The organism is Nocardioides hankookensis (assembly GCF_042658885.1).
In the GTDB taxonomy this organism is placed as follows: domain Bacteria; phylum Actinomycetota; class Actinomycetes; order Propionibacteriales; family Nocardioidaceae; genus Nocardioides; species Nocardioides hankookensis.
On the sequence record NZ_JBHSRJ010000004.1, the window covers coordinates 1,513,083 to 1,569,051 of the forward strand.

The following is a 55,969-nucleotide window of genomic DNA, read 5'->3' on the forward strand; positions in this document are numbered from 1 at the left end:
GGACCACCAGCCGACCCCAGACCAGGTCGTCGACCGACTCGCCGTGCAGGCGCAGCACGACCGGCTCGGTGATCTCGGCCTCGGCCGGGACGTCGAGCAGGAGGGCACCACCGGCGTTGGCGGCGGCCAGTGCGGAGGGCCGGTCGTTGGGCGCGAGCTCGCCGATCTCACGCGCCTCCTCGGCGCTGATCTCCGTGAGGCTCACGCCGTCGGGCAGCGTCGTGTCCCAGGTCAGGTGCGCGTCGGACGCCTCGCCGTCGAGGATCCCCAGCAGCCGCTTGAGCGGCGTGAAGCGCCAGATCTCCTCGCGCCCGGTGGGCACCGGGTGGTCGGCCAGGTCGTACGACGGGGGCGGGTTCAGGTGGCTGAAGAGCGGCCCCTGCTCCAGGGCGGACTCCACGCTCTCGCGCGCAGCGTCGGTCACAGTCACAGATCGTTGCTTTCTAGGTGCGGGTGCGGTGGGCGGTGCCGGCGATCAGCCGACCGCGCCCTCCATCTGGAGCTCGATGAGCCGGTTGAGCTCGAGGGCGTACTCCATCGGCAGCTCCTTGGCGATCGGCTCGATGAAGCCGCGGACGATCATGGCCATGGCCTCGTCCTGCTCCATGCCGCGCGACATCAGGTAGAAGAGCTGGTCGTCGGAGACCTTGGAGACCGAGGCCTCGTGACCCATCGACACGTCGTCCTCGCGGATGTCGACGTAGGGGTAGGTGTCGGAGCGGCTGACCTGGTCGACCAGCAGCGCGTCGCACAGCACGTTGGACTTCGAGCCGTGCGCGCCCTCGTTGACCTGGATCAGGCCGCGGTACGACGTCCGGCCACCGCCGCGCGCCACCGACTTCGACAGGATCGACGACGAGGTGTTCGGCGCGGCGTGCACCATCTTGGCGCCGGCGTCCTGGTGCTGGCCCTCGCCCGCGAACGCGATGGAGAGCGTCTCGCCCTTGGCGTGCTCGCCCATCAGGTAGACGGCGGGGTACTTCATCGTCACCTTGGAGCCGATGTTGCCGTCGACCCACTCCATCGTCGCGCCGGCCTCGCAGGTCGCGCGCTTGGTGACGAGGTTGTAGACGTTGTTGGACCAGTTCTGGATGGTCGTGTAGCGGCAGCGGCCGCCCTTCTTGACGATGATCTCGACGACCGCGGAGTGCAGCGAGTCGGACGAGTAGATCGGCGCGGTGCAGCCCTCGACGTAGTGCACGTAGGCGCCCTCGTCGACGATGATCAGCGTCCGCTCGAACTGGCCCATGTTCTCGGTGTTGATCCGGAAGTAGGCCTGCAGCGGGATGTCCACGTGCACGCCCGGCGGGACGTAGATGAACGAACCACCCGACCAGACGGCGGTGTTCAGCGCGGCGAACTTGTTGTCGCCGACCGGGATCACCGTGCCGAAGTACTCCTGGAAGAGCTCCGGCTGCTCCTTGAGCGCCGTGTCGGTGTCCAGGAAGAGGACGCCCTGGGCCTCGAGGTCCTCACGGATCGAGTGGTAGACGACCTCGGACTCGTACTGCGCGGCAACGCCGGCGACCAGGCGCTGCTTCTCCGCCTCCGGGATGCCGAGCTTGTCGTAGGTGTTCTTGATGTCCTCGGGCAGGTCCTCCCAGGAGGCGGCCTGCTTCTCCGAGGAGCGCACGAAGTACTTGATGTTGTCGAAGTCGATGCCCGACAGGTCCGAGCCCCAGTTCGGCATCGGCTTGCGGCCGAAGAGCTTGAGGCCCTTCAGGCGCAGGTCGAGCATCCACTGCGGCTCGCTCTTCTTGCTGGAGATGTCGCGGACGACGTCCTCGTTGAGGCCGCGCTTGGCGGCCGCGCCGGCCTCGTCGGAGTCGACCCATCCGAAGTCGTAGCGCCCGATGCCCTCGAGCTCGGGGTTGCGCTCGTCGATGGTGGTCATCAGCTGACCCGCTCCTTCGTGTCGATGGGTGTGCTCTTCGTGCTGCTGGGGATGCAGGTGGTGCAGACCCCGTCGCCGTGGGCGATCGTGGCCAGCCGCTGGACGTGGCTGCCGAGCACCAGGCTGATCGCCTCGGTCTCGGCCTCGCACAGCTGCGGGAACTCGTGAGCGACGTGGGCGACCGGGCAGTGCTGCTGGCACAGCTGCTCCCCGACCGGGCTGTCGCGAACCGTCGCGGCATATCCCTCGTCGGTGAACACCTGGGCAAGGACCTCTGCGGGCCCCAGCTCGGGGTGCTCCGCCCGGATCCCCTCGAACCTCTCCCGGATGAACGCCACCCGGCGGGTCGCGAATTCCCGGACGGCCTCGTCGCCGCCGGTCTCCGCGAGGAACCGGAGCGCCTGGGCCGCGAGGTCGTCGTACTGCTGGTCGAAGCCGTCGCGACCCGACTCGGTCAGCGCGAACGCCTTGGCCGGGCGACCCCGGCCGCGGGCGGCCTGGCTGCGCGGCTCACGGGCCTCGACGAGGCCCTCCTCGACCAGCTGGTCGAGGTGCCGGCGTACGGCGGCCGGGGTGAGGTCGAGCCGCTCGGCGAGCGCCGCAGCGGTCGACGGCCCGTTGTCGAGGATCGACCGTGCGACGCGCTGACGCGTCGGCTGGTCGTGCACCTCGGTGAATTCCACAACGCCAGTGTGCCTTTATTGTTTTGACCTCTTCAAGGAAGGCTCCCCTTACCTGGAGGCGACCGTGAGCCGGGCCACACACCGCCGCTCCCTACACTGACGGGCGTGCCCGACGCCTCCCCTGCCGTGTCTGTCGACGGCCTGGTGATGAGGTACGGCGACAAGGTCGCCGTCGACGGCCTCTCGCTGACCGTCGAGCGCAACACGATCACCGCCGTGCTGGGCCCCAACGGCGCCGGGAAGACGACGACGCTCGAGACCTGCGAGGGCTACCGGCGCCCGCAGGAGGGCACCGTGCGGGTGCTCGGCCTCGACCCGGTGCGCCAGCGCCGCGACCTGCTGCCGCGGATCGGCGTGATGCTGCAGGGCGGCGGCGCGTGGAGCGGCGTCCGCGCGATGGAGATGCTCGACCACGTGGCCCGGCTGCACGCCCACCCCCTCGACACCGCGGTGCTCGCCGAACGCCTCGGCCTCGGGGACTGCGGGCGGACGCCGTACCGCCGGCTCTCCGGCGGCCAGCAGCAGCGCCTCGGGCTGGCGATGGCGATCGTGGGCCGCCCCGAGATCGTCTTCGTCGACGAGCCGACGGCGGGCATGGACCCGCAGGCGCGGCGTACGACGTGGGAGCTGCTCGACGAGCTGCGCCAGTCGGGCGTCACCGTTGTGCTCACCACGCACTACCTGGAGGAGGCCGAGCAGCTCGCCGACCAGGTGCACATCATCGACCGCGGGAGGCTGATCGCCTCGGGCACGCCGGAGGAGCTGACCCGCGGGTCGTCCGCGACCGTCCGGCTGGTGGTCGACAAGGAGCTCCCGCAGGCGGCCGAGGCCGGGCTGCGTGCCTCGATCGACACGTGGAGCGCCGAGCACGGGGTGGGCGTCCGGTCGATCAGCTTCGGCTCCCGCACCCTCGAGGACGTCTTCCTGGAGCTCACCGGGAGGGACATCGACCATGGCTGACGCTCGACACGGGCTCGACTTCGCGCCGCGCCCCGGCGCCGCCCCGCTGCACCGCCAGGTGCTCGCCCAGTCCCGGATGGAGGCGCGGCTGATGCTGCGCAACGGCGAGCAGCTGCTGCTCGCCGTGGTCATCCCGGTGCTCGTGCTCTTCGGCGCGGTCACCGCCGGCGAGCACCTCAACCTCGACCTACCGTCGTCGCGCCCGCTGGTCGACATCTTCACGCCGGGCGTGATCGCGCTGGCGGTGATGTCGACGTCGTTCACCTCGCTGGCGATCGCCACGGGCTTCGAGCGCCGGTACGGCGTCATCAAGCGGCTCGGCAGCTCGCCGCTCCCCCGCTCCGGGCTGCTCGCCGGCAAGATCGGCGCGCTGCTCCTGGTCCAGCTGCTCCAGGTGGTCATCATCGGCGGCGTCGGGCAGCTGCTCGGCTGGACCCCGGAGCCCGGCGTGCTCGGGGTCGCCCTCGCGATCCTCCTCGGCACCGCGGCGTTCGCCTCGCTCGGCCTCTTCGTGGCCGGCGCCCTGCGCGCCGAGGCCACCCTCGCGGCCGCCAACCTCATCTACCTGCTGCTGATGACCGGCGGCGGCGTCGTGCTGCCGCTGACGGCGTACGGCGACGCGCGGCCGTTCCTGCAGTGGCTGCCGTCCGCCGCGCTCGGCGAGGCGATGCGCACCGGGTTCATCGACGGCGGCGTGGCCTGGAAGGACCTGGCCGTGCTGCTCGTCTGGGCGGTCCTCGGGACCGTCCTCACCGCCAAGACCTTCAAGTGGGAGTGATGGAGCGTCTCAACTACCGGCTGAGGCACCTCGACGACTGGCTGCGCGGCTGGGCCTGGGCGTCGATCGTCGCCAACATCGGCATCGTCGTCACCGGCGGCGTGGTCCGGCTGACCGGCTCCGGGCTCGGCTGCCCGACCTGGCCGCGCTGCACCGACGAGTCGCTGACGCCGCACGGCGCCTACAACGTGCACTCGGCGATCGAGTTCGGCAACCGGATGCTGACCTACGTGCTGGTCGCGGTCGCGGTCGGCACCTTCGTCGCGGCCTGGCAGTCCGGGCGTCGCGACCTGCGCCGCCTCGCCCTGGTCATCGCGCTCGGCATCCCGGCCCAGGCGGTGATCGGCGGCATCACGGTGCTCACCGACCTCAACCCGTGGATCGTCTCGTTCCACCTGCTCTGCTCGATGGCGATCATCGGCGTCGCCGTGCTCTTCCGCTGGCGGCTCGACCGTCCCGCCCCCGCCGTACGCCCCCGCGGCGCGGTGCTCACGCTCGCCTGGTCGACGTTCGCCGCCGCCTGGGCGGTCCTGTACGTCGGCACCGTGGTCACCGGCTCCGGGCCGCACGCCGGCGACGTGGACGCCAAGCGCAACGGCCTCGACCCGCTCCAGATGAGCCAGGTGCACGCCGACCTGGTCTTCCTGCTGGTCGGCCTCACCATCGGGCTGCTGCTCGCGGTGGTCGCCACCCAGCGCTCCGCGGCGACCCGCCGCGCGGTCGTCGTGCTCCTCGTCGTGGAGCTGGCGCAGGGCCTGATCGGGTTCGTGCAGTACTTCACCGACCTGCCGGTCGTGCTCGTCGGCTTCCACATGCTCGGCGCGGCGATCATCTCCGCGACCGTCACCCAGGCGCTGCTCGAGGTGCGCGAGAGCGAGTGACGTTGGCGGACGGGCGGCCGCCGTGTACCCCCGCGACGCGACGGCCACCGTCCATCCCCTCAGACGCGACGGGTCGCCGATCGGTTGCGTGCTCACCGCCGGCCTCGCGACGAGCGGTCCCGAACCTGCGACGAACGGTCCGGCTACCGCGCGAGCAGTGGGTCGATCGCGACCGCGACGAAGAGCAGCGACAGGTAGAGGTTCGAGGTGTGGAAGAGCTGCATCGGCTGGATCACCGCGAGGTTCTCGGTGCCCTTCGTGCGGCCCCACATCCGGTGCGCCTGCACCAGGAAGACCCCACCGAGCACCGCGGCCGCGACCGGGTAGAAGAGGCTCGTGTCGGCGACCGGCCACAGCAGCAGCGAGGTCGCCACCATCACCCAGCTGTAGATCACGATCTGGCGCCCGACCTCCGCGGCGGGCTTGACCACCGGCAGCATCGGCACGTCGACGTTGGCGTAGTCCTCGCGGTAGCGCAGCGCCAGCGCCCAGGTGTGCGGCGGCGTCCAGAAGAAGACGACCATGAAGAGCACGACCGGGATCCACGACAGCGAGCCGGTGACCGCGGTCCAGCCGATCAGCGTCGGGAAGCAGCCGGCGATCCCGCCCCACACGATGTTCTGCGTCGTGCGCCGCTTCAGGATCATCGTGTAGCCGAAGACGTAGAACGCGATCGCGGTGACCGACAGCAGCGCCGAGAGCGGGTTGACCCACACGTAGAGCACCACGGTCGACAGGATCCCGAGCACGAAGCCGAAGACCAGCGCGGCCCGCGGCGACACGATGTGTCGCGGCAGCGCCCGGCGACGGGTGCGGCGCATCTGCTCGTCGATGTCGCGGTCGTAGACGCAGTTGAAGACCGACGCCGAGCCGGCCGAGAACGTGCCGCCGACGACGGTGGCCACCACGAGCCCGAGGTCCGGGACGCCCCGGGCCGCGTAGAACATCACCGGAACGGTGGTCAGCAGCAGGAGCTCGATGACGCGCGGCTTGGTGAGCCCGACGTACGCCGCGACGACGTCCTTGACGGTCGCCCGCTCGGCCGCTGGCTGCTGGGCAGCAGAGGCCGACTGGCCGACGTACGTCACAGGGATCCTCGAGCGGGAATGTGGGCACCGGGACGGTGCTTGGACGAGTGGGAGTCTAACGCTCGACGTGAGTAGGCTCGGCATTGGCCGAACCCCCGAAAGGAACCTTGTGAGCAACCCCCCTGCCCTCGACTGGACCGACCTCGACCAGAAGGCGGTGGACACCGCCCGGGTCCTCGCCATGGACTCGGTGCAGAAGGTCGGCAACGGCCACCCCGGCACCGCCATGAGCCTCGCCCCCGCGGCGTACCTCCTCTTCCAGAAGGTGATGCGGCACGACCCCGCCGACCCACGGTGGATCGCCCGAGACCGCTTCGTGCTCTCGTGCGGCCACTCGAGCATCACGCTCTACACGCAGCTCTACCTCGGCGGCTTCGGCCTCGAGCTCGAGGACCTCCAGGCGCTGCGCACCTGGGGCTCCAAGACGCCCGGTCACCCGGAGCTGCACCACACCGCCGGTGTCGAGGTCACGACCGGCCCGCTGGGCCAGGGCGTCGCCAATGCCGTCGGCATGGCCATGTCGGCCCGTCGCGTCCACGGCCTGCTCGACCCCGACGCCGCCCCCGGCAAGAGCGTCTTCGACCACCACGTCTACGCCCTCTGCTCCGACGGCGACCTGCAGGAGGGCGTCAGCGGCGAGGCCAGCTCGATCGCCGGCACCCAGGAGCTCGGCAACCTGACGGTCATCTACGACCGCAACCGCATCTCGATCGAGGGCAACACCGACATCGCCTTCACCGAGGACGTCGCCGCGCGCTACGAGGCCTACGGCTGGCACGTGCAGGTCGTCGACTGGACCAACGGCGGCAAGAAGTACGTCGAGGACGTGCCCGCGCTCTACGACGCGATCACCGCAGCCGGCAAGGTGAAGGACAAGCCGTCGCTGATCGTGCTCGACACGATCATCGCGTGGCCCGCCCCCAACGCCCAGGGCACCGAGAAGGCCCACGGCAGCGCCCTCGGCGACGCCGAGGTCGCGGCCACCAAGGAGGTCCTGGGCTGGGACCCGGAGAAGACCTTCCAGGTGCCCGACGAGGTCATCGCGCACACCCGTCAGCTGAGCGAGCGCGGCGCCGCCGCAGGTGCCGCCTGGGACGAGCAGTACGCCATCTGGGCGGAGGCGAACCCCGAGAAGGCCACGCTGCTGCACCGGCTCAAGGCCCGCACCCTCCCCGAGGGCATCGAGGCGGCCCTGCCGACCTTCGAGGCGAGCGAGAAGGGCGTCGCCACCCGCGTGGCGTCGAGCGACGTCATCAACGCGGTGGCCCCGCTGATGCCCGAGCTCTGGGGCGGCTCGGCCGACCTGGCCGGGTCCAACAACACCACCATCAAGTCGGCGCCGTCGTTCCTGCCCGAGAACCGGTCCGTCGAGGAGTGGAAGGCCGACCCCTACCAGGGCCGCGTGCTGCACTTCGGCATCCGCGAGCACGGCATGGGCGCGATCATGAACGGCATCGCCGCGGACGACCTGACCCGGGTCTTCGGTGGCACGTTCCTGACGTTCTCCGACTACATGCGCGGTGCGGTCCGGGTCGCGGCGCTCAGCCAGCTGCCGGTCACCTACGTGTGGACCCACGACTCGATCGGCCTCGGCGAGGACGGCCCGACGCACCAGCCGATCGAGCACCTGGCCGCGCTCCGCGCCATGCCGGGCCTGGACGTCGTACGCCCGGCGGACGCCAACGAGACCGCCGCCGCGTGGTTCACGATCCTGGGCCACACCAACCGGCCCGCCGCGCTGGCGCTGACCCGCCAGAACGTGCCGGTCTTCCCGCGCGGGGTCGATGGCTTCACCGGGACCGAGGGCGTCGCCAAGGGCGGCTACGTCCTCGTCGACGCCGAGGGCGGCGCACCGGACGTCGTCCTGATCGCGACCGGCTCCGAGGTGCAGCTCGCCGTCGAGGCGCGCACCCAGCTGGCCGAGGCCGGCGTCCGGGCGCGGGTCGTCTCGATGCCGTGCATGGAGTGGTTCGAGGCCCAGGACCAGTCCTACCGCGACACGGTGATCCCCCCGATCGTCAAGGCGCGGGTCTCCGTCGAGGCCGGCGTCAAGCAGGGCTGGCGCGAGTACGTCGGCGACCACGGCCGGATCGTCTCGATCGACCACTACGGCGCGTCCGCCGACTACGCCCGGATCTACCAGGAGTTCGGCATCACGGCCGAGGCCGTCGTCGCCGCAGCCCACGACTCGATCGCGGCGGCCACCAGCTAGCCGCGACCGCCCCCACCGTCTGTGAACCAGAGAGGAAAAGCACATGAGTGATCGTCTGAAGGCTCTGTCCGACGCGGGGGTGTCGATCTGGCTCGACGACCTCTCGCGCGAGCGCATCGAGACCGGCAACCTGGCCAGCCTGGTCGAGGAGAAGTCGGTGGTCGGTGTCACCACCAACCCGACGATCTTCGCCGCGGCCATCGCCAACGGTGAGCGCTACGACGAGCAGGTCGCCCAGCTCGTCGACAAGGGCGAGGCGGTGGACCGGGTGATCTTCGAGCTCACCACCGAGGACGTGCGCAACGCGTGCGACGTCCTGGCCCCGCTCGCCGGCGAGGACAGCGCGGACGGCCGCGTGTCGATCGAGGTCGAGCCGACCCTGGCCAACGACACCGAGGGCACCATCGCGTCCGCGCGGGCGCTCTGGTCGGCCGTCGACCGGTCCAACGTGCTGATCAAGATCCCGGCCACCAAGGAGGGCCTCCCGGCCATCACCGCGGCCATCGCCGAGGGCATCAGCGTCAACGTGACGCTGATCTTCGGCAAGGTCCGCTACCAGGAGGTCATGGACGCCTACCTGTCCGGTCTGGAGGCCGCGCGGGACGCCGGGCTCGACCTGGGCCGCATCCAGTCGGTCGCGTCGTTCTTCGTGTCCCGGGTGGACACCGAGGTCGACGCGCGTCTCGACGAGATCGGCTCCGACGAGGCCAGCGCGCTCAAGGGCAAGGCCGCCGTCGCCAACGCCCGGATCGCGTACGCGGCGTACGAGGACGTCATCGCCAGCGACCGGTGGAAGGTGCTCGCCGACGCCGGCGCCAACCCGCAGCGGCCGCTGTGGGCGTCGACCGGCGTCAAGAACCCCGACTACTCCGACACCCTCTACGTCACCGACCTCGTGGTCGCCGACACCGTCAACACGATGCCGGAGAAGACCATGGACGCCTTCGCCGACCACGGCGAGCTCGACGGCGACCAGGTGACCGGCAAGGTCGCCGAGGCCCAGGAGGTCTTCGACCGACTGGCTGCCGTCGGCATCGACTTCGAGGACGTCCTCGTGGTCCTCGAGACCGAGGGCGTCGACAAGTTCAAGAAGTCGTGGACCGAGCTGACCGAGACCGTCCAGGGCCAGATGGAGAAGGCGGCCAAGTGACCGACGCGCCGGTGGACCCGACCTCGACACCGGCCTGGTCGCGGCTGACGGCGCTGGCTGCGGGCTTCGAGCCCGACCTGCGCCGGTGGTTCGACGAGGACCCCGGCCGGGTCGAGCGGCTCACGTACGTCGCCGGTGACCTGCACGTCGACCTCTCCAAGGCGCTGCTCGACGACGCGGTCCTCGCCGACCTCCTCGCACTCGCCGAGGAGGTCGGCGTGGCCGCCCGCCGCGACGCGATGCTCCGGGGCGAGCACATCAACGTCACCGAGGACCGCGCCGTGCTGCACACCGCACTGCGGCTCCCGGCGGACGATTCGCTCACCGTCGACGGGCAGGACGTCGTCGCCGACGTGCACGAGGTGCTCGGCCGGGTCTACGACTTCGCCGAGCGCGTGCGCAGCGGCGCGTGGACCGGCGTGACCGGCGAGCGGATCCGCACCGTCGTCAACATCGGCATCGGGGGGTCCGACCTCGGACCGGTCATGGCCTACGAGGCACTGGCGGCGTACCGCCAGGAAGGCCTCGAGTGCCGCTTCATCAGCAACATCGACCCGACCGACGCCGCCACGACGCTGGCCGGACTGGACCCGGCGACGACGCTCTTCATCGTCTCCAGCAAGACGTTCGGCACGCTCGAGACGCTGACGAACGCCCGGCTCTGCAAGGCCTGGCTGCTCCACGGGCTCGCCGGTCACGACGAGGCCGAGTCGGTCGCGAAGCACTTCGTCGCGGTCTCGACGGCGCTCGACAAGGTGGCTGACTTCGGCATCGACCCGGCCAACGCGTTCGGCTTCTGGGACTGGGTCGGCGGACGCTACTCCGTCGACTCGGCGATCGGTACGTCGCTGGTGGTCGCGATCGGGCCGGAGCGGTTCGCCGAGCTGTTGGGCGGGTTCCACACGATGGACGAGCACTTCCGCACGGCCGAGCCCGCGCAGAACGTGCCGCTGCTGATGGGCCTGCTCAACGTCTGGTACACCAACTTCCTCGGCGCCGAGAGCCACGCGGTGCTGCCGTACACCCAGCTGCTGCACCGCTTCCCGGCGTACCTGCAGCAGCTGACCATGGAGTCCAACGGCAAGGGTGTCCGCTGGGACGGCAGTCCCGTGTCGACCGAGACCGGTGAGATCTTCTGGGGCGAGCCCGGCACCAACGGGCAGCACGCGTTCTACCAGCTGATCCACCAGGGCACCCGGCTGATCCCGGCCGACTTCATCGCGGTCGCGAACCCGCCGTACCCGCTGGAGGACGGCGGCACCGACGTCCACGAGCTGTTCCTGGCGAACTTCCTGGCGCAGACCCGGGCGCTGGCCTTCGGCAAGACCGCCGACGAGGTCCGCGCGGAGGGCACGGCCGAGGCCGTGGTCCCCGCACGGGTCTTCACCGGCAACCGGCCGACCACCTCGATCATGGCACCGGCGCTCACGCCGTCCGTGCTCGGTCAGCTGGTCGCCCTCTACGAGCACCTCACGTTCACCCAGGGCGTCGTGTGGGGCATCGACAGCTTCGACCAGTGGGGCGTCGAGCTCGGCAAGAAGCTCGCCCAGGAGGTCGGGCCGGCGATCACCGGCGACGCCGACGCGCTCGCCGCCCAGGACGCCTCGACCCAGGCCCTCATCGCCTACTACCAGGAGCACCGTCGCCGATGACGTACGAGAACCCGCTACGCGATCCCCGCGACCGCCGGCTGCCGCGCATCGCGGGCCCCAGCGGCATGGTGCTCTTCGGGGTCACCGGCGACCTGTCGCGCAAGAAGGTCATGCCCGCGATCTACGACCTGGCCAACCGCGGTCTGCTGCCCCCGGGCTTCAGCCTCACCGGTTTCGCCCGGCGCGACTGGGCCGACCAGGACTTCGCCCAGATCGTGCACGACTCGGTGAAGGCGCACGCTCGCACCGAGTTCCGCGAGGAGGTCTGGAAGCAGCTGGCCGAGGGCTTCCGCTTCGTGCCGGGCGACTTCGACGACGACCACGCCTTCGACCAGCTGCGCCGGACGATCGAGGAGCTCGACGACGTCCGTGGCACCGGCGGCAACCACGCCTTCTACCTGGCGATCCCGCCCGGGTTCTTCGGCACCGTCGTCGGCCAGCTCCAGGAGCACGGGCTGTCGACTCCGAAGGAGGGGTCGTGGCGTCGGGTCGTCGTGGAGAAGCCGTTCGGCCACGACCTCGAGTCGGCCCGCGAGCTCAACGCCACCCTGGCGAACGTCTTCCCGTCGGGCTCGATCTTCCGGATCGACCACTACCTGGGCAAGGAGACGGTCCAGAACATCCTGGCGATGCGCTTCGCCAACGAGATGTTCGAGCCGATCTGGAACTCCAACTACGTCGACCACGTCCAGATCACGATGGCCGAGGACATCGGGATCGGCGGCCGGGCCGGCTACTACGACGGCATCGGCGCCGCCCGCGACGTCATCCAGAACCACCTGCTCCAGCTGATGAGCCTGGTCGCGATGGAGGAGCCGACGAGCTTCTCGGCCGACAACCTCCGCATCGAGAAGGAGAAGGTGCTCTCGAGCATCACGCTCCCCCGCCGGCTGGACCTGACGACGGCGCGCGGCCAGTACGCCGCCGGGTGGGCCGGCGGCGAGAAGGTCGCCGGCTTCCTCGAGGAGGAGGGCATCAAGCAGACCTCCACCACCGAGACCTTCGCGGCGGTCACCCTCAACGTCGAGAACCGGCGCTGGGCGGGCGTGCCGTTCTACCTCCGCACCGGCAAGCGCCTCGGCCGCCGGGTCACCGAGGTCGCGGTCGTCTTCAAGAAGGCGCCGCACCTGCCGTTCGCCGAGTCGGCCACCGAGGAGCTCGGCAAGAACGCCCTGGTGATCCGCGTGCAGCCCGACGAGGGCATCACGCTGCGGTTCGGCTCCAAGGTGCCCGGCACCCAGATGGAGATCCGCGACGTCAACATGGACTTCGTCTACGGCGGCGCGTTCACCGAGTCCTCGCCCGAGGCGTACGAGCGGCTGATCCTCGACGTCCTGCTGGGCGACCCGCCGCTCTTCCCCCGCCACGAGGAGGTCGAGCTGTCCTGGAAGATCCTGGACCCGATCCTCGAGCACTGGGCCAAGCAGGACGCGTCCGGCAAGGGCAAGCCGGACCAGTACGAGTCGGGCGGCTGGGGGCCGGAGTCGGCGAACGCGATGCTGGCCCGCGACGGCCGCGTCTGGAGGAGGCCCTGAAGTGATAGAGCTCATCGACACCAACTCGGCGGAGATCGCGTCCGAGTTCCTCCGTGCCCGCACCCGCGCCGGCAGCCCGGCCATGGGGATGGTGATGACCCTGGTCATCGTCGTCGACGAGGACGACGCCGAGGGCGCCATGAAGGCCGCTCGCGCCGCCTCGCACGAGCACCCCGCGCGGGTCCTCGGCGTGATCCTCGGCAACGGGCGCGGCACCGGCCAGGTCAACGCCCAGGTCGGCACCGGCTCCGGCTGGACCGGCGAGACCGCACTGATCCGGCTGAGCGGCGAGGTCGTGAAGCACCCCGAGTCCGTGGTGCTCCCGCTGCTGCTGCCCGACTCCCCCGTCGCCGTCTGGTGGCCCAACCACCCGCCGGACGACCCGGCCTCGGACCCGCTCGGCCAGCTGGCGCAGCGCCGGGTGACCGACGCCGCCGCCGCGTCGCGCGGCAAGACCAAGGCGATCCACCAGCAGTGCTCGGCGTACACGAAGGGCAACACCGACCTCGCCTGGACCCGGATCACGCTGTGGCGGGCGCTGCTCGCGGCGGCGCTGGACCAGCAGCCGCTGAAGGTGACCCGCGCCTCGGTCACCGCCGAGCGGATCAGCCCCAGCGCCGACCTGCTGGCCGCGTGGCTGGCCGACCGGCTCAAGATCGAGGTGGACCGCAAGAACTCCGCCGGGCCCGGCATCACCGAGGTGGTGATGGAGACCAAGGAGGGTCCGATCCGGATCAGCCGCACGGACGGGAAGCTGGCGACCTTCTCCTCGCCCGACCGCCCGGACCGCCCGGTCGCCCTCAAGCGGCGTGAGCTGCCCGAGCTGCTGGCCGAGGAGCTGCGCCGGCTCGACGAGGACGACGTGTACGCCGAGACAGCCAAGCGGCTGCTGAAGATGGGGAGCAAGGGCTCGTGACCACCGAACCACGCATCGAGGTCCACGAGGACCCCGCCACCCTCGCGACCGCGGTCGCCGGCGAGCTGCTCAGCCGGCTCGCCGACGCCCAAGCGGCCGGCGGGGTCCCGCAGATCGCGCTGACCGGCGGCACCATCGCCGAGGACATCCACCGCGAGATCGCCCGCCTCTCCCCCGGCTCCGAGGTCGACTGGTCGCAGGTCGTCGTCTGGTGGGGCGACGAGCGCTTCGTCGCGCCCGACTCGCCCGACCGCAACAGCGGCCAGGCGCAGGCCGCGTTCCTCGACGCCGTCGGGGCCGACCCGGCGCGGGTGCACCCGATGCCGTCGACGGCCGACGCCTCGGACGTCGACGCCGGTGCCACGGCGTACACCGCGACCCTGCGGGAGCACGGCAGCGGCGAGTTCGACATCGTGATGCTGGGCATCGGCCCCGACGGCCACATCGCCTCGCTCTTCCCGGGCTTCCCCCAGCTCGACTCCGACGGCATCGCGGTCGGGGTGACCGGCTCGCCGAAGCCCCCGCCGGAGCGGGTCAGCCTCACCTTCGCGGCGCTCAACCGGGCCCGGTCGGTGTGGTTCCTGGTCAGCGGCGGCGGCAAGGCGTCCGCGGTCGCGTCGGCCCTCGGTGGTGCCGACCTCCACGACATCCCGGCCGCGGGTGTCAGCGGCCGCGAGGAAACGATCTGGTTCCTCGACCGGGAAGCGGCCTCGTCACTGTAGATCGCGCTCTACAGTGAGCGCGTGGCTCCACCCGTCGACCTCGGCTCACTCGAGCCGGGCACGCACCTCTGCGCGTTCCACCGCGACGACGACCAGCTGGCCCGGATAGCCAGCACGTTCGTCGGACACGGGCTCAGCGCCGGCGACCAGCTGCTGTACGTCGCGACCGACACCCAGGCCGAGGCCCTGCTCGCCGGCCTCGACTCCCACGTGGACACGAGCCACGTCCTCGCGTCCGGACAGCTCCTGGTCCGCACCTTCGCCGACGCCTACGGGACCAGCCGCCCCGACGACCTCTCCACCATCGCCGACGGATTCCGGACGGCCGCTGCGCAGTCGCGCAAGGACGGCTTCGCCGGCCTGCGGGTAGCCGCACAGATGGACGAGCTCGCCCCGTTCCTGGGCTCGGTCGAGGAGGTCGCCCGCTGGGAGCGGATGTCGACGGCCCTGCAGCACGAGCTCGGTGTCACCTCGGTGTGCCTCTACGGCGCCGCGCGGCTCGACGAAACCCAGGTGTAGATGCTGACCGATGCACACGCGGGTCCTGCTCCCGAGCATGCCGAGCCGCCGCGCGCCAGCTTCCTCGCGGTCGACGAGCCCGCCGGCCTCCGGATCAGCGGTGAGGTCGACATCTCCAACAGGCACCTGCTGCGCCGGGCGCTCCTGGCGCGTGCGGAGCTGACACCTCGGCTCCACCTCGACCTCCGCGGGCTGTCCTTCGCCGACGTCGGCTCGCTCTCCCAGCTGCGCGCGGTCGCGGCTGCGCTGCCCGAGGACGGGTGCCCTCTTCTACGACGGCGAGCGCGACTACGCCGACTCCGTCAGCAGCTTCCTCCGCGACGGCATCGAGCAGGGTCAAGGCACCCTCCTCATCGCACCCCCGCGACAGGTCGACCTGGTGCGCACCGCGCTGGGTGCCGACGCCGACCGGGTCATCTACGTCGACGAGGCCGAGGTCTACGCCCCGCAGTGGAACGCCTACCGGGTGCAGCTCGACTTCATCTCCCGGCAGCAGGGCAACCGCGCGCGTCGTCTCGGAGCAGAACCTGAGGGACCGGGTCCCGGCCGAGCTCGTCGACTACCGCCGCATCGAGGCCGCGATCAACGTGCTGTTCGCGGACACCCCGGTCGACGTGCTGTGTCCCTACGACGCCACGCTCCCGGCGGACCTTCTCGAGATCGGGCACGACACCCACGACGCGACGCTGGGCACCGGTCCGGTCGCCCACAGCCTGTGGGCCGAGGACCCGATGGGGCTGCTCACCGAGCTGGCGAAGGTCGAGGCGCCGCCCCGCGGTGCCACCACGCTCGACTGCTCGTCACCCTCCGAGGTCGCGCACGCCCGCCGCCTGGTGCACGCGCGCGGCGCGGCGGCCGGGCTCGGACCCGAGCTCGTCGACGACGTCGCGCTGGCGGTCACCGAGGTGCTGACCAACGCCCTGCGCCACGGCCGGCCGCCGGCCCGGCTGCACGTGTACGACGACGGCCCGACGTGGGTCTGCCACGTGCACGGCAGCGGCCGCGGGCTGGCCGACCCGCTCGCGGGCATGCTGCCGCCCTCGGAGCCCGCGGACCACGGCTACGGGCTGTGGCTGGCCCGGCAGCTCTGCACGGCGGTCGACGTCGGCACGGATGCGACCGGGACCCACGTGCGGCTGCACGTGAAGCGGCCCGCTTGATCGTTGGTCGAGTAGCGAGCGCCAGCGAGCGTATCGACCTTGGTGCAGATTCGTTGTCTCCCAGCTCCGCTGGGAGACAACGGCACCTAAAAGATAATGTCGCCGGACTTGCGGCGGGTGCGCAGCAGGGTGAGGGCCTCGTCGAGGATGTCCTCGGCCTCCTTGTCGGAGCGCCGCTCCTTCACGTAGGCCAGGTGCGTCTTGTAGGGCTCGATCTTCGGCGCCGGGGGCGGGTTGTCCGAGTCCAGGCTCGCCGGCAGACCGCACTTGGGGCAGTCCCACGAGTCGGGGACCTGCGCCTCGGTCGAGAACGTCACGACCGAACGGTGCTCACGGGCGCAGAAGTACGTCACGGTCTGGCGCGGTGCGGCCTCGCCGCGCTCCGCCTCGCCCATGGGGCCAGCCCCGACCCGACTTCCGCGAATCGCGTTTCCTCCACCAGCCACCGGTGTAATCCCTTTCGAGTCTCCGAGACGTCAGAACAAGTGAGTCAGCAAGCGAGCCTGTGCGGGCTCAGTAGGCGAGCAGGAGCCCCAGTGCCACGACACAGGCGAACCAGATGACGCCGATGCCGATCGTCAGGCGGTCGAGGTTCCGCTCCGCGACGGACGAGCCGCCGAGAGAGCTGGAGACGCCGCCACCGAACATGTCGGACATACCGCCTCCGCGACCCTTGTGCAGCAGGACGAGGAGGATCATCAGGGCGCTGGAGATCATGAGCACGATGGTGAAGAGAAGTTCCACAGTCGCAGAGCCTACGTCAGGTCGGGCGCGATCAGAGGACCGGCATGTCGTAGAAGCGGCAGATGCCGCCGAACTCGTCGGTCTGGAGGCTCGCCCCGCCGACCAGGCAGCCGTCGACGTCGGTCTGGACCATGATCCCGCCGACGTTCGAGGCCTTGACCGAGCCGCCGTACAGCACCCGGACGCCGTCGGCGGCACCGTCGCCGTGGACCTCGCGGATCCGGGCCCGGATCGCCGCGCAGACCTCCTGGGCGTCCTCGGGAGTGGCGACCTCGCCGGTCCCGATCGCCCACACCGGCTCGTAGGCGACGACCAGCCCGGCGACCTGCTCGGCCGAGAAGCCCTCGAGCGAGCCGTCCACCTGCGCGAGGCAGTGCGGGACGTGCTCGCCGGCCTGACGGACGTCGAGGCCCTCGCCCACGCACACGATCGGCACCATCCCCGCGGCCAGCGCCTTGTGGGCCTTGGCGTTGACGACCGCGTCCGACTCGGCGTGGTACTGCCGCCGCTCGCTGTGGCCCACCACGACGTACGAGCAGCCGAGCTTGGCCAGCATCGCCGCCGAGATCTCACCGGTGTAGGCGCCCGAGTCGTGGGTGGAGACGTCCTGGGCGCCGTACCTGATCTGCAGGCGGTCACCGTCGACGAGCGTCTGCACCGACCGCAGGTCGGTGAACGGCGGCACCACGACGACCTCGGCACGGCTGTAGTCGTGCTTCTTGTCGGCCAGCGTGACCGCCAGCTTCTGCACCAGGACGATGGCCTCCTGGTGGTTGAGGTTCATCTTCCAGTTCCCCGCCATCAGCGGGGTGCGCTTCGCTGCCATCAGTCCTCCAGGACCTGGATGCCGGGCAGCGTCTTGCCCTCGAGGTACTCGAGGCTGGCGCCACCACCGGTGGAGATGTGTCCGAACGCGGCCTCGTCGAAGCCGAGCGTGCGTACGGCGGCCGCGGAGTCGCCGCCGCCGACCACCGAGAGGCCGTCGACCTTCGTCAGCGCCTCCGCGACGGCACGCGTGCCTGCCGCGAACGCGTCGACCTCGAAGACGCCCATCGGCCCGTTCCAGAAGACCGTGCGGGCGTCGGCCAGCGCGGCCGCGAAGGCGGTGCCGGACTCGGGGCCGATGTCGAGGCCGAGGGCGTCCGCCGGGATCTCACCGGCGGGGACGACCCGGGGCTCGGGCTCGCGGTCCCCCGACGGGAACGCCGTGTCGACCACGATGTCGGTCGGGAGCAGGATCTCCACCCCGGTCTGCTGCGCCCGCTCCAGGTAGGCGCGGCAGACGTCGAGCTGGTCGTCCTCGAGCAGGCTCTTGCCGACCTCGTGACCCTGGGCCTTGAGGAAGGTGAAGACCATGCCGCCGCCGATCAGCAGCTTGTCCGCCTTGCCCAACAGGTTGTCGATGACGCCGAGCTTGTCGGAGACCTTCGAGCCGCCGAGCACCACGACGTACGGGCGCTCGGGCTCCTCGGTGAGCCGGCGCAGCACGCCGATCTCGGTGCTGACGAGCTGGCCCATGGCGTGTGGCAGCCGCTGAGCGACGTCGTAGACCGAGGCCTGCTTGCGGTGCACGACGCCGAAGCCGTCGGAGACGAAGGCGTCGGCGAGCGCGGCGAGCTGGTCGGCGAACTCGGCCCGCTCGGCGTCGTCCTTGCTGGTCTCGCCCGGGTTGAAGCGGACGTTCTCCAGCACGGCCACCTGGCCGTCGGCGAGGCCGGCGACCGTGGCCTGCGCGCTCTCCCCCACCGTGTCCGTCGCGAAGGCGACGTCCTGGCCGAGCAGCTCGCCGAGGCGGGCCGCGACGGGACGCAGAGAGTACCGGTCCTCCGGAGCCCCCTTCGGCCGCCCGAGGTGGGCGGTGACGACCACCCGGGCGCCGGCCTCGGCCAGCTCCCGGATGGTCGGCACGCTCGCGCGGATGCGACCGTCGTCGGTGATCGTCGTCCCGTCGAGCGGGACGTTGAGGTCCGAGCGGACCAGGACACGCTTGCCGCTGACGTCGCCCAGCGAGGAGTACGAACCCACGGTCAGAGGGTCTCGCCGACGTACGCGATCAGGTCCGCGAGGCGGTTGGAGTAGCCCCACTCGTTGTCGTACCAGCCGAGCACCTTGACCTGGTTGCCGATCACCTTGGTGAGCGGCGCGTCGAAGATGCAGGACGCCGGGTCGGTGACGATGTCGGTCGAGACCAGCGGGTCGGTCGAGTAGCGCAGGAACTTGCCGTCGGCCGCGGCCTTGACGATCTCGTTGACCTCGTCGACCGACGTCTCGCGCGACGCCTCGAAGGTGAGGTCGGTGGCCGAGCCGGTCGGGACCGGGACGCGCATGGCGTAGCCGTCGAGCTTGCCCTTGAGCTCCGGGAGCACCAGGCCGATCGCCTTCGCGGCGCCGGTCGAGGTGGGGACCATGTTGAGGGCGGCGGCGCGGGCGCGGCGCGGGTCCTTGTGGATGTTGTCCTGGAGGTTCTGGTCCGCGGTGTAGGCGTGGATGGTCGTCATCAGGCCCTTGTTGATGCCCAGGCCGTCGTGCAGCGCCTTGGCCATCGGGGCCAGGCAGTTGGTCGTGCACGAGGCGTTGGAGATGACGGTGTGCGCGGCCGCGTCGTACGTGTCGTGGTTGACGCCCATCACGATGGTGACGTCCTCGTTGGAGGCCGGCGCGGAGATGATGACCTTCTTGGCGCCGCCGTTGTCGACGTGCGCGCGGGCCTTGGTGGCGTCGGTGAAGAAGCCGGTCGACTCGACGACGACGTCGACGCCGTGGTCGCCCCACTTGATGGCGGCGGGGTCACGCTCGGCGAACGCCGTGATGACCTGGTCGCCGACCGTGATCTGGCCGTCGGCGGCGCTGACGTCCGCGTCCAGGCGACCCAGGATCGAGTCGAACTTCAGGAGCGGCGCGAGGGACGAGGTGGCCGTCAGGTCGTTGACGGCGACGATCTCGATGTCCAGGCCGGAGGCCCGGACGGCGCGGAAGAAGTTGCGGCCGATCCGGCCGAACCCGTTGATACCTACCCGAACAGTCATGCAGATGCCTCCTGTGAATGGGGGCCTTTGGTGACCCCGTGGGCGAGCTGTGGCCTTTGGTGACCGACATCGACCCTATCGGGTGCGGAACCCGGATCGGACGGGGCGGCCGACGTACGGACCGGTAACCGCGAGGCGGTCGGACGCGAGCCGGGTCAGCCCTCGTCCGCCAGCATCTCCGGCGTCAGGGACGCCTCGGTGTCGGGGATCCCGAGCTCCTCGGCGCGCTTGTCGGCCATGGCCAGCAGCCGTCGGATCCGGCCGGCGATCGCGTCCTTGGTCAGCACCGGGTCGTGCAGTTGGCCGAGCTCCTCGAGGGAGGCCTGCTTGTGCTCGAGCCGGAGCTGCCCGGCTAGCTTGAGGTGGTCGGGGACGTCCTCGCCGAGGATCTCCATCGCGCGGTCGACACGAGCGCCGGCGGCGACCGCGGCCCGGGCGGAGCGGCGCAGGTTGGCGTCGTCGAAGTTCGCGAGCCGGTTGGCGGTCGCACGCACCTCGCGGCGCATCCGGCGCTCCTCCCAGGCCATCAGCGACTCGTGGGCGCCGAGGCGGGTGAGCAGCTGCCCGATCGCGTCGCCGTCGCGGATCACGACGCGGTCGACGCCGCGCACCTCGCGGGCCTTGGCGTGGATGCCGAGGCGCCGGGCGACGCCGACCAGCGCGAGGGCGGCCTCGGGGCCGGGGCAGGTGACCTCGAGGGCGGAGGACCGTCCGGGCTCGGTCAGCGAGCCGTGGGCCAGGAACGCGCCACGCCAGGCCGCCACCGCGTCGCACCCGCCACCCGACACCACGGCCGGCGGGAGACCGCGAACGGGGCGGCCTCGCTGGTCGAGCAGTCCGGTCTGGCGGGCGAGCGCCTCACCGTCGCGGACGACGCGCACGATGTAGCGGCTGCCCTTGCGGATGCCGTTGCCCTGCACCATCACGACGTCGGACTGGTGACCGTAGACCTCGGCGATGTTGGTGCGCAGCCGCCGGGCCGCGGCGCCGGTGTCGAACTCCGCCTCGACGACGATCCGACCGCTGACGATGTGCAGGCCGCCCGCGAACCGGAGCATCGAGGCGACCTCGGCCTTGCGGCAGCAGGTCTTGGTGACCGGGGTGCTCGACAGCTCTGCTTTCACCTGTGCCGTCATCGCCATGGCCCGATCCTGCCACGCGAGTCAACGACCCTCGACACGAGGCGGCAGGTCAACGACCGGTCATGATCGCGGTGTACGCCGCAGCCAGTCGCTGCGGGTCGTGGTGGGAGCTCCCGTCGTGGACGGCGACGTCGGCCAGGTGCAGCGCCGCGCCGTACGACGCGACCGCGGCGTGCAGGTCACCGGCGTCGTCGCCGACGCTCTCGAGGTCGGCGAGCACGGTGTGGATCCGGAGGTCGGGAGCGTGCTCGACGAGGGCCGCCAGGTGGTCGATCGGACCGAAACCGTCGGTCTCGCCGGCCTCGTCGACGAGGTTGAGCACGACGACCACCCGGGCATCGGTGCGCACCAGCGCGTCACGGAGCTGCGGCACCATCAGGTGCGGCATCACCGAGGTGAACCACGAGCCCGGACCGAGCACGACCCAGTCGGCGGCGCCCACCGCGGCGAGCGTCTCGGGGCACGGCTCCGGGTCGGACGGCTCGAGGGCGATCGAGACGATCTCCCCCGCGGTCGTCGCGACCTCGACCTGGCCCCGGATCGTCGTGGTGGCCGCCGGGTCGGCGGTGTCGAGGCCGCGCACGTGCGCCGCGATGTCGAGCGGGGTGAGGGCCATCGGCAGCACCCGGCCGGTGGTGCCGAGCAGGCGGCCGACCCAGTCCAGGGCGGCCACCGGGTCGCCCAGCTGCTCCCAGAGCCCGACGATGAGCAGGTTGCCGATCACGTGGCCGTTCATCTCGCCGTGCCCGGCGAACCGGTGCTGGAGCACCCGCGCCCAGGTGTCACCCCACTGGTGGTCGCCGCACAGCGCGGCCAGCGCCATCCGCAGGTCACCGGGCGGCAGCACGCCGAACTCGTCGCGGAGCCGGCCCGAGGACCCGCCGTTGTCGGCGATGGTCACCACGGCGGTCAGGTCGTCGATCACCAGGTCGGCGACCAGCAGCCGCAGCGCGTGCAGGGAGGCCGAGAGCCCGTGGCCGCCACCGAAGGCGACGACGGACTGCGCCCGATCACTCGCAGACATCACTCGCGCCGTCACTCCCGACCGAGGTCGCGGTGCGTCGCGCGCGCCTCGAAGCCGGTGGCGCCGAGGCGCCGGACGATCTCCTCGGTCATGGCCACGCTGCGGTGCTTGCCCCCGGTGCACCCGATCGCGACGGTCATGAACCGCTTGCCCTCGCGCAGGTAGCCGGCCGCCACGCCCTCGAGCACCGGCACGTAGCCGTCGAGGAACTCGGCGGCACCCGGCTGGGACATGACGTAGTCGGACACCTCGACGTCCTTGCCCGTGCCGTTGCGCAGCTCCGGGATCCAGAACGGGTTGGGCAGGAAGCGCATGTCGGCGACGAAGTCGGCGTCGACCGGGATGCCGTACTTGAACCCGAAGCTGGTGACGGTCACCTTGAGCCGCCTGGTGTCCGGCGTGCCGAACGCGTCGGCGATCCGGTCGGTGAGCTGGTGCACGTTGAGTGCCGTGGTGTCGATGACCAGGTCGGCGTCGCTGCGCAGCTCGGCCAGCACCTCGCGCTCGCGGTGCAGGCCGTCGAGCAGGCGCCCCGTCCCCTGGAGCGGGTGCGGACGGCGCGCGGCCTCCTGGCGGCGTACGAGCACGTCGTCGGTGGCCTCGAGGAAGACGAGCGTCGCGTGCCGGCCGGTGCCGCGCTGGGCGAGGTTGGCCTGGAGCGTCTCGAAGAACGAGCCGGAGCGGACGTCGACCACGACCGCCACCGGCTGCTGGATGCCGCGGCTCTCGTCGACGAGGCGCACCACGTCGCGCAGCAGGCTCGGCGGCATGTTGTCGACCACGTAGTAGCCCAGGTCCTCGAGCTCCTTGGCCGCGGTGCTGCGGCCGGCGCCGGTCATGCCGGTGACGACGACGAGCTCGCCGTGCTGCTCGTGGCCGTGCGGGTCGGCAGCGGTCATCGCCTAGCCCTCCTCGATCTCGCCGGTCGCGGTGTTGACGCTGACGCCAGTCTTGCGGCTCGCCCGGTCGACTGCATCCTTGATCGACGAAGCGGTGCGCGGCCCGATCCCCGGCACCTGCGCGATCGCGTCGACCTCCGCCTCCCGGAGCTTCTTCAGCGACCCGAAGTGCTTGAGCAGGGTCTTGCGGCGCACCTCCCCGAGCCCGGGGACGTCATCGAGCACGCTCTCCACCATCGACTTCGAACGACGCGAGCGGTGGTGGGTGATCGCGAAGCGGTGCGCCTCGTCGCGGATCCGCTGGAGCAGGTAGAGGCCCTCGCTGGAGCGGGCCAGGATCACCGGGTCCTCCTGCTCGGGCAGCCACACCTCCTCGAGCCGCTTGGCGAGGCCGCACACGGGGATGTCGACGATGCCCAGCTCGGAGAGCGCCCGTTGGGCGGCCGCGACCTGCGGCGCTCCGCCGTCGACCACGACGAGGCCCGGGGCATAGGCGAACTTGCGCGGCCTGCCGGTCTCCGGGTCGACGAGCATCGGGCCGTTGTCGGTCAGCTTCTCCGTGCTCGTCGCCTGCTCGTCGAGGAGCCGGCGGAAGCGGCGCGTGATGACCTCGTGCATGGCCTTCACGTCGTCGGAGCCATCCTGACCCCTGATGACGAAGCGGCGGTACTCGCCCTTGCGCGCCAGGCCGTCCTCGAAGACGACCATCGACGCGACGATCTCGGACCCCTGGAGGTGGGAGATGTCGTAGCACTCGATCCGCAGCGGCACCTCGTCGAGGCCGAGCGACTCCTGGATCTCCTCCAGGGCCCGGTTGCGGGTCGTCAGGTCGCTCGCCCGCTTGGTCTTGTGGAGGACCAGCGCCTGGGACGCGTTCTGCGCGACCGTCTCCTGGAGGGCGCGCTTGTCGCCGCGCTGGGGCACGCGGATCGCGACCTTGGAGCCGCGCAGGTCGCTCAGCAGGGTCTCGTACGTCGCGGCGTCCGGCGGCAGCGCCGGCACCAGGATCTCGCGCGGGATCTCGTCGGCGGTGGCTCCGGCGTACAGCTGGAGCAGGAAGTCGTCGACCAGCTTGTCGGTGCCGCCCTCGTCGACGCGGTCGGCGACCCAGCCGCGCTGCCCGCGGATCCGACCTCCGCGCACGTAGAAGATCTGCACCGCGACCTCGAGGGGGTCCTCGGCGAACGCGATCACGTCGGCGTCGGTGCCGTCGCCGAGCACGACCGCCTGCTTCTCGAGTGCCTTGTGCAGGGCGCCGAGGTCGTCACGCAGCCGGGCCGCCTTCTCGAAGTCGAGCGCGTCCGAGGCGGCGTACATCTCCTTCTCGACGCGCCTCACGAACGCCGTGGTCTGGCCGCCCATGAAGTCGCAGAAGTCGTCGACGATCTCGCGGTGCTCCGCCGCGCTGACGTTGCCGACGCACGGGGCGGCGCACTTGTCGATGTAGCCGAGGAGGCACGGCCGGCCGATCTGGCTGGAGCGCTTGAAGACCCCGTTGCTGCACGAGCGCATCGGGAACACCCGCAGCAGCAGGTCGACGGTCTCGCGGATCGCCCAGGCGTGACCGTAGGGCCCGAAGTAGCGGGTGCCCTTGCGCTTCGCACCACGGCCGACCATGACCCGCGGGAACTCCTCGCCGACCGTCACCGCCAGCCACGGGTAGGACTTGTCGTCGCGGTACTTCACGTTGAAGCGCGGGTCGAACTCCTTGATCCAGGAGTACTCCAGCTGCAGCGCCTCGACCTCGGTCTTCACCGTCGTCCACTCGACGCTCGCGGCGGTGGTCACCATCGTGGCGGTGCGCGGGTGCAGGTTGCCGACGTCCTGGAAGTACGACGACAGCCGCGGGCGCAGGCTCTTCGCCTTGCCGACGTAGATGACCCTGCCCTTCGGGTCCCGGAACCGGTAGACGCCCGGGAGCGTCGGGATCGACCCGGGTTCGGGGCGGTAGGACGCAGGCGATCGCACGTCGCAACCCTACGGTCCGGCACCGACAACTTCTTTGTCGCGTGGCTTACTCTACTTACATGCGATGTCGCGACCGGTACGGGTACGAGCTCACCTCCTCCCCCGAGGCAGCCCGCAGCTACCAGCGCGGCGTCGAGGACCTGCTGCGCCTGCGGAGCGGGGCCGAGCGCGCCGTCGCGGCCGCCATCACGCTCGACCCGACCTTCGCCCTGGGTCACGCGACCCTGGCGCTGCTCGGCCACGAGATGTGCGCGGCCGTCGACGTGCGCGCCCGCATCGACGACGCCGTCGCCCTCGCACCGCGCGCGACCGAGCGCGAACGCAGCCACGTGCACGCCGTCGCGGCACACCTGGAGGGCGACTCGCGACCGCTCGTCGCCCACCTCAAGGCCCACCCCCGCGACGCGGTGCTGCTCTCCACCGCGGTCCCGACGATCGCGTTCGCAGGCGTCACCGAGGTGCCGGCAGAGGCATGGGAGATCGTGGAACGCGCGGCCCCGGCGTACGGCGACGACTGGTGGTTCACCGGGCTGCTCGCGTTCGTCCGCCAGGAGCAGGGACGCTTCGACGAGGCGATGGACCTCTCCTGCCGCTCGCTGCGGGTCGAGCCCACCGCCGGCCACTCCGCGCACGCCCGGGCGCACGCGCACTACGAGACCGGAGACCACGACGCCGGCCTGGCCTGGATGGACGACTGGGTGCTCGGCGACGGCGCGGACACCGACAGCCTCAGCCACTTCTCGTGGCACGCGGCCCTGCACGAGCTCTCGCTCGGCGACCTGGACGCCGTACGCCGTCGCTACGAGACCCAGCTCCGGCCGGGAGGTGCGCTCGGCTGCCGCGCACTGGTCGACACCGGCTCGCTGCTCTTCCGGTGGGCATTGACGCCGGGTGCCCACGACGTCCCCGACCTGAACGCCGTCCGGACCGCCACCCCGGACGCGACGCTCAGCCGGCCGGCCACGCCGTTCCTCGCGATGCACACCGCGGTCCTCCACCTGGCGCTCGACGACGCGGCCGCGCTCGGTGACCTCGAGGCGTGGGCGTCGGCCCACCAGCACCCGACGCAGCGCGAGGTCGTGGCGCCGCTGGCACGCGCCCTGCACGTGATGGCGAACGGCCGGTGCGACGCCGCCGCCGACCAGCTCGCGGCCCTGAGCACCCGCACCTGGCGGCTGGGCGGCTCCGACGCGCAGCGCGAGATCGTCGAGGAGGCACGGATCTCGGCGCTGCTGCGCTGCGGCCGGCTCGACGAGGCCCGGGTCCTGCTGGATGCCCGGCTCGACCGCCGCGAGTCGCCCCGCGACCGGCAGTGGCGCCGGGCCACCGTCCCGACGGCGGCGCGCGTCAGCTGAGCGTCAGGCCGTCGAGATCGTGTCGCCGGCGACCTTGATCGTGACCTCCGACAGCCCGGAGGTCGCGGGCCCGTTGACGACCGAGCCGTCGGAGTCGGAGAACTTGCTGCCGTGGCAGAGGCAGTCGATGGTGCCGTCGGTGACCTGGGAGACCAGGCAGGACTGGTGGGTGCAGACGGCGGAGAACGCCTTGAAGTCGCCCTCGGTCGGCTGGGTGACGACGATCTTCTGGTCGGCGAAGACCTTGCCGCCGCCGACCGGTACCTCCGAGGTCGCGCCGAGCTCCTCACCGGCGGCTGGGGCCTCGGTCGCGGTGTCACCGGAGTCGCTGCCGGCACAGGCGGCGAGCAGCGGTGCCCCGACGCCCAGGGCGGCGGCTCCGGTCAACGTCTTGCGGCGGGTGATCCCGTCGGTGCTCACAGTGATCCTCTCGGCAGGCCGTCGTTGAAGTTTCACCCTAGCCAGCGAGACCGGCTGGGGCTGTGACCTGGCGATGAGAGTTCTGTGAGAACTAGCTGGCCTTCCGCTTCGCCGGCGCCTTCTTGGCCACGGTCTTCTTCGCCGGTGCCTTCTTTGCCGGTGCCTTCTTGGCCGGCGCCTTCGCGGCCGGCGCCTTCGTGGCGGCCACCCGCCGGGTGGGCTGCTTGGCCTCGCGACCCTCGAGCAGCGGGGCGAGGAACTGTCCCGTGTAGCTCTCGGGGGTCGCGGCCACCGCCTCGGGCGTGCCCTCGGCGACCACGGTGCCACCGCGCGAGCCACCCTCGGGCCCCATGTCGACCAGCCAGTCGGCGGTCTTGATGACGTCGAGGTTGTGCTCGATCACCAGCACCGTGTTGCCCTGGTCGACCAGGCGGCCGAGCACCAGCAGCAGCTTGCGGATGTCCTCGAAGTGCAGGCCGGTCGTGGGCTCGTCGAGCACGTAGACCGTGCGACCGGTCGAGCGCTTCTGGAGCTCCGAGGAGAGCTTGACCCGCTGCGCCTCACCACCGGACAGCGTGGTCGCCGGCTGACCCAGGCGCACGTAGCCGAGGCCCACCTCGACCAGTGTCTTCATGTGCCGGGCGATGGCGGGCACCGCGGCGAAGAAGTCGGCGGCCTCCTCGATCGGCATGTCGAGGACCTCGGCGATGGTCTTGCCCTTGTAGTGCACCTCGAGCGTCTCGCGGTTGTAGCGCGCGCCGTGGCACACCTCGCACGGGACGTAGACGTCCGGCAGGAAGTTCATCTCGATCTTGATCGTGCCGTCGCCGGCGCACGCCTCGCAGCGACCACCCTTGACGTTGAACGAGAACCGGCCCTGGAGGTAGCCGCGCATCTTCGCCTCGGGCGTCGAGGCGAAGAGCTTGCGGATGTGGTCGAAGACGCCCGTGTACGTCGCCGGGTTGGAGCGCGGCGTGCGCCCGATCGGCGACTGGTCGACGTGGATCACCTTGTCGACGTGCTCGAGCCCGGTGATCTTCTGGTGCCGGCCGGGCACGGCACGGGCGTTGTAGATCTGCTTGGCCAGCGACGTGTAGAGGATGTCGTTGACCAGCGTCGACTTGCCGGACCCGGACACGCCGGTGACCGCCACGAACAGCCCGAGCGGGAACGCGACGTCGACGTTCTGCAGGTTGTGCTCGCGGGCGCCGTGCACGGTGAGCTCGCGGCCCTTCGTGCGCGGCCGGCGTACGGCGGGCACCGGGATCTCGCGGCGTCCGGAGAGGTACTGACCGGTCATCGAGTCCGGGTGGGTGAGCAGGTCGGCGACGCTGCCGCTGTGCACGACCTGGCCGCCGTGCTCGCCGGCGCCCGGGCCGATGTCGACGACCCAGTCGGCCACCCGGATCGTGTCCTCGTCGTGCTCGACGACGATCAGGGTGTTGCCCAGGTCCTTGAGCCGGACCAGCGTCTCGATGAGGCGGTGGTTGTCGCGCTGGTGCAGGCCGATGGACGGCTCGTCCAGGACGTAGAGGACGCCGACGAGGCCGGCGCCGATCTGGGTGGCGAGCCGGATCCGCTGCGCCTCGCCGCCCGACAGGGAGCCGGAGGGCCGGTTGAGGGAGAGGTAGTCGAGGCCGACGTCGAGCAGGAAGTTGAGGCGCTCCTGGATCTCCTTGAGCACCCGCTCGCCGATCTGCCGCTCGCGGGCGGTCAGGTCGAGGGTGCGCAGGTAGTCGGCGGTCTCGTTGATCGGCATCGCGCAGACCTCGGCGATGTTCTTGCCGCCGTCCTGGAGCGAGCCGCCGAGGGTCACCGACATCGACACCGGCTTGAGCCGGCTGCCGCCGCAGGCCGGGCACGGGACCTCGCGCATGAAGCCCTCGAACCGCTCGCGGCTCGTGTCGGACTCGGCCTCCCGGTGCCGGCGCTCGATGTAGGGCCGGACGCCCTCGAACTCGGCGTAGTAGGCGCGCTGGCGGCCGTAGCGGTTGCGGGTGACGACGTGCACCTTGGTCGAGTGACCGTCGAGGACCGACTTCTGCTGCTTGGCGGTGAGGTCCTGCCACGGGGTGTTGAGATCGAAGCCGAGCTCCTCGCCCAGCGCGCCCATCAGCCGCAGGAAGTAGTCGGCGACGTGCGCCTGGCTCCACGGCTGGATCGCGCCCTCTCCCAGCGTCGCGGTCGCGTCGGGGACGACCAGCTCGGGGTCGACCTCCATCCGGGTGCCGAGACCCGAGCACTGCGGGCACGCACCGAAGGGCGAGTTGAAGGAGAAGGACCGCGGCTCGAGCTCGTCGGTGTCGATCGGGTGCTCGTTGGGGCAGGCCATCTTCTCGCTGAAGCGCAGCTCGCGACCGGGGTCCTTGGCATCGAGGTCGACGAAGTCGAAGAGCACCAGGCCGCCGGCGAGCTGGAGCGCCGTCTCGACGGAGTCGGTGAGCCGTCGCTTCGACGAGTCCTTGACCGCCAGCCGGTCGACGACGACCTCGATGGTGTGCTTCTTCTGCTTGTCCAGCTTGGGCGGCTCGTCGAGCGCGTAGGTCTCGCCGTTGACCCGGGCTCGCGAGAAGCCCTGCGTCTGGAGCTGCTTGAACAGCTCGACGTACTCGCCCTTGCGGCCACGGATGACCGGGGCGAGCACCTGGAACCGGCGGCCGTCCTCCAGGGAGAGGATCTTGTCGACGATCTGCTGCGGCGTCTGCCGCTCGATCGGGGCGCCGCAGGTCGGGCAGTGCGGGCGGCCGGCGCGCGCGTAGAGCAGCCGGAGGTAGTCGTAGACCTCGGTGATCGTGCCGACGGTCGAGCGCGGGTTCTTCGACGTCGACTTCTGGTCGATCGAGACGGCCGGCGACAGGCCCTCGATGAAGTCGACGTCGGGCTTGTCCATCTGGCCCAGGAACTGGCGCGCGTACGCCGAGAGCGACTCGACGTAGCGCCGCTGCCCCTCGGCGAAGATCGTGTCGAACGCCAGCGACGACTTGCCCGAGCCGGAGAGGCCCGTGAACACGATCAGGGAGTCGCGGGGAAGATCGATCGACACGTCCTTCAGGTTGTGCTCGCGAGCTCCTCGGATGATGAGCTGATCGATCACTGACTTCCCCTCGTCTTCGAACACGTGTTCGCTATCCTAACCGGCACAGGCAAGGCACAACCACCCGTGACGCGCCCGTGTTCCCACGATCTCACGCGGCACCGACAGTCCTCCGCGGCCCGGTCGTCGGGCAGGATGGGGCCATGCCCGACCCCCAGCGCCAGGCCATCGTCGAGGAGCTCCTCCCGGAGGCCACCCGCCAGCTGATCAGGACCGCCGACGCCCTCGATGACGAGGAGTACGCCGCACCGAGCGGGCTCCCCGGCTGGTCCCGCGGGCACGTGCTCGCGCACCTCGCCCTGAACGCCGAGGGCCTGGCCGGGGCGCTCCGCGGGATCCTCGAGGGCACCCGGACGACCATGTACGCCTCCCCGGAGGCCCGCGACGGCGACATCGAGGAGCTCGCGGCCGCGGGCCCGACCGAGATCCGCACCCGGCTGCTCGACGCCACGACCGACCTGGCCGACACGCTCGACGCGCTGCCGGACGACCAGTGGGACACGACCTTCGACCGCACCCCTGGCGGCCGGACGAACGCCGCGGGCGACGTACCGCGGATGCGGCTCCAGGAGGTCGAGATCCACCACGCGGACCTCGCGTCCGACTACTCGTACGCCGGCTGGACACCCGCGTTCGCGACGCTCCTGCTCGACGGGATGCAGCCGCGCGACGAGACCGCCGACGCCTTCCAGGTCCGCGCGAGCGACCTGGGCCGCACCTGGGCCTTCGGCGACGGCGGCCCGACCGTCACCGGCACGGGAGCCGCGCTCGGCTGGTGGCTGACCGGCCGGGGCACCGGCGAGGGACTGACCAGCGACAGCGGCGCCCTGCCGCAGATCGGAGCATGGTGACCATGACGTACACCGGCGAGGTGAGCCCCGGCGGCGACGCGGACGTCCGCGAGCTGTCCGGCCTGACCATCACGAAGGTCGCGGTCGACGAGAAGATGTCGAACAACTGCTACCTCCTGCGCTGCCACGACACCGGCGAGCAGGTGCTGATCGACGCAGCCGCCTCCCCCGAGGTGCTGCTGCCGCTGATCGGCGACGCCGGGCTGACCTCCGTCGTGACGACCCACCAGCACTGGGACCACCACCGCGCGCTCGCCGACGTGGTCGCCGCGACCGGCGCCGACGTCCTGGTCGGCGCACCGGACGCCGCCGCGGTCACCGAGCAGACCGACGTACCCGTCACCCGCGAGCTCGCCCACGGCGACACGGTCCCCGTCGGCACCTGCACGCTCGAGGTGATCGCGATCGCCGGCCACACGCCCGGCTCGGTGGCGCTGGTCTACCGCGACCCGTCCGGGAGCCCGCACCTCTTCACCGGGGACAGCCTCTTCCCGGGCGGCGTCGGCAACACGTTCGGCGACAAGGCGGCCTTCGCCCAGCTCATCGACGAGGTCGAGGCCAAGGTCTTCGGCACGCTCCCCGACGACACCTGGTTCTACCCCGGCCACGGCAACGACTCCACGCTCGGCGCCGAGCGAGCGTCCTTGCCGGAGTGGCGCTCGCGAGGCTGGTGACGACCCACTCACTGGCCGTACGAGAACCTCAGGTCGGCGAAGATCAGATAGCTCATCCGTCGGCGACTAGGTTCAACCACCGCCGCGCCCCCGGCGCCCAGGGATCGGTGAGCGAACCGCAGACGAGACGGGCCTGGCGGCCCTCCTCAACCACCGGGTCAGGCGACCTGCGGCCAGCCACCCTCGGTGCGCGGCGCCTGGTCGACGGGCGGGGCGGCGGTGCGGGTGACGGGGAGGCCCGGGTTGTAGATGGGCGGCAGGTGGCTGAACTGGCTCAGGTCGACGTCGGCGATGACCGGCGTCTCGGGCGTCTCCCACTCGGCGAGGTCGAACTGGAGCTCGTCGGCGTGCGGCACGGCGTCCAGGTCGAGGAACTCGGCGATCGGCATCGCGCCGGGGCCGGTCTCGTTGTTGAGGTCGGCGAAGACCATCATCGCAGCCCAGTCGGGGGCGGTGCCGGCGTCGAGGTGCCGGCGCAGGCGGCGCTCGGCGACGTCGGCGTCGATCGCGAGCACCAGCTTGTCGGCGCCGAAGCGGTCGACCCAGACCCACATCGTGCGGGCGGTGATGCCGCGCTCGGCGGCAGTGCCGAGGACCCGGGCGATCGTCGCCTCGGGGAGCGGGTGGGCGGCGAGGGCGCGCTCCACGTCCAGCTTGGTCACCCGGTCGGGGCAGGCGCGGAGCTGCGCGTCGCGGCGCTCCAGGTCGCGCGGCCGCACCGTCTCGGTGTGAGGACGGGTAGGGAGAGCCGTGATCGCCCACACCGCGGCGATCACACCGATCAAGCACAGTCCGAGATACATGGCGATTCCTCAAGTGGTCAGTGAGTGTCCGTTGCTGCCAGAACTTCCCTGAGGAGGTCAGCCTTACGCCTCGACGTACCAAAAGATCTGGGTGACTAGACCAGAAATTCTTGCAGGAAACCTGAGGTTCCCGAGCCCCGCTCGGTCAGTGGTAGGTGACCTTGACCGTGTCGGTCACCGGGACCGACTGGCAGCCCAGCCGGATCCCCTCCTCGAGGTCGTCCTCGTCGAGGACGTCGTTGTGCAGCATCTTGACCTCGCCCTCGAGCAGCCGGATGGCACAGGCCGAGCACTCCCCCTCGCGGCACGAGTACGGCGCCTTGACGCCCTTCGCCTCCAGGTGGTCGAGCAGCTTGGTGCCGGGCGCCCAGTCGTCGAAGGAGTAGTTCTCGCCGTCGAGCTCGACCTCGAGCCGCACGGGTCCCTCGGGGCCGGGGTCGGTGGGCTCGGCCTCGGTCACGTCGTCGGGGTCGCTCTCCGCGTCCTCGATCTCGTGCTCCGCGACCTCCTTGTCGTGCAGGTCGCCGAACGGGTTGCCGCCGAGGGAGATGAACTTCTCCTGGTGCCGCCGCTCGCGCGGGAACTCCAGCTCCTTGAGCGCCGCGATCGTCAGCTTCATGAACGGCGCCGGCCCGCAGACGAACGCGTCGTACGAGAGGTACGCCGAGGCGAAGGCGCGCATCTGCTCCTCGCTGGGCAGGCCCTGGACGGACTCCAGCCAGTGCACGACCTGGAGCCGGTCCGGGTGCGCGGCCGCGAGCTCGGTCAGCTCGCGGGCGAAGATCACCGACGACTCGTCACGGTTGGCGTAGAACAGCACGATCCGCCCGGTGCCCTGCTCCAGCGCCGTCCGGGTGATCGAGATGACCGGCGTGATGCCGCTGCCGCCGGCGAAGAGCAGCAGGTCGGCGCTCAGCGACGCCGGGGTGAAGATGCCGCTCGGGGGCAGCACGTGCATCGTGTCGCCCTCGCGGAGGTTGTCGCAGACCCAGTTGGACGCGTAGCCCTCCGCGGTCCGCTTCACGGTGATCGTGAGCGGCCCTCCGCCGACCGGGCTGCTGGACAGGGAGTAGCAGCGCGCCGCGACGCCGGTCCGGTCGCTCGGCACGGCCAGGGTCAGGAACTGTCCCGGTTTGTAGGCGAACTGCTCCTCGGCACCCGCGGGGACCTCGAAGGAGATGGAGTGCGCGTCGGCGGTCTCCTCGACCACGTCCACGACCTTCAGCTCGAAGGCGTCGTCCGACATGGGTCTAGTAACCGTCCTCGGCTCCGATGGGGATCTGCCCGTCCCGTGCCGCAGCCTCGATGCTGGACACGAGTCGCGGGCAGCTGTCCTTCACGTCACGTGCGCCGGTACGCCGGGCCAGCGCGGTGCAGTGCCCGCGCGCCTCGGTCGTCCACTGGATCGACGTGTGGTGGTCGCTGTTCTTCTTCACGCCGACCCGCGCCAGGCAGTCCAGGCACTCGACCTCGACCAGACGCGCAGCCGTGTAGAGGCGCTGGTCCTCGATGGTGTCGGCGCTGGTGGGGACGAAGGAGGCCATGGCTCAGGTGCCCGACATCATCTGCGGGATCTCGGCCGAGTCGTCGGCGGAGTCGTCGACCGACTCGTCCTCGGCCGCCTTCTTGCGCAGGTTCTCGGCGACCTCGTCCTGCCAGTACTCGTTGGCCTTGGTGGTGTCGACCTCGAACTCGAAACGGTCCACCATCTCCGGCTGGATGTCGTCCTGGTCGACGTAGAACTGCTCGTACCACCGGCGCAGCTGGTAGACGGGCCCGTCCTCCTCGCAGAGCAGCGGGTTCTGCACCGGCACCTTGTTCTTCCAGATGTGCACGTCCTGGAGGAAGCCGCTGCCGAACATCTCGGCGTACTTGTTGGCGATGAAGTCGGTGGTCTTCTCGTCGAGCCCCTCGGGCTTCTTGACGACGATGCCGTACTGGAGCCGGAACGAGTTCGGGCCGGTCGGCACGTGGCAGTTGACCAGCACGACCTCGGTGTTGAAGCCCTTGTAGTCGGTGTCGAGCCAGTTGATCATGTACGACGGTCCGTAGTAGGTGGCCTCGGACTTGAGGAAGAGCTCGGCGTCGCCGTACCCCTCGGTCTTGTCGGGCCGGCCCTTGGACTCCATGAACTGCGTCGCGAGGGTGCCCTCGAAGACGTTGCGGAAGCTCGTCGGGAACGCGAAGTGCACGTAGTAGAAGTGCGCCATGTCCACGACGTTGTCGATCAGCTCGCGGCAGTGCGAGCCCTCGATCTCCTCCGCGACCCAGACCCAGTCGGTGTACTCGCCCTCGGCGAGGCCGGCGAGCTGCGGGGGCAGGATGTCGTAGTCGGCCTTGGAGCCCTCGGTGTCGTGCCAGATCAGCAGCTGGTCGTTGACGATCGCGGTCTCGTACTTCTGGGTGCGGGCCCGCAGCGGCACGCGGCGCGCGTAGGGGATCGCCTTGCACTTGCCGTCCCCGCCCCAGCGCCAGTCGTGGAAGGGGCAGGCGATCTCGTCGCCCTTCACCTCGCCCTGGGTGAGGTCGCCGCCCATGTGCCGGCAGTAGCCGTCGAGGACGTTGAGCTCGCCCTTCGTGTCCTGCCAGACGACCAGCTGGCCGCCGAACGCGCCGACCCGGTGTGGCTTGCCGTCGCGGAACGAGTCGGCCAGACCGATGCAGTGCCACCCACGCGCGAAGCGCTCGGGCGGGGTGCCGTGGTCGAGAGCGCGGACACTGGCTGCAGCGTCGGTCATGGCAAGCCTCCAGACATGTGGACCAAAACGAGAACAGGTTATAGTTTTTGGGTCGCGGATTCCAGCGCACCCCACCTTCCCACCGGGAGATCTGATGCACATCGCCCTGACGCCCGAGCAGGAAAATCTCCGTGAGGAGCTGCGTGAGTACTTCGCCGCGCTCGTCACGCCGGAGGTGAAGGCGGGTCTCGCGTCGGCGACCGGTGAGTTCGGGGACGACGCGGTCTACAAGCAGGTCATCCGCCAGCTCGGCACCGACGGCTGGCTCGGCATCGGCTGGCCGACGGAGTACGGCGGGCAGGCCCGCTCGATGGTCGACCAGCTGATCTTCACCGACGCGGCGGCGGTCGCCGGCGTACCGATCCCCTACCTGACGCTCAACACGGTCGGGCCGACGATCATGCGCTACGGCACCGACGAGCAGAAGGAGTACTTCCTCCCCCGCATCCTCCAGGGCGACCTGCACTTCTCGATCGGCTACTCCGAGCCCGGCTCCGGCACCGACCTGGCCTCGCTCAAGACCCGGGCGGTCCGCGAGGGCGACGAGTGGGTGATCAACGGGCAGAAGATGTGGACGTCGCTGATCCAGTACGCCGACTGGCTCTGGCTCGCCTGCCGCACCGACCCCGACCTGCCCCGCCACAAGGGCCTGTCGATGATCCTGGTGCCCGCCGACTCCGCCGGCTTCTCCTACACCCCGGTGCACACGGTCGCGGGCGTCAGCACCAGCGCGACGTACTACGAGGACGTGCGCGTCCCGGCGAGCAACCTGGTCGGCGAGCTCAACGGCGGTTGGGCGCTGATGACCAACCAGCTCAACCACGAGCGCGTCGCGCTCACCTCGGCCGCGCCGCTGACCTACTCGATCGACATGGTCCGGCGCTGGGCGCAGGAGACCAAGAACCCCGACGGCCAGCGGGTGATCGACTCCGAGTGGGTCCAGATCGCCCTCGGCCGCGCGCACGCCCGCACCGAGGCGCTGCGCCTGATCAACTGGAAGCTCGCCGCCGACGCGGACGCCGGCGTCCAGCTCTCCCCGGCCGAGGCGTCGGCCACCAAGATCTACGGCTCCGAGCTCGCCACCGAGGTCTACCGGGTCCTGATGGAGATCGTCGGCCCGAACGCCGGCATCACCGGCGCGTCCGAGGGCGCGGTCCTGGCCGGCCGGCTTGAGCGCTTCTACCGCTCCGCGCTCGTGATGACCTTCGGCGGCGGCACCAACGAGATCCAGCGCGACATCATCGGGTACGTCGGCCTCGGCCTCCCCGCAGCGAAGAGGAACTGACTGACATGGACTTCCGTTTCACGCAGGAGCAGGACGAGGCGGCCGAGCTGGCCGCCAGCATCCTCAAGGACCGCGCCACCAACGAGCGGCTCAAGGCCGTCGAGGCGCAGGGCGACCGGTTCGACCGCGAGCTCTGGGCCGCCCTGGGCGAGGCGGGCCTGCTCGGGCTCGCGCTCCCCGAGGCGTACGACGGCGCCGGGCTCGGCCTCGTCGAGCTGGCCCGCGTGCTGGTCGAGGTCGGCCGCGCCGTCGCGCCGGTCCCGCTGGCCGCGCACGGTCCGGCCTCGCGCCTGGTCGCCGAGCTCGGCTCCGACGCGCAGCGGCAGCAGTGGCTGCCGGGCGCCGCCTCCGGTGCCAACGTGCTGACCGCCGCGGTGGCCGAGGAGCGCGCCTACTCCCCCGCCCGGCCGACGACGGTCGCCACGCCGGACGGCACGTCGTACGTGCTCACCGGCAGCAAGGCGATCGTCCCGGCCGGTCCGTACGCCGACGCGTTCCTGGTGCCGGCCGAGACGCCCAGCGGCGTCGGCGTCTTCCTCGTCGAGCCCGGCGACCAGGGCGTCACCGTGGTCGCCCAGACGTTCTCCGACGGCGACGGTGTCGCCCGCCTCGACCTCGACGGTGCCGTGCTCGCGGCGGACCGCCTGGTGGGCGCCGCGGACGGCGCGGCCGACCAGCGCCTCCGGCAGCTGCTGCTCCTCGCCGGCTCGGCCGAGCAGCTCGGCATCACCGAGGGGGCGCTGGCGCTGACCTCGGCGTACGCGAAGACGCGCGAGCAGTTCGGCCGCCCGATCGGCACCTTCCAGGCCGTCTCGCAGCGGCTGGCCGACGGCTACATCGACGTCCTCGGCCAGCGGCTCACGCTCTGGCAGGCCGCGTGGCGGCTCGACGAGGGGCTGCCCGCCGACAGCGAGGTCGCGATCGCGAAGCTGTGGGCGGCCGACGCGGGCCACCGCCTCGCGCACACCGCGGTCCACGTGCACGGCGGCGTGGGCATCGACCTGGACGGCGAGACGCACCGCTACTTCACCTCGGCCAAGCGCTTCGAGTTCCTGCACGGCGGCGCCACCGAGCAGGCCCTCAACGTCGGCCGGATCCTGGCGGCCGAGCCGGCGTGACCGTGATGGTGGTTTCGAGGATCGCTTCGCTCGCACCTCAACCACCGGTGCACGGTGGTTGAGGTGCGAAGGCCGCCAGGCCTGAGCCTCGAAACCACCATGCCCACGGTGCGCGACCAGCTGCTGGCGCGCGCGGAGGACGACTCGACCGGCCTGCTCTTCGAGGACGAGTCCTGGACCTGGGCCGAGGTGGTCCGCGAGTCGAGCGTGCGCGCCGCCGTGCTGTCGAGCCTGCTGCCGGCCGGCGAGCCGCCGCACGTCGGCGTGCTGCTGGAGAACGTCCCCGAGTTCGCGTTCGTGCTCGGCGGGGCCGCCCTGAGCGGTCAGGTGGTCGTGGGCCTGAACCCCACTCGCCGCGGGGCTGCGCTCGCGGCCGACGTACGGCGCGCCGACGTGCAGGTCGTCGTCACCGACGCCGCGCACGCGGACCTGCTCGCCGACGTCGACGTGCCGGTGCTGCCGGTCGAGTCGCCGGACTGGACGGCGCTGCTCGAGGAACACGCGTCGGCGGAGCTCCCGGCGGCGGACGTCGGGCCGGACGACCTGATGATGCTGATCTTCACGTCGGGCACCTCCGGTGATCCGAAGGCCGTCAACGTGACGCAGGCGAAGGTCGCCTACCCGGGGCAGTTCCTCTCCGAGCGGTTCGGGCTCGGTCCGGCGGACGTCGCCTACCTGTCGATGCCGATGTTCCACTCCAACGCGATCATGGCCGGCTGGGGCCCGGCGCTCGCCGCCGGCGCGACGGTCGCGCTGGCCCGGCGATTCTCCGCCTCCGGCTTCCTGCCCGACGTACGCCGGCACGGTGCGACGTACGCCAACTACGTCGGCAAGCCGCTGACCTACATCATGGCGACGCCCGAGCAGCCCGACGACGCCGACAACCCGCTGCGGCTGGTCTTCGGCAACGAGGCCAACGACCGCGACATCGCCGGCTTCGGCGCTCGCTTCGGCTGCGTCGTCGTCGACTCCTACTCCTCGACCGAGAACGCCGTGATCGTCCAGCGGGTGCCCGAGATGCCACCGGGCTCGCTCGGCCGTCCCGTCGACGGCGTCAAGGTGCTGGACCCGGAGACGATGGCCGAGGCGCCGGACGCGGAGTTCGGCCCGGCGGGCGAGCTGCTCAACGCCGAGGCCGCGACCGGGGAGCTCGTCAACACCGCGGGCGCCGGGGCGTTCGCGGGCTACTACAAGGACCCGGACGCCGAGGCCGAGCGGATGCGCGGTGGCATGTACTGGTCCGGCGACCTCGCCTACCGCGACGCCGACGGCTTCGTCTACTTCGCCGGGCGCACCGCCGACTGGCTACGCGTCGACGGCGAGAACCTCGGCGCCGCCACGATCGAGCGGATCCTGCTGCGCCACCCCGCCGTCGACGAGGCCGCGGTGTACGCCGTGCCGGACGAGTCGGTCGGCGACCAGGTGATGGCCGCGCTCGTGGTCCGCGGCTCGCTCGAACCGGTCGGGTTCGAGGCGTTCCTCGACGAGCAGGCCGACCTCTCCCCCAAGGCCCGGCCCCGCTTCGTCCGGGTCGTGTCGACGCTGCCGCGGACGGCCACCAACAAGGTGCTCAAGCGCGAGCTCGCCGCGGAGGGCCCGGTCGCCGGGGACGGCGTCCTGTGGACCCGCGAGGCGCGCGGCACGTCGTACTCAGCGTGAGGGCGGCGGCGACGGCTCGTTGTCCTCGTCGGTGAACGGCGTCCCGCCACCGAAGGAGTCGGAGACCGCGGCGCCGTCGAGCACGCGGTACGGCGTGGGCGAGCTGGCCGCGCGACGGCGGAGGGCGTCGAGCGGCACGGCGCCGTCCGAGGCGACCACGACCAGGTTGCCGAGGCGCTTGGCCCGCAGGGTGGCCGGCTCGGCGGTGAGCAGGACCGACGGGAAGACCGTCCGGAGGGCGGCGACCGCCCGTCGGGTCCACCCGAAGGGTGCGCGGTCGGTCAGGTTGAGGGCGACGACGCCGGACGGACCGACCACCCGGAGCAGCTCCGCCGCACAGGACGTCGTGACCAGCTCGCCCGGCACGCGAGCGTCCGCGAACGCGTCCACGACCACCAGGTCCGCGAACCCGTCGCGGAGTGCCGCGAGCCCGGAGCGCCCGTCCACGTCGCGCACCCTGATGCCGCTGGTCCGCGGCAGCGGCAGGTCGCGCCGCACCAGCTCGGTCACCGACGCCGCGGGCTCGAGCACCACCTGGGCGGAGCGTGGCCGGGTGGCCGCGACGTAGCGGGGCAGCGTCATCGCCGCCCCGCCGACGTGCACCACCCGCAGCGGCACCCCGGCGGGGGCGACCGCGTCGACGACGTCGGCCAGCCGGCGCACGTAGTCGAAGACGATCCGGGTGGGGTCGTCGAGGTCCACGTGGGACTGGTCCATCCCGGACATCCGGAGCACGAACGAGCCGGGTCGGTCTCCCGTCACGATCTCCGCTTCGTCCACGTCCGCAGCGTGCCACGCCTCGCCCGCAGCGGGTGACCCCCGGGGCGGCGGTGAACCGCTAGGTTCGCGCCATGGGACGGCTCCGCCTGGGCGACTTCGGCCGTGCGCTGCTCGCCCTCGTCGGCGCGACGGTCGGCCTGCTCGTGGCCTCGTGGCTGATCCCGAGCTTCGACGTCGGTGGCTGGGAGGGCGCGCTGCTCACCGCGGTCCTGATCGCGGTCTTCGGTGTCGCCCTGCGGTTCGTCCTGGTCCGCGGCGCGGTGCTCCTCGGCTGGGTCGGCGCCCTCCTGCTCGGACTCTTCGGCCAGGCCATCGTCGTCTGGCTCGTCGTCTACGCCCCGCGCGGCGGCAGCGCGGCCGACCTCGGCTGGGCGTTGCTCGCCTCCTGGATCATCGCCGGGGTCTCGACCCTGTTCGTCTGGGTCGGTACGGCGGGCACCGACGACGCGGTCACCGCGTCCCTGATCCGCCGTGCCCACCGCCAGAAGGTGACGGTCGACGACCCCGGCCTGCCGGGCATCGTCTTCGTCCAGGCCGACGGCGTGCCGTTCCCGGTGCTCGACTGGTGCGTCCGGGCCGGCACGCTGCCGACGCTCTCGCGCTGGGTCCGGTCCGGCTCGCACCGCTCGGTCGAGTGGCGCCCGAAGCTCCCGGCCACGACGCCGGCGAGCCAGATGGGGATCCTGCACGGCACCATCGAGGGCATCCCCGCGTTCCGGTGGCTCGACCGCCCGAGCGGCAAGGTCTACGTCGCCAACCGGCCCGCCGACGCCGCGCTGATCGAGGCCTCCCACTCCGACGGACGCGGCCTGCTCGCCGACGACGGGGTCTCGGTGAGCAACCTCTTCACCGGCGACGCGACCACGGCGTACGCGACCATGAGCGCGATCGGCCGCGCCAACGAGAGCCGGGAGTCCCGGCGGGCCATCTCGGAGTTCCTGAGCCGGCCGAACGGCTTCGCGCGCAGCATGTCGCGGGCCGTCAGCGAGATCGCGCGCGAGCGGTTCCAGGCCACCCGCGCCGTACGCCGCGACATCCGGCCGCGCGTCCACCGCGGCTGGGCCTTCGCCGGCGAGCGGGCCGGGCTCAGCGGCGTCATCCGCGACCTCAACACCGCGATGGTCGCCGACGCGATGCTCAAGGGCCGGCGCAGCGTCTACGTCGACTACGTGGACTACGACGCCGTCGCGCACCACGCCGGGATCCTGCAGCCCGAGTCCCTGGACGCCCTCGCCGGCATCGACGCCGTGCTCGCCCAGATCGAGGCGGTCGCCGCCGTCGCGCCCCGGAAGTACCACATCGTCGTGCTCTCCGACCACGGACAGTCGCAGGGCGAGGTGTTCGCGGACAGGTACGGCGAGGACCTCGCCGCGCTGGTGTCGCGCCTCTCCGACAGCGCGGCGATCGCGTCAACCGGGAACGCCGAGGGGCGCGGCTCGCTGCAGTCGATGGTCGCGGGCGGCGCGGGCGACGACACGGTGCTCGGGCGGGCCCTGCGGCGGGCGTCGGACCGGGCCGAGGAGCAGATCCAGTCGCAGACGTTCGAGACCCGGAGCCCCACGAAGGCCGAGGAGTTCCTCGTCTTCGGCTCCGGCAACCTCGGGCTGGTCTACGTGACCGGCGAGCAGCACCGGCTCACGATCGACGACCTCGCCGAGCGCTACCCCGCGCTGGTGCCCGGCCTGGTCTCGCACCCCGGTGTCGGGTTCGTGGTCGTGCACACGGACGAGCACGGACCGGTCGCGCTGGGACCCGGTGGCGAGCACCGAGTGCGCGACGGGGCCGTCACCGGGGTGGACCCGCTGGCGAGGTTCGGCCCGCACGCGCCCGAGTTCGTGCTCCGCGCCGCCACCATGCCGGAGGCGCCCGACATCTACGTCAACAGCCTGATCGACGACCTCGGCGAGGTCGCGGCGTTCGAGGGACTGGTGGCGTGCCACGGTGGACTCGGTGGCTGGCAGGACCGGGGCATGGTCGTGCACCCGGTCGACTTCGAGATGCCCGAGGAGATGGTCGTGGGAGCGGACGCGCTGCACCGCGTGCTGGTCGGTTGGCTGGAGCAGGTCGGGCACCGCGCCGCGCTGGCGCAGGAGGACGTCCATGGCTGAGTCGAGGGTGTCCGCCCGCTTCTTCGTCAAGGGCAGGAACCTGAGCCGTCGTCCGATCGACGCGATCCTGCTCGTGGTCGGGGTCCTGGTGGCGCTCGCGTGCGTGCGCGCCGCCGAGCACCGCGGCGTCCTCGACGATGCCGTCCGCCACGTCGCCGACGACCTCCCACGCTGGGTGACGGCGCTCTTCGACGCGACGTACACCCTCGGCGCGGCGTACGTCGTGGTCGTCGTGGTCGCCGTGGTCGTCACGATCCCCCGCCGGGGCGTCCTCCCGATCACCTTGGTCGTCGCCGTCGGCGTCGCGGTCGCCGGCACGTTCGTCGCGTCGTGGCTGGCCGGAGCCGGCTGGCCGGACCTCGACCCGGCGCCGGTGCGGTCCGGCTCGGCCCACGGCTTCCCGACCGTGCGGGTCGCGGTCGTCACCTCGTTGCTGCTCGTCCTGCGGCCGTGGGTGGTGCTCACCTACCGGCGCCTCCACATCCTGGTCGTCGTGCTCCAGTGCTTCGCGGCCTGGGCGATCGGCATCGCCGGCCCGACCGACGTGATGGGCGCGCTGGCGCTCGGCATCGTCGGCGCAGGTACGGCGCTCGTGCTCCTCGGGTCGCCCGCGGGCCACCCCGATCTCCAGCGGGTCGCGGGCAGCCTCCGCAGGCTCGGGCTCGACGTGAGCGGCCTCCGGTTCGCCGACCGGCAGCCGTGGGGAGCCCGGATCCTCTACGCGGACTCGACCGCCGGCGAGCCGCTGCTGGTCAAGGTCTACGGCCGCGACGCCACCGACGCGCACCGGGCCTCACGGTGGTGGCGGATCCTCCTCTACCGCGACCAGACCGAGCCCGGCGCGACCCGGCTGCAGCTCGTCGAGCACGAGGCGCTGCTGACGATCCTGGCCGAACGGGCCGGCGTCCTCGTCGACGACGTGGTCGCCGCCGCCGAGACCGACGGCGACGCGGTGCTCGTCCTGGGCGGGCCGGCGCCGGCGCTGGCCGACGCCGAGACGATCGGCGACGACACGCTGCACGAGGTGTGGGCGGCCGTCTCCCGGATGCACGCAGCCGGCATCACGCACGGCGAGCTCACCCTGGCGCGGATCGCGGCCACCGTCCGGGGGCCGGTGTTCTCGGAGTGGGCGTCGGGCACCGTCGCCGCCACGGACGCCCAACGGGCGCGGGACGTCGCCGTCCTGCTGGCCAGCCAGTCGCTCGCGGTCGGACCGGAGCGCGCGGTCGACGCGGCCGCGGCCGGCCTCGGTGCCGACGGCGTGGCCGCCGCCCTGCCCTACCTCCAGCGCGCCGCCATGCCCCGGTCGATGCCCGGCGCCGACCTGAAGACGACGCTGGCCCGGATCGGCGAGCTGGTCTCGGACCGCACCGGCGTGCCGGCCCCCGAGCCCGCCGAGATCGTCCGGATCAAGTGGCGCAACATCCTGACGACGGGCCTGATCCTGCTGGCGGCGTACGGACTGCTCAGCATGCTGATCGAGCTGGACTGGGTGACCGTCATCGACACCTGGCGCAACGCCACGTGGAGCTGGGTCCTGATCGGGCTCGTGGTCGCCCAGCTCACCTCGGTCGCCGACGCCGGCACCGCCATGTCGACGGTGCGCACCCGACTGCCCCTCGGCCCGCTCGTGCAGCTCCAGTACGGCGTCAAGACGATCGGGCTGGCGATCTCCGCCACCCTCGGCCGGGTCGCGCTCTACACCACCTTCCTGCGCCGCTTCGGCGAGGGGCCGGCCACGGCCGTCACCGCAACGGCGCTGGACTCGTTGGCCGGCACCGTCGCCAACGTGGTCGTCGTCCTGGTCGCGCTGGTGGTCGCCTCGAACACGCCGGACCTCGATCTCTCCGGCCCGGACAACCTCGACCGGATCCTCCTCTACATCGCCGTCGCCGTCGTGCTCTCCGTCATCGCCGTGGCCCTGGTGCCCAAGCTGCGGCAGGCCGCCGTCACCGCGGCGCGCAGCGCCTGGGACTCGCTCCGCGTGGTCACCGAGAGCCCCGGACGGGCACTCGGCCTCTTCGGCACCAACCTCGTGTCGCTGATGATCACGGCGGTCGCGCTGGCGTGCATGGTCCAGGGCCTGCAGCCGTCCATCTCCTACGGCACCGCGCTCTTCGTGACCGCGGCTGCCGCAGCGTTCGCCGCGATCATCCCGGTGCCCGGCAACGTCGGGGTCGCCGAGGCGGCGATCTCCGCGTGCCTGGTCGGGCTCGGCATGGACAGCGGTCCGGCGTTCGCGGTCGCGGTCACGCAACGGATCGCGACGTCCTACCTCCCGCCGGTGTACGGCGTGTGGGCACTGCGCTGGCTGCGCAAGCAGGACTACATCGACTGAGCGGCGGCCTCGGACTCCCGAGCCGCCCAGCCGAAGACCCCCTGCGACATCGTCGAGGCCTCGTGCGCGGCGCGCGTGGAGAAGACCCGGGCCCGGACCGCGGCGATCGCCGGGTCGTCCGGCGCGGCCTGCGAGGCCAGCTCCGCCAGGTGACCGGCGAGCCGGTCGTCGCCCGCCTCCAGGACGGCGAGCGCCCGGTCCGCGAGCCGCGTCGGTCCGCCGGCGAGGTCGGCCAGCTCCGTCGCGAGCGCGGCCGCGGGCGCCGGCTTGAGGTGCGCCGGGTCGCCGTCCCACCAGCCGCCGTACAAGCGCCAGACGTTGCGCACGACGAACTCCGGCTCGTCGTACACCGGCCGCAGGTAGGGCCGCTCCAGCAGGTGCTGCGGTCCGCGGACGGTGTGCACGATCTCGTCGAGCCGGGCGCCGGCGTTCATCATCGCCACGGTCTCGTCGTGCAGGTGGTCGAGCAGGTCGGCGCTGTCGGTGAGCGCCTGGCGGATCCGGTCGGCGCCGATGACGGGCACGCCGTGACCGGGCAGCAGGACCTCCGCGCCGAGGTCGGCCATCGTGCGCAGGCCGGCCGCCCACTCGCGCGGGTAGCGCTGCACCTTCTGCGGGTTGCCCGCGTTGGGCGAGGCCCAGATGAAGAGGTCGCCGCTGCAGAGCACCTTGCGCTCGGGGACCCAGGTGTAGGTGTGGTCGTCGGTCTCGCCCTTGCAGTGCGTGAGCTCGAGGCCGAGGCCGCCGACGGTGAGGGACGTGCGGTCGGCGTACGTCTCGTCGGGGTAGCGGTACTCGCGCGGCCAGCGCAGGTCGGGCAGCCCGAACTGACGCTGGTTGATGACCTCGTTGTAGCCGGCGGTGAGGACGTAGCGGTCGAAGCGAGCCGGCATCCGCTCATGGGCGACGACGCGCGGCGCGGCCCAGCCGTTCTCGCGGGCCTCCTCCTCGAACGGCGCGACGCCGAAGACGTGGTCGATGTGACCGTGGGAGAAGACGGCGGTGTTCAGGCGGGTGGTGTTCCAGCGCCGCAGCGTGTCGTGGATGTGCTGGGCGAACGGCGCGCTGCCGGTGTCGACGAGCGTCAGACCGTCGTCGGTCGCGAACGCCGAGACGTTGGCGAAGGCCGGCACGAAGGCGACGCCGTCGGTGATCTCCTCGGCCTCGCCGGACAGCGAGAACGGGTGCGTGTCCTCGATCCGGCGCCTGCCGGTCCAGAGGTCGTCGGCGACGTCGATGATGCTCGCCTGGGCGTTCATGGCAGCTCCTGGATGAGGGTGTCGACGACCACCGTGGTGGCCGATCCGGTGGCGGACGGGGACGCCGCGGTGATCACGACCGAGGTCCAGGTGCGGCCGTCGCCGACGGGGACGCCGTCGACCTCGAGGACCAGGCGCCCCGGGCCCGGCTCGGGCACGTCGCCCGCGTCGAGCAGCTCGACCAGCACCCGCTGCTGCCCCGCTACGGAACCCCCGACGGGGCGGCAGACGGCGATGATCGTCGACAGCATGCCCGCGTCCTTGTGGACGTGGCGCTCGATGAAGTCCGGACGCTCCTGCATGTCGACGAAGGACCGCACGGAGGGATAGCGCACCACCGCGACGCGGTCCCAGTGCTCGCTCGCGGCGACGTCGCCGTACAGGACGACCTCGGCCCCGAGGTCGTGCAGGATCGCCAGCGGGGCGTAGAGGTCGTCGGCCTCGCGGCCCGTGCGGCCCACGCCGGCGTCCGGGTGGCCGGCCGGGTAGTCGGCCAGCTCGCGGTAGCGCATCAGGTTGAGCATCAGGAACGGCGCGTCCTGCTCTGCCGGGAGCGACTGCAGCCGGGCGACGTAGGCGTGGTCCAGCACGCCGTACCGCGACTCCTCGGTGTGTGCAGGCACGCTCGGAGTGTAACTATTGGCAGTCAGCGTGTCATTAGTTTGGGGCCGCGAGCAGTGCCGTCACACCGCCCACCAGCGCCCGGCGGGTCCGGCTGATCGACAGGCCGTGGCGGACGCGCATCGCCTCGATGGACTCGAAGGAGCACAGCGCGTCGATGCTCACCAGGAGCTCCTCGCTGCGGGCCTTGCCCAGGCCGCGCGTCTCGGCGGCGAACTGGGCGGCGACCTGCTCGCTGAGCAGGTCCCGGCGCGCCTGCACCTGGTCGGCGATCTGCGGCGAGAACGGCGCGCGGAGCATCGCCGCGCGGATCGACGGCGCGAGCTTGCTGTGCAGCACCAGCCGCTGGTTGACCAGGGCCAGGACCCGCTCCTCCTGCGTGCCCTCGCCGAGCTCGCCGAGCCCGTAGAGCTCGCCGACCAGCGCGATCCGTCGCTCGATCGCGAGGTGCAGCAGGGCCTCGGTGTCCTCGAAGTAGCGGTAGACCGAGCGCAGCGACACGCCCGACCGGGCGGCGACCTCCTCGACGGAGGGCGAGAAGTTCCCCTCGACGAACATCTCGTGGACCGTGTCCAGCACGGCGTCGCTGTTGCGACCCCGCCGCGCCGTACGACCGTCCACGTCCTTGGGCATGTGCGTGAGGGTACGTCGTCCGCGGCCTTGCGGCGACGCCGCAGAGCAACATCTTTTGGCAATCTGGTGCCAAATGGTCGTTGACACCGGCCCGTCGTACGGCATGATCCCGAGTCATGACCGACCTGCCGGGGGTGTTCGGGAGCGTCGCTCCCTACATCGATGACTACGGCTACCTCGCCGTCGCCGGGATGGTCTTCCTCGCGAACCTCTGCATCCCGGTGCCGGGGGACGCCACGCTGATCGTGGCGTCGATCTACACGGTCTCGGGCGATCTCGGTCTCGTGCCCGTGCTCGTCGTCGCCTGGACGGCAGCGGTGCTCGGCGAGTGCGCCGCCTTCGCCATCGGTCGGTACGGCGGCCGTCCGCTCGCGATCCGCCTCGGGCGTCGCTTCGGGGTGACCCACGACCTGCTCGACCGGGTCGAGGCGTTCTACGCCCGGCGCGGCACCGCCACCGTGGTCGTCGGCCGCTTCGTCCCGCTGCTGCGTCGCGCCAACGGGCTCGTGGCCGGTCTCACCGAGATGAGCTGGCACCGGTTCCTGGTCGCCAACATGGTCGGCGCCGCGCTCTGGGTCGGCGTCTGCACGATCGTCGGCCGCCAGGCCGGCAACAACATCGACACCGTCAACACCGTCCTCGAGCGCGTGGCGCCACTCCTCGGGCTGCTTCTGGTCGTCGTGATCGTGCTCTCCGTCGCGCGACGTCGTCGCCGCCGGCGGGCCGCCGAGGAGGAGCTCCGATGATCGAGGTCACCCTGCTGGGCACCGGGAGCCCGCTCCCGGACCCGCACCGGGCCGGGCCGGCGACCCTGGTGCGCGCCGGGTCCGCGACGTTCTTGGTCGACGCGGGCCGCGGCGTCGTGATGCGCGCGGCCGGGGCGGGCTCGGGGCCGAACCAGCTCACCGCCGTACTGCTCACGCACCTCCACAGCGACCACGTCACCGACCTCGGCGACCTGGTCACCACCCGCTGGATCACGACGTTCGAGCCTTCGCCGCTGATCGTGGTCGGGCCGCCCGGCACGAAGGCGGTGACGGCGGCCGTCCTGGAGTCGCTCGCGCCGGACGTCGGCTACCGCACCACCCACCACGCGGACCTCGACGGTCCCCCGCCGGTGCACGTGCAGGAGGTCTCGACCGGCGTGGTGTGGGACGCCGACGACGTGATCGTCCGGGTCGGCGCCACCGACCACCGTCCCGTCGAGCCGACGCTCGCCTTCCGGATCGAGCACGACGGAGCCGCGGTCGTCGTCGCGGGCGACACCGTCCCCTGCGCGAGCCTCGACGCCCTCTGTGCCGGCGCCGACGCCCTCGTGATCACCGCGATCCGGCGCGACCTGCTCGAGCCGGTCCCGCTCCCCCGGCTGCAGGACATCCTCGACTACCACTCGTCCGTCGAGGACGCCGCCAGGACCGCGACCCGCGCCGGCGTGGGCACGTTGGTCCTCACCCACTACGTCCCTGCCCCGGTCCCGGGCGCCGAGGACGAGTGGCGGGCGGTCGCGGCCGCCCACTTCGCCGGCCGGATCGAGCTCGGCGACGACCTGCACGCCGTCCGGATCGGCTAGGCCAGGACCGGCGACGGCCGGAAACCCCGGAAGGTGAGCCACAGCCCGAGGCCCAGCTCCCACGCGGCGATGGGCAGGGCGCACAGCCCGGCGACGACCGTGAGGTCGTCAAGACCGCCGAACGTGACGACCATCGTCTTGGCGACCAGCAGCGGTGCGCCGATGAGGCCGAGGACCGGCAGGATCCGCGGCACGAGCCCGGCCCGGTGCAGGACGGTCGCGAGGAAGAGCGCGTTGATCGCCGGCATGACGCCGGGACCGAAGAGGAAGGTCCAGCCACGTACGTCGACCAGCCCGTGGGCGACGGCGGCGAGCCCGGCTGGTGCGTCCGCCGTACCGGCGAAGTCCTGGCGCAGCGTGACGACCGCCAGGATGCTGACGACGCCGACCAGGATGAGGCCGGCCTCGACGGTGCGGGAGGCAACGAACCCGAGGGCGGCGGTCCGGCTGACCCGCCGGGTCACCGGGTAGAGCGCGATCGCCGTGGCGACGCAGGCCAGCGCGGTGATCAGCTCGAAGGCCCCGCCCAGGACCACCTGGGACTCGTTGCCAGCGCCCTGGACGAAGCCCGTGGGGTCGTCGGTGGCGGGGTGGAGGAGCAGGACCGCCGGCATCGAGAAGACGAACGTGGCGAGGTAGGCGAGACCGCCGAGCAGGGCGGTGCGGCGCGCGTTCATGAGGTGCTCCTGGAGGTGAGGATCCGGACCCGCGCCCTGTGCAGCTGGGGCATGAGTCCGTAGATGACGACTGGGACGGCGATGGTGGCGAGCACGAACGTTCGCAGCACCGGGGACATGGGGCGCAGCCAGTCCGCGAGCGTCAGGTTGATTACGGTCAGGGTCGGGAACACGCACAGCCAGATCATCAGGGCGAGCTGGTGCTTGGTCGGGGGGCCGATGGGCCGGGTGTTGTTGTCCATGCTGGGAGCGTGCGGCCCCCGTCCCCGTCTCGGCAACGATCGTTGCCGAACCCGGGACGCACGCGCTTCCATGGCTCCATGGACGACCCGAGCTCCCGCATCGCCACCGCCCTCGACCAGGTCGGGCCGCGCCTGAAGCGGCTGCGCTCCCTGCGCTCGACCAGCCTGGCCGAGCTGTCCGAGCGCACCGGGATCTCGAAGAGCACGCTGTCCCGGTTGGAGACCGGTCAGCGACGCCCGAGCCTGGAGCTGCTGCTACCGCTCGCCGAGGCGTACGGCGTACCGCTGGACGAGCTGGTCGGTGCACCCGAGGTCGGCGATCCCCGCGTGCACCTGAGGCCGCACCAGGTCCACGGCCGCACCGTGATCCCGCTGACCCGCCAGCCCGGCGGGGTCCAGGTGTGGAAGATCGTCATCCCGACCTCGAAGAGCACGGTCGAGATGAAGACCCACGAGGGCTACGAGTGGATGTACGTCATCGCCGGCCAGCTGCGCATCGTCATCGGCGAGCACGACCTCGTCCTCGGCCCGGGCGAGGTCGCCGAGTTCGACACCCGCGTGCCGCACTGGTTCGGCAGCACCGGGGAGGCACCGGTCGAGGTGCTCTCCGTCCTGGGCCGCCAGGGCGAGCGGATGCACGTCCGTGCCCGGCCGAAGGCTCAGGCCTCCGGCGCCACCGCGCGGGCGTAGGCCTCCCACGACGACAGGATCGGGCCGGAGACGTCCCAGTCGGCCGGGGCCTCGAAGTAGCCCGGGTGGTGCTGCTCGGTGTAGGCCCGGATCTTCGGCGGCACGTCGTCGAGCCCGCGGATCGTCTTGCGGCTGTGCAGCCGGCCGGTCATCACGCCGCCCTCGAGGCCCGAGCCGCCCATCCGCATCCACGGCCAGAACGGCGAGACGCGGGAGAAGCCGGCCCGGAAGTGCGCCGAGGCGAGGTCGCGGTCCTCGAGCTCCCGCTTCGAGGTGTAGATGACGAAGTGCTCCGAGGGGTTGATCGTCGCGCCGGTCGAGGACCGCGGCCAGCCCGAGGGCGTGACCGGGTTGGGGTACTCGTGCGCGTAGTCCCACTCGAGCAGCACCTCGTCGCCGTACACGGCCCACGGGAGGATGAACGGCAGCGAGCCGTCGGCGTTGGCGTCGACGTTCTCGTTCATCGCGACGCCGTGCTCCTCGGCGTCGCCGACGTACAGGTTCGGCATCTCGAGGGTGAGCTCGCCGCCGATCCTGTCGTTGAGGAACGGGAAGACCTCGACCGTCTCCCCGGTGAACGGGTTGTCCCACGTCTCGATGACCTCGCCGGAGCGGAGGTCGTAGAAGAAGCCGGTCTCCTTGCCGCGCATCTGGAGGCGCTCGGCCGGGCCCTCGCCGACGAACCGGACCTTGGTGATGCCGGTGCCGGCGTACCCGAAGAGCGGCTGCAGGCGCTGGGTCCCGATCGAGGCGTACATCGCGCCGTGGAACGTCGAGACCAGCGGCTCCTCGCCGAACGTGCCCCAGGTCTTGCCGAACGCGTAGAGGTTGTCGCGCGGCGACGCCGCCAGGTCGAGCGGCACGGTGCTGGTCACGGCCGGACGCTAGCGCAGAAGCCGGCCCTCAGAAGCAGAAGCCGCCGGTCCACTCCGCCGGCGTCGCCTGAAGCGCGGACCCGAGGACGAGGACGGGCACGACGGCGACGACCGGGGCCGGCAGCAGCCACCGCACCCAGGGCCGGTGGGTCCGGGCGGCGACCAGTGCTGCCGTCAGCCACGGGAGGACCGAGATCGCGACGATCACCCACAGGTAGACGCGCGCCTCGTGCAGCGCCGCAAGGCTGGCCGGGTCGTTGCAGCTGCCCTTCGTCGCGTAAGCCTCGACGACGGCGGCGAACGCCATGACGAGCGTGTGGACGACGGTCAGGACCGCCAGTCCGGTCCAGGCCCACCACCGCCACGGGCGACGGGGGCGGGTCCGGCGTTCGGCGAGCGCTGCGGATTCCATGTACCCACCTTGGTCGGCCCGGGGGTGCCTCGCCTGAGTAGCGGGGCTCAGCGCCGCGTGTGCCGAGACGAGCCCAGCTTGATGAGCAACGGCTCGACGCGGTGGTGCACCGGCGCCAGGGCGGACCAGAGGAACCGCCCACCCTGCGACCGCGTCGTCGCTCCCCCGTGGCGCCAGCCGTAGACGCAGCACGAACCGCCACCCGACGACCACGAACCATTGCAGACAGCGGCGGATCCTCCAGGATGCGTCGCGACCACTGCTCGGCCGACCGGTCGTCGGCGTCAGGGAACTCGGCCTGGAATGCCGACGCGTAGTCGGGCTCCCCACCGGCCAACGCGCCGATCACCGCGGCTGGCTCGACACGGCGCACACGAGTCCCGCCTGCAGCTTCCACGAGGGCATCATCGCTCGACCGGGCTCAGCCGACCAGCACCCAGCGTCCGGGGTCGACCTGCTTGAAGGCGGGGTGGCGGAGCGCGACGAGGGGTGGCGCGGGTGAGGTGTAGGTGTGCCCGGTCGGGGTGGTGGTCTCGACCTGGTGGCCTGGTGAGGGTCGTGGTCGGGCGCGCCAGCCGGGTGCCTGCTTGGCGTGGTTGCACTGCTCGCAGAGGCCTTGGCCGTCGAGGACGGTGGTGTGGCCTCCGTCGGCGATGCCGGTGATGTGGTCGCGGTGCCGGATGGGGGCGTTGCACCATGGCGTGCGGCAGGACTGGTCACGCAGGTCGATCGCCTCGCGCAGGCGGCCTCGGAAGAGGCGCTGGCGTGAGTCCATGGCCACGAGCTCGCCGGTGTCGGGATCGGCGTAGAGGCGGCGTAACCAGGCCTGGGAGCCGGTGTCGAGGTGGTCGGCCAGCAGCTCGCGGGCCAGGCCGGCCGGGATGGTGCCGTAGCCGTCGAGGTGGGCGGTGTCGTGGGCGCCGCCGAGCAGGGCGTGGTCGGTCATCACGACCCCGAGGGAGACCGGCGGGACGGGTCGCCCGTCGATGGTGGGGGCGCCGGTGACGCGTGCGACCAGGGTGTCGGCCATCAGCTGGCCGCGGGTGCGGGGGTCGCCGGCGGCGGTGTCGCGGTCGGCTGCGGCCGACAGGACGGCGTACACCGCGACGGCCTGGGCGACCGGCAGCAGGACGGTCAGGTGGGCCATCGTGTCGGGTGCGGGTCGGATGCTGACCCGGCGTTCGGTCTCGGCGCGGCGGCGGCGCTCGGCGACCGAGGCGGGGTCGAGGCGGGCGGCGAGCTTGTGGAGCTCAGCGAGGACGACGCGGTCGGAGTAGGACTCCAGCGCGTCGGGGTCGCCGGCGATCGCACGGTCCACCGCGCGGCGGTCCTCCAGGGTCAGGCAGGCGGTCTCGCGGGCGATCACGGTGGCGCGCCACTCGGTGATCCGACCCGCGTCGAACGCGGCGCGGGTGTGTGGGAGCTCGGTGTCGAGGACCTTCGCGAGCCCGAGGTGCAGGCGACCCCGGTGCGGTGACTCGCGGCGGGCGAGAGCGACCTGCTCCGCGACGCCGCGGCCCTGCCGCTCGGCCGGCACACCCCGATCGGCCAGCGCAGCCCGCTGCGATCGGTCGAACGCAGCGGCGAGGCGCGCCTGTCGCGCCTGGGCCGCGCAGACCAGCTCCTCGAGTGCGCGGATCTCGTCGATCATCACACCGTCGTCGGAGGGCAGGTCGGCGCACGCGAGGTCGACGGCCCAGCCGTGAACGGCGGCATCGTCGACTCCCGAGTGGTCGAACATGTGTTCGATTCTACGCGCTCACTCCCGACTCGTCAAGTCCCCGAATGCCGACCTCAGCATCGCGGTCGGCTTCTTCGTCAGCGCTCTGCTCGTCCCGATCTCCCGGTTGCTCATCGCCACTGTGGGCTGCTGCCTCACCGAACGTCTCGGAGATGGAGACGGGCGGATCATCCTGCGACGAGTAGTCAGTCGACGAAAGCGACGACGACACGTCCTCGTCGATGCCCTTGGCTGCCGCGTCGGCAGGTCGGAGCTTCGGCGGCGCCGCAGACCATGGTCGGAGCGAACCCAGGACATCGGCGTAGAACCCGTCGATCGCGCTCAACACGGAGTCGATGAACGAGCCCCTGCCTCGACCTCGCTTGGTGCCCATCGTGGCCGTCGTCGCGACCCGGAACGTGCGAATCTCCTTGCCGGAGTCGTCCACGAGAAGCTGTGGATCCTCTCGCACCTTCCCGAGCAGCTCCGCCATCGCTGATCCTCGACCGTGCGCCACGAACGACTCCACGCGAGTCGCGTCGGGCGCCGCCTTCAGCTGTCGCACCAACCAGTTGACGCGTGTGGTCGGACGGCCTTCGCGTGGCGCGTCGACGTCGATGTGGCAGGTAACCTTGGAGGCGCGCAGGTCCGCCGTGATCACGAGGTTTCCGACGGTGTCGGGGATCCGGATGGCTCCAGTGAGGACTCCGGTCTGGCAGAGCATCGTCGTCAGCGCCTGGACCCGAGTCGCCGGCTCTGCCATCTCGCGCCGTGTCACAACTGGAATGACCTCGGTGCCCAGCTGACGTCCGAGCTGAAGGCTCGCGAACCGCAGCATCGCGTCGAACCGAGCGATCACTTCCGGCACACCCTTGTCGGCGGGCCGCAGCGTGCCGGCGGCGACGGCATCGCGGACTCCGACCCACGCCTCGCCCATGTCGTCGAACTCCAGGGCGCCCGACTTGCGGTGCTCCAGGTAGCGAATGAGCTCTCCCAGGATCCACGCCTGGTCTGGGTCGGCGACACCCCTGAACTCCTTCTGCATCACTGCGTCGGCCAGCACCTGGGACCAGGAGACGTGATGCAGCTCGACCTTGCGCAGCTTTCGCTTGTCGATCCTCGTCGGATGACTGCCGGCGACGGCAGGAATCTCGTTCGAGATGGTGATCACCGCGTCGAATGCGTTCTCCCGTGCGATGTCGAGGTACGCCTCGAGCTGTTCGGTGCCGAGCAGGTTGGGCCCGGTCTTCACCTCGACGAGGGCTGTCCACGACTTCGCGCCCCGCGAGACCCTGATGAGACCGTCCGGGTAGAGCCGTCTCTCGCCGAGGGTGAACGGCACCTCGATGAAGCACTCCATGTTGCCGGCGGGCGCGCCGAACGGCTTCACGAAGTTCCTCCCGAACTCCTTCACCGCTCCCAGCACAGCAAGCAACGCGGACGTCGCCCGTCGTTCCTGCTCCTCTGCGCCGTTGATCCCTGAGGTCGGGATCAAGCGCGCCTCATGCCACGACTCTTCGCCCATTTGCTGCACCCCCGTGCCGTTCGAGCCGCACTCGCGTGACTGCGTCGAGCGCGTTTCGGCGCAGGTTAGCCCGGCGTACCGCGCTCGTCTGGAGAACGGTGGACGTCCTGGGGTCGCCCTCTCACCCAGCCGCGTCGGCGATCTCCCACATCAGCGCCTCGTCGAGCACCTGGTCGTCCTCGGCGGAGACCAGCACCGAGCCGAGCCGGCCGGTGAAGCGCGAGGGTGACGGGTAGCCGCCGACGGTGAGCCCGCGGTCGCAGCCGACGTCGACGCCGGTGTAGCCGGTCCTGGCCCGAGCCAGGACCGGCAGGGTGCCGGAGCCGGCGTCGGCTCCGTCGACCAGCAGCGTGACGGTCCCCCCGTCGCCCTGCCCCTCGCGTGGGCGGTCGACGCGCACCTCCAGGTGGACGGTCCGCCCCCACGGGACCGTCCGGTTCGACACGGTGGTGGTGAGCCCACCGCCGTGCACGTAGTGGTGGACCAGTCGCCCGGCGGCGACGCGTACGGCGTACCCGGCCATCCGGTCGCCGTGGGCGACCAGCACTCCCCCGTCGTCCGGTCCCGGGAGCAGGACCGACGCCGAGATCGCGTGCGAGCGACCGCGTACGTCGGGCGCCGCGGCGTCGGGCACGCGTCCCGGCCCGGGGTACAGCCTCCAGGAGGTGGTCATCGGTCGTAACGTCCCGTGATGATCGGGCCGTTCATGCCGCCGATGATCGCGCCGAGCGGCAGCGCGTCGTTGCGCTCGGCCTCCTTCCACCAGAGCTCGACCATCGCGGCGAGCCGCTCGGGCTCCTCGGCCGCGAGGTCGTGGAGCTCGTTCCAATCGGTGTCGAGGTGGTAGAGCTCCCACCGGTCGGCGTCGAAGTCGGTGACGGCCTCGGCCTGGCCGGTCAGCACCAGGACCGGGCTGAGCATCGGCTCGTGGTGGGCGACGGCCTTCCAGCCGTCCTGCCACAGGGCGCGCTGGCCGTTCATCTCGAAGTACTGCACGGTCCGCCGGGTCGGCGCGCCGGGCGCCGCGAACGTGTAGCGCAGGCTCTCGCCGTCGAGCGGTCGCTGCTCGACACCCTTGACGGACGCCGGCGCGACGAGACCGGTCACCTCGAGGGCGGTCGGGGTCAGGTCGATGGCGTGGTGGAACTGGGTCCGGATGCCGCCGGGGTCGGCGATCTCCGTAGGCCAACGCACGATCAGCGGGGACCGCACGCCGCCGCCGTGGGTGTCCTGCTTCCAGAGCTTGAGCGGGGTGTTGCCCGCCATCGACCAGCCGATCGAGTAGGTGTTGACCCACTGCTCCTCGCCGATCTCGTCGAGGTGCTCGCGGACGGCGGCCAGCTCCTGCTCGGGCGCGTCGTAGCCGGTGAAGAACTTCACCGCGTTCATCGAGCCGACCTCGCCGCCCTCCTGGCTGGCGCCGTTGTCGCTCATCAGCACGAAGAGCGTGCTGTCGAGCTCGCCCATCTCCTCCAGCGCCGCGACCAGCCGGCCCAGGTGCTCGTCGGTGTGCTCGACCATCCCGGCGTACGCCGCCTGCAGGCGCACCATCGCCGCCTGGTCCTCCGG

At 71.4% G+C, this 55,969-nt stretch carries 53 protein-coding genes and 2 pseudogenes (2 of these 55 only partly in view); 24 read left to right on the forward strand and 31 right to left on the reverse strand.

Features of this window, described 5'->3' with window-relative positions:
• The 3 genes in view from sufD to ACFPYL_RS13845 are tightly spaced (at most 45 nt apart) and all read right to left on the reverse strand, a layout consistent with a single transcriptional unit that may run on beyond the window.
• On the reverse strand, positions 1-430 hold the beginning of the coding sequence (gene sufD, locus ACFPYL_RS13835; protein WP_379155060.1) for a Fe-S cluster assembly protein SufD. 788 nt of this gene lie to the left of the window's left edge; the window shows 430 of its 1,218 coding nt (coding positions 1-430); the start codon lies at positions 428-430; the stop codon falls past the left edge of the window.
• A 45-nt stretch (positions 431-475) separates the two neighbouring features.
• Positions 476-1,894 carry a Fe-S cluster assembly protein SufB gene (gene sufB / locus ACFPYL_RS13840; RefSeq protein WP_379155063.1) on the reverse strand — a complete coding sequence of 473 codons (1,419 nt, stop codon included), beginning with the start codon at positions 1,892-1,894 and terminating at the stop codon, positions 476-478.
• Positions 1,894-2,577, reverse strand: a complete 684-nt coding sequence (locus tag ACFPYL_RS13845; protein WP_379155066.1) for a helix-turn-helix transcriptional regulator — start codon at positions 2,575-2,577, stop codon at positions 1,894-1,896. Before ACFPYL_RS13845 ends, sufB begins: the two co-directional genes overlap by 1 nt.
• Positions 2,578-2,682: 105 nt before the next feature.
• Here ACFPYL_RS13845 and ACFPYL_RS13850 point away from each other — a divergent pair, with 105 nt between their 5' ends.
• The 3 genes from ACFPYL_RS13850 to ACFPYL_RS13860 are packed head-to-tail and all read left to right on the forward strand — an operon-like array spanning position 2,683 to position 5,196.
• Positions 2,683-3,537, forward strand: coding sequence for an ABC transporter ATP-binding protein (locus tag ACFPYL_RS13850; RefSeq protein WP_449289714.1), 855 nt, complete (start codon positions 2,683-2,685; stop codon positions 3,535-3,537).
• Positions 3,530-4,315 (forward strand): ABC transporter permease, encoded by a 786-nt coding sequence (locus ACFPYL_RS13855; RefSeq protein WP_379155068.1) that lies wholly within the window; start codon positions 3,530-3,532, stop codon positions 4,313-4,315. Before ACFPYL_RS13850 ends, ACFPYL_RS13855 begins: the two co-directional genes overlap by 8 nt.
• Positions 4,315-5,196, forward strand: coding sequence for a COX15/CtaA family protein (locus ACFPYL_RS13860; RefSeq protein ID WP_379155071.1), 882 nt, complete (start codon positions 4,315-4,317; stop codon positions 5,194-5,196). The genes ACFPYL_RS13855 and ACFPYL_RS13860 overlap by 1 nt, the downstream gene beginning before the upstream one ends.
• A gap of 143 nt (positions 5,197-5,339) precedes the next feature.
• On the opposite strand, the gene ACFPYL_RS13865 is transcribed toward ACFPYL_RS13860, so the two are convergent.
• The gene (locus ACFPYL_RS13865) at positions 5,340-6,284 is read right to left on the reverse strand and encodes a heme o synthase (RefSeq protein WP_379155074.1); all 945 of its coding nucleotides are present in this window, start codon (positions 6,282-6,284) and stop codon (positions 5,340-5,342) included.
• Positions 6,285-6,393: 109 nt separating this feature from the next.
• Here ACFPYL_RS13865 and tkt point away from each other — a divergent pair, with 109 nt between their 5' ends.
• From tkt to ACFPYL_RS13915, 10 genes and pseudogenes are all read left to right on the forward strand, one after another.
• Positions 6,394-8,496 (forward strand): transketolase, encoded by a 2,103-nt coding sequence (gene tkt, locus ACFPYL_RS13870; RefSeq protein ID WP_379155077.1) that lies wholly within the window; start codon positions 6,394-6,396, stop codon positions 8,494-8,496.
• A gap of 43 nt (positions 8,497-8,539) precedes the next feature.
• On the forward strand, positions 8,540-9,646 hold the full coding sequence (gene tal / locus ACFPYL_RS13875) for a transaldolase (RefSeq protein ID WP_379155080.1): 1,107 nt from the start codon (positions 8,540-8,542) through the stop codon (positions 9,644-9,646).
• Positions 9,643-11,298 (forward strand): glucose-6-phosphate isomerase, encoded by a 1,656-nt coding sequence (gene pgi, locus ACFPYL_RS13880; protein ID WP_379155083.1) that lies wholly within the window; start codon positions 9,643-9,645, stop codon positions 11,296-11,298. Before tal ends, pgi begins: the two co-directional genes overlap by 4 nt.
• Positions 11,295-12,833: a glucose-6-phosphate dehydrogenase gene (gene zwf, locus ACFPYL_RS13885; protein ID WP_379155086.1), complete on the forward strand. Its 1,539-nt coding sequence runs from the start codon at positions 11,295-11,297 to the stop codon at positions 12,831-12,833. The genes pgi and zwf overlap by 4 nt, the downstream gene beginning before the upstream one ends.
• 1 nt (position 12,834) lies before the next feature.
• Complete coding sequence (locus ACFPYL_RS13890) at positions 12,835-13,749, forward strand: glucose-6-phosphate dehydrogenase assembly protein OpcA (RefSeq protein ID WP_379155088.1); 915 nt, start codon at positions 12,835-12,837, stop codon at positions 13,747-13,749.
• The gene (gene pgl, locus ACFPYL_RS13895) at positions 13,746-14,471 is read left to right on the forward strand and encodes a 6-phosphogluconolactonase (protein WP_379155091.1); all 726 of its coding nucleotides are present in this window, start codon (positions 13,746-13,748) and stop codon (positions 14,469-14,471) included. Before ACFPYL_RS13890 ends, pgl begins: the two co-directional genes overlap by 4 nt.
• 21 nt (positions 14,472-14,492) lie before the next feature.
• Positions 14,493-14,990 carry an MEDS domain-containing protein gene (locus tag ACFPYL_RS13900; RefSeq protein ID WP_379155094.1) on the forward strand — a complete coding sequence of 166 codons (498 nt, stop codon included), beginning with the start codon at positions 14,493-14,495 and terminating at the stop codon, positions 14,988-14,990.
• Positions 14,991-15,260 (forward strand): annotated as a pseudogene (locus ACFPYL_RS13905) (STAS domain-containing protein); the annotation flags it as partial.
• Positions 15,232-15,417: pseudogene (locus tag ACFPYL_RS13910) on the forward strand (MEDS domain-containing protein); the annotation flags it as partial. The pseudogenes ACFPYL_RS13905 and ACFPYL_RS13910, both read left to right, overlap by 29 nt.
• A 160-nt stretch (positions 15,418-15,577) precedes the next feature.
• Complete coding sequence (locus ACFPYL_RS13915) at positions 15,578-16,150, forward strand: ATP-binding protein (RefSeq protein WP_379155097.1); 573 nt, start codon at positions 15,578-15,580, stop codon at positions 16,148-16,150.
• Positions 16,151-16,236: 86 nt separating this feature from the next.
• On the opposite strand, the gene ACFPYL_RS13920 is transcribed toward ACFPYL_RS13915, so the two are convergent.
• From ACFPYL_RS13920 to uvrC, 9 genes are all read right to left on the reverse strand, one after another.
• Positions 16,237-16,596, reverse strand: a complete 360-nt coding sequence (locus tag ACFPYL_RS13920) for an RNA polymerase-binding protein RbpA (protein ID WP_379155099.1) — start codon at positions 16,594-16,596, stop codon at positions 16,237-16,239.
• Between the two features lie 67 nt (positions 16,597-16,663).
• A complete protein-coding gene (secG, locus tag ACFPYL_RS13925; RefSeq protein WP_379155102.1) occupies positions 16,664-16,894 on the reverse strand; it encodes a preprotein translocase subunit SecG in 231 nt (76 codons plus the stop codon).
• A 31-nt stretch (positions 16,895-16,925) separates the two neighbouring features.
• Entirely contained in the window at positions 16,926-17,720 is a 795-nt protein-coding gene (gene tpiA, locus ACFPYL_RS13930; RefSeq protein WP_379155105.1) for a triose-phosphate isomerase, read from the reverse strand.
• The gene (locus ACFPYL_RS13935; protein ID WP_379155108.1) at positions 17,720-18,919 is read right to left on the reverse strand and encodes a phosphoglycerate kinase; all 1,200 of its coding nucleotides are present in this window, start codon (positions 18,917-18,919) and stop codon (positions 17,720-17,722) included. Before ACFPYL_RS13935 ends, tpiA begins: the two co-directional genes overlap by 1 nt.
• Before the next feature lie 2 nt (positions 18,920-18,921).
• Entirely contained in the window at positions 18,922-19,920 is a 999-nt protein-coding gene (gene gap, locus ACFPYL_RS13940) for a type I glyceraldehyde-3-phosphate dehydrogenase (protein ID WP_379155111.1), read from the reverse strand.
• A gap of 155 nt (positions 19,921-20,075) precedes the next feature.
• Entirely contained in the window at positions 20,076-21,062 is a 987-nt protein-coding gene (whiA, locus tag ACFPYL_RS13945) for a DNA-binding protein WhiA (RefSeq protein WP_379155114.1), read from the reverse strand.
• A gap of 49 nt (positions 21,063-21,111) precedes the next feature.
• Positions 21,112-22,086 carry a gluconeogenesis factor YvcK family protein gene (locus ACFPYL_RS13950; protein WP_379155117.1) on the reverse strand — a complete coding sequence of 325 codons (975 nt, stop codon included), beginning with the start codon at positions 22,084-22,086 and terminating at the stop codon, positions 21,112-21,114.
• Positions 22,087-22,097: 11 nt separating this feature from the next.
• Positions 22,098-22,985, reverse strand: a complete 888-nt coding sequence (gene rapZ, locus ACFPYL_RS13955; RefSeq protein ID WP_379155119.1) for an RNase adapter RapZ — start codon at positions 22,983-22,985, stop codon at positions 22,098-22,100.
• A 3-nt stretch (positions 22,986-22,988) separates the two neighbouring features.
• A complete protein-coding gene (gene uvrC, locus ACFPYL_RS13960; protein ID WP_379155122.1) occupies positions 22,989-24,953 on the reverse strand; it encodes an excinuclease ABC subunit UvrC in 1,965 nt (654 codons plus the stop codon).
• A 59-nt stretch (positions 24,954-25,012) separates the two neighbouring features.
• On the opposite strand from uvrC, the gene ACFPYL_RS13965 reads away from it, so the two are divergent.
• Positions 25,013-26,308 carry a pyridine nucleotide-disulfide oxidoreductase gene (locus tag ACFPYL_RS13965; RefSeq protein ID WP_379155125.1) on the forward strand — a complete coding sequence of 432 codons (1,296 nt, stop codon included), beginning with the start codon at positions 25,013-25,015 and terminating at the stop codon, positions 26,306-26,308.
• A 3-nt stretch (positions 26,309-26,311) separates the two neighbouring features.
• On the opposite strand, the gene ACFPYL_RS13970 is transcribed toward ACFPYL_RS13965, so the two are convergent.
• Together ACFPYL_RS13970 and uvrA are read right to left on the reverse strand one after the other, a co-directional pair.
• Complete coding sequence (locus ACFPYL_RS13970; protein ID WP_379155127.1) at positions 26,312-26,728, reverse strand: Rieske (2Fe-2S) protein; 417 nt, start codon at positions 26,726-26,728, stop codon at positions 26,312-26,314.
• A 91-nt stretch (positions 26,729-26,819) separates the two neighbouring features.
• A complete protein-coding gene (gene uvrA, locus ACFPYL_RS13975) occupies positions 26,820-29,822 on the reverse strand; it encodes an excinuclease ABC subunit UvrA (RefSeq protein WP_379155130.1) in 3,003 nt (1,000 codons plus the stop codon).
• Positions 29,823-29,965: 143 nt separating this feature from the next.
• Here uvrA and ACFPYL_RS13980 point away from each other — a divergent pair, with 143 nt between their 5' ends.
• A complete protein-coding gene (locus ACFPYL_RS13980; protein ID WP_379155133.1) occupies positions 29,966-30,673 on the forward strand; it encodes a maleylpyruvate isomerase N-terminal domain-containing protein in 708 nt (235 codons plus the stop codon).
• A 2-nt stretch (positions 30,674-30,675) separates the two neighbouring features.
• Positions 30,676-31,347, forward strand: coding sequence for an MBL fold metallo-hydrolase (locus ACFPYL_RS13985; protein ID WP_379155136.1), 672 nt, complete (start codon positions 30,676-30,678; stop codon positions 31,345-31,347).
• Between the two features lie 158 nt (positions 31,348-31,505).
• Here ACFPYL_RS13985 and ACFPYL_RS13990 read toward each other — a convergent pair whose 3' ends face one another.
• The 4 genes from ACFPYL_RS13990 to ACFPYL_RS14005 all read right to left on the reverse strand — a co-directional run bounded on the left by ACFPYL_RS13990 (position 31,506) and on the right by ACFPYL_RS14005 (position 34,888).
• Complete coding sequence (locus tag ACFPYL_RS13990; RefSeq protein WP_379155139.1) at positions 31,506-32,150, reverse strand: hypothetical protein; 645 nt, start codon at positions 32,148-32,150, stop codon at positions 31,506-31,508.
• Between the two features lie 145 nt (positions 32,151-32,295).
• Positions 32,296-33,396 (reverse strand): 2Fe-2S iron-sulfur cluster-binding protein, encoded by a 1,101-nt coding sequence (locus ACFPYL_RS13995; protein WP_379155142.1) that lies wholly within the window; start codon positions 33,394-33,396, stop codon positions 32,296-32,298.
• 4 nt (positions 33,397-33,400) lie between these two features.
• Positions 33,401-33,694, reverse strand: coding sequence for a hypothetical protein (locus ACFPYL_RS14000; protein WP_379155145.1), 294 nt, complete (start codon positions 33,692-33,694; stop codon positions 33,401-33,403).
• A 3-nt stretch (positions 33,695-33,697) separates the two neighbouring features.
• Positions 33,698-34,888 (reverse strand): Rieske 2Fe-2S domain-containing protein, encoded by a 1,191-nt coding sequence (locus ACFPYL_RS14005; protein ID WP_379155148.1) that lies wholly within the window; start codon positions 34,886-34,888, stop codon positions 33,698-33,700.
• A gap of 94 nt (positions 34,889-34,982) precedes the next feature.
• Here ACFPYL_RS14005 and ACFPYL_RS14010 point away from each other — a divergent pair, with 94 nt between their 5' ends.
• From ACFPYL_RS14010 to ACFPYL_RS14020, 3 genes are all read left to right on the forward strand, one after another.
• Positions 34,983-36,173 (forward strand): acyl-CoA dehydrogenase family protein, encoded by a 1,191-nt coding sequence (locus ACFPYL_RS14010; protein WP_379155151.1) that lies wholly within the window; start codon positions 34,983-34,985, stop codon positions 36,171-36,173.
• Positions 36,174-36,178: 5 nt separating this feature from the next.
• Positions 36,179-37,291, forward strand: a complete 1,113-nt coding sequence (locus tag ACFPYL_RS14015; protein ID WP_379155154.1) for an acyl-CoA dehydrogenase family protein — start codon at positions 36,179-36,181, stop codon at positions 37,289-37,291.
• A gap of 99 nt (positions 37,292-37,390) precedes the next feature.
• Positions 37,391-38,950, forward strand: coding sequence for a long-chain-fatty-acid--CoA ligase (locus tag ACFPYL_RS14020; RefSeq protein ID WP_379155157.1), 1,560 nt, complete (start codon positions 37,391-37,393; stop codon positions 38,948-38,950).
• On the opposite strand, the gene ACFPYL_RS14025 is transcribed toward ACFPYL_RS14020, so the two are convergent.
• A complete protein-coding gene (locus ACFPYL_RS14025) occupies positions 38,942-39,730 on the reverse strand; it encodes a spermidine synthase (RefSeq protein WP_379155160.1) in 789 nt (262 codons plus the stop codon). The two genes, ACFPYL_RS14020 and ACFPYL_RS14025, sit on opposite strands and share 9 nt — an antisense overlap.
• Before the next feature lie 71 nt (positions 39,731-39,801).
• Here ACFPYL_RS14025 and ACFPYL_RS14030 point away from each other — a divergent pair, with 71 nt between their 5' ends.
• Together ACFPYL_RS14030 and ACFPYL_RS14035 are read left to right on the forward strand one after the other, a co-directional pair.
• Entirely contained in the window at positions 39,802-41,838 is a 2,037-nt protein-coding gene (locus ACFPYL_RS14030) for a phage holin family protein (protein ID WP_379155163.1), read from the forward strand.
• The gene (locus ACFPYL_RS14035) at positions 41,831-44,176 is read left to right on the forward strand and encodes a lysylphosphatidylglycerol synthase domain-containing protein (RefSeq protein ID WP_379155166.1); all 2,346 of its coding nucleotides are present in this window, start codon (positions 41,831-41,833) and stop codon (positions 44,174-44,176) included. Before ACFPYL_RS14030 ends, ACFPYL_RS14035 begins: the two co-directional genes overlap by 8 nt.
• Here the strand turns inward: ACFPYL_RS14035 and ACFPYL_RS14040 are convergent.
• The 3 genes from ACFPYL_RS14040 to ACFPYL_RS14050 are packed head-to-tail and all read right to left on the reverse strand — an operon-like array spanning position 44,164 to position 46,689.
• On the reverse strand, positions 44,164-45,435 hold the full coding sequence (locus tag ACFPYL_RS14040; protein ID WP_379155169.1) for an alkyl sulfatase dimerization domain-containing protein: 1,272 nt from the start codon (positions 45,433-45,435) through the stop codon (positions 44,164-44,166). The two genes, ACFPYL_RS14035 and ACFPYL_RS14040, sit on opposite strands and share 13 nt — an antisense overlap.
• Complete coding sequence (locus ACFPYL_RS14045) at positions 45,432-46,058, reverse strand: hypothetical protein (protein WP_379155172.1); 627 nt, start codon at positions 46,056-46,058, stop codon at positions 45,432-45,434. Before ACFPYL_RS14045 ends, ACFPYL_RS14040 begins: the two co-directional genes overlap by 4 nt.
• A gap of 34 nt (positions 46,059-46,092) precedes the next feature.
• Complete coding sequence (locus tag ACFPYL_RS14050) at positions 46,093-46,689, reverse strand: TetR/AcrR family transcriptional regulator (RefSeq protein WP_379155175.1); 597 nt, start codon at positions 46,687-46,689, stop codon at positions 46,093-46,095.
• 116 nt (positions 46,690-46,805) lie between these two features.
• Between ACFPYL_RS14050 and ACFPYL_RS14055 the strand changes: the two genes are divergently transcribed.
• Positions 46,806-47,435 carry a DedA family protein gene (locus ACFPYL_RS14055; protein WP_379155178.1) on the forward strand — a complete coding sequence of 210 codons (630 nt, stop codon included), beginning with the start codon at positions 46,806-46,808 and terminating at the stop codon, positions 47,433-47,435.
• Entirely contained in the window at positions 47,432-48,259 is an 828-nt protein-coding gene (locus tag ACFPYL_RS14060) for a ribonuclease Z (RefSeq protein WP_379155181.1), read from the forward strand. The genes ACFPYL_RS14055 and ACFPYL_RS14060 overlap by 4 nt, the downstream gene beginning before the upstream one ends.
• Here ACFPYL_RS14060 and ACFPYL_RS14065 read toward each other — a convergent pair.
• Both ACFPYL_RS14065 and ACFPYL_RS14070 read right to left on the reverse strand, forming a co-directional pair.
• The gene (locus tag ACFPYL_RS14065) at positions 48,256-48,936 is read right to left on the reverse strand and encodes a DUF4386 domain-containing protein (protein WP_379155184.1); all 681 of its coding nucleotides are present in this window, start codon (positions 48,934-48,936) and stop codon (positions 48,256-48,258) included. The two genes, ACFPYL_RS14060 and ACFPYL_RS14065, sit on opposite strands and share 4 nt — an antisense overlap.
• Positions 48,933-49,178 (reverse strand): hypothetical protein, encoded by a 246-nt coding sequence (locus ACFPYL_RS14070; protein WP_379155187.1) that lies wholly within the window; start codon positions 49,176-49,178, stop codon positions 48,933-48,935. The genes ACFPYL_RS14065 and ACFPYL_RS14070 overlap by 4 nt, the downstream gene beginning before the upstream one ends.
• Before the next feature lie 78 nt (positions 49,179-49,256).
• On the opposite strand from ACFPYL_RS14070, the gene ACFPYL_RS14075 reads away from it, so the two are divergent.
• Positions 49,257-49,868 carry a helix-turn-helix domain-containing protein gene (locus ACFPYL_RS14075; RefSeq protein ID WP_379155190.1) on the forward strand — a complete coding sequence of 204 codons (612 nt, stop codon included), beginning with the start codon at positions 49,257-49,259 and terminating at the stop codon, positions 49,866-49,868.
• Here ACFPYL_RS14075 and ACFPYL_RS14080 read toward each other — a convergent pair.
• From ACFPYL_RS14080 to ACFPYL_RS14105, 6 genes are all read right to left on the reverse strand, one after another.
• Entirely contained in the window at positions 49,838-50,743 is a 906-nt protein-coding gene (locus ACFPYL_RS14080; protein WP_379155193.1) for a DUF1838 family protein, read from the reverse strand. The genes ACFPYL_RS14075 and ACFPYL_RS14080 overlap by 31 nt on opposite strands.
• Positions 50,744-50,771: 28 nt before the next feature.
• Positions 50,772-51,155 carry a hypothetical protein gene (locus tag ACFPYL_RS14085; protein WP_379155197.1) on the reverse strand — a complete coding sequence of 128 codons (384 nt, stop codon included), beginning with the start codon at positions 51,153-51,155 and terminating at the stop codon, positions 50,772-50,774.
• Positions 51,156-51,576: 421 nt separating this feature from the next.
• Entirely contained in the window at positions 51,577-52,896 is a 1,320-nt protein-coding gene (locus tag ACFPYL_RS14090) for an HNH endonuclease (RefSeq protein WP_379155200.1), read from the reverse strand.
• A gap of 10 nt (positions 52,897-52,906) precedes the next feature.
• The gene (locus ACFPYL_RS14095) at positions 52,907-54,400 is read right to left on the reverse strand and encodes a hypothetical protein (RefSeq protein ID WP_379155203.1); all 1,494 of its coding nucleotides are present in this window, start codon (positions 54,398-54,400) and stop codon (positions 52,907-52,909) included.
• A gap of 121 nt (positions 54,401-54,521) precedes the next feature.
• Complete coding sequence (locus tag ACFPYL_RS14100; RefSeq protein ID WP_379155206.1) at positions 54,522-55,073, reverse strand: hypothetical protein; 552 nt, start codon at positions 55,071-55,073, stop codon at positions 54,522-54,524.
• A protein-coding gene (locus tag ACFPYL_RS14105; RefSeq protein WP_379155208.1) for an arylsulfatase crosses the window boundary here: on the reverse strand, positions 55,070-55,969 show its 3' portion. The gene runs 837 nt beyond the window's last position; 900 of the gene's 1,737 nt are visible here — the last part of the coding sequence; the start codon falls outside the window, past its right edge; it ends in the stop codon at positions 55,070-55,072. The genes ACFPYL_RS14100 and ACFPYL_RS14105 overlap by 4 nt, the downstream gene beginning before the upstream one ends.

What these genes read in the sequence shown, in the direction of transcription:
- sufB (WP_379155063.1), bottom strand. Translation starts at nt 1,894, where the DNA reads ATGACCACCATCGACGAGCGCAACCCCGAGCTCGAGGGCATCGGGCGC.
- ACFPYL_RS13855 (WP_379155068.1), top strand. Translation starts at nt 3,530, where the DNA reads ATGGCTGACGCTCGACACGGGCTCGACTTCGCGCCGCGCCCCGGCGCC.
- ACFPYL_RS13860 (WP_379155071.1), top strand. Translation starts at nt 4,315, where the DNA reads ATGGAGCGTCTCAACTACCGGCTGAGGCACCTCGACGACTGGCTGCGC.
- tal (WP_379155080.1), top strand. Translation starts at nt 8,540, where the DNA reads ATGAGTGATCGTCTGAAGGCTCTGTCCGACGCGGGGGTGTCGATCTGG.
- zwf (WP_379155086.1), top strand. Translation starts at nt 11,295, where the DNA reads ATGACGTACGAGAACCCGCTACGCGATCCCCGCGACCGCCGGCTGCCG.
- tpiA (WP_379155105.1), bottom strand. Translation starts at nt 17,720, where the DNA reads ATGGCAGCGAAGCGCACCCCGCTGATGGCGGGGAACTGGAAGATGAAC.
- gap (WP_379155111.1), bottom strand. Translation starts at nt 19,920, where the DNA reads ATGACTGTTCGGGTAGGTATCAACGGGTTCGGCCGGATCGGCCGCAAC.
- whiA (WP_379155114.1), bottom strand. Translation starts at nt 21,062, where the DNA reads ATGGCGATGACGGCACAGGTGAAAGCAGAGCTGTCGAGCACCCCGGTC.
- ACFPYL_RS13950 (WP_379155117.1), bottom strand. Translation starts at nt 22,086, where the DNA reads ATGTCTGCGAGTGATCGGGCGCAGTCCGTCGTCGCCTTCGGTGGCGGC.
- rapZ (WP_379155119.1), bottom strand. Translation starts at nt 22,985, where the DNA reads ATGACCGCTGCCGACCCGCACGGCCACGAGCAGCACGGCGAGCTCGTC.
- ACFPYL_RS13965 (WP_379155125.1), top strand. Translation starts at nt 25,013, where the DNA reads ATGCGATGTCGCGACCGGTACGGGTACGAGCTCACCTCCTCCCCCGAG.
- ACFPYL_RS13980 (WP_379155133.1), top strand. Translation starts at nt 29,966, where the DNA reads ATGCCCGACCCCCAGCGCCAGGCCATCGTCGAGGAGCTCCTCCCGGAG.
- ACFPYL_RS13985 (WP_379155136.1), top strand. Translation starts at nt 30,676, where the DNA reads ATGACGTACACCGGCGAGGTGAGCCCCGGCGGCGACGCGGACGTCCGC.
- ACFPYL_RS13990 (WP_379155139.1), bottom strand. Translation starts at nt 32,150, where the DNA reads ATGTATCTCGGACTGTGCTTGATCGGTGTGATCGCCGCGGTGTGGGCG.
- ACFPYL_RS13995 (WP_379155142.1), bottom strand. Translation starts at nt 33,396, where the DNA reads ATGTCGGACGACGCCTTCGAGCTGAAGGTCGTGGACGTGGTCGAGGAG.
- ACFPYL_RS14000 (WP_379155145.1), bottom strand. Translation starts at nt 33,694, where the DNA reads ATGGCCTCCTTCGTCCCCACCAGCGCCGACACCATCGAGGACCAGCGC.
- ACFPYL_RS14005 (WP_379155148.1), bottom strand. Translation starts at nt 34,888, where the DNA reads ATGACCGACGCTGCAGCCAGTGTCCGCGCTCTCGACCACGGCACCCCG.
- ACFPYL_RS14010 (WP_379155151.1), top strand. Translation starts at nt 34,983, where the DNA reads ATGCACATCGCCCTGACGCCCGAGCAGGAAAATCTCCGTGAGGAGCTG.
- ACFPYL_RS14015 (WP_379155154.1), top strand. Translation starts at nt 36,179, where the DNA reads ATGGACTTCCGTTTCACGCAGGAGCAGGACGAGGCGGCCGAGCTGGCC.
- ACFPYL_RS14020 (WP_379155157.1), top strand. Translation starts at nt 37,391, where the DNA reads ATGCCCACGGTGCGCGACCAGCTGCTGGCGCGCGCGGAGGACGACTCG.
- ACFPYL_RS14030 (WP_379155163.1), top strand. Translation starts at nt 39,802, where the DNA reads ATGGGACGGCTCCGCCTGGGCGACTTCGGCCGTGCGCTGCTCGCCCTC.
- ACFPYL_RS14035 (WP_379155166.1), top strand. Translation starts at nt 41,831, where the DNA reads ATGGCTGAGTCGAGGGTGTCCGCCCGCTTCTTCGTCAAGGGCAGGAAC.
- ACFPYL_RS14040 (WP_379155169.1), bottom strand. Translation starts at nt 45,435, where the DNA reads ATGAACGCCCAGGCGAGCATCATCGACGTCGCCGACGACCTCTGGACC.
- ACFPYL_RS14050 (WP_379155175.1), bottom strand. Translation starts at nt 46,689, where the DNA reads ATGCCCAAGGACGTGGACGGTCGTACGGCGCGGCGGGGTCGCAACAGC.
- ACFPYL_RS14055 (WP_379155178.1), top strand. Translation starts at nt 46,806, where the DNA reads ATGACCGACCTGCCGGGGGTGTTCGGGAGCGTCGCTCCCTACATCGAT.
- ACFPYL_RS14060 (WP_379155181.1), top strand. Translation starts at nt 47,432, where the DNA reads ATGATCGAGGTCACCCTGCTGGGCACCGGGAGCCCGCTCCCGGACCCG.
- ACFPYL_RS14065 (WP_379155184.1), bottom strand. Translation starts at nt 48,936, where the DNA reads ATGAACGCGCGCCGCACCGCCCTGCTCGGCGGTCTCGCCTACCTCGCC.
- ACFPYL_RS14070 (WP_379155187.1), bottom strand. Translation starts at nt 49,178, where the DNA reads ATGGACAACAACACCCGGCCCATCGGCCCCCCGACCAAGCACCAGCTC.
- ACFPYL_RS14075 (WP_379155190.1), top strand. Translation starts at nt 49,257, where the DNA reads ATGGACGACCCGAGCTCCCGCATCGCCACCGCCCTCGACCAGGTCGGG.
- ACFPYL_RS14085 (WP_379155197.1), bottom strand. Translation starts at nt 51,155, where the DNA reads ATGGAATCCGCAGCGCTCGCCGAACGCCGGACCCGCCCCCGTCGCCCG.
- ACFPYL_RS14090 (WP_379155200.1), bottom strand. Translation starts at nt 52,896, where the DNA reads ATGTTCGACCACTCGGGAGTCGACGATGCCGCCGTTCACGGCTGGGCC.
- ACFPYL_RS14095 (WP_379155203.1), bottom strand. Translation starts at nt 54,400, where the DNA reads ATGGGCGAAGAGTCGTGGCATGAGGCGCGCTTGATCCCGACCTCAGGG.
- ACFPYL_RS14100 (WP_379155206.1), bottom strand. Translation starts at nt 55,073, where the DNA reads ATGACCACCTCCTGGAGGCTGTACCCCGGGCCGGGACGCGTGCCCGAC.